The sequence below is a fragment of the Microbacterium sp. NPDC089190 genome (assembly GCF_040701795.1).
GTDB classification, from domain to species: domain Bacteria; phylum Actinomycetota; class Actinomycetes; order Actinomycetales; family Microbacteriaceae; genus Microbacterium; species Microbacterium galbum.
The window spans coordinates 396980-450501 of record NZ_JBFBHF010000002.1; the positions used below are offsets into that span (position 1 = coordinate 396980).

Sequence of the window (53522 nt, forward strand, 5' to 3'; positions counted from 1 at the left end):
AGATCGATCTCGAACTGTTCACCGAGGCCCGGGAGTTCGCGCGCCGCCGCGCCGCGCAGGCCGCAGCCGGCTGACCCGCCCTGCCCGCAGCGTCCACGAGACGGCGTGCGACGGACATCTCGACTGCAGAATGTCGCCGGGTCGTCAGCGGGCTGTCGTCTCGGCATCGAAGGCGCGCGCGCCGGGCTCGGCGGACGACAGTCGCGTCTCGAGACCGGCGCGCACGTCGGGCCACTCGTCGCGGAGGATGGAGAAGTAGAGCGTGTCGGCGACGGAGCCGTCCGGCGCGACGCGGTGCCGACGCAGGCGCCCCTCCGGCGTCGCGCCGAGCCGCTCGATGGCGCGGGCGCTGCGCTCGTTGCGCGCGTCGCATCGCATCGCCACGCGATTGACTCCCCAGGTCTCGAAGGCGTGGCCGAGGAGGAGGAGCTTGGCGGCGGGGTTGGTCTTCCCGCCTTGGAACGTGCGTCCGTACCACGTCGTCCCGATCTCGACCCGCCCCTGCGTGGGCACGTACTCGTAGAACGTGGTCGATCCGCGTACGACGCCGGTGCCGGCATCCCGCACGGTGAAGGCGAACAGCCCCGGGGTGGCGAGCTGTTGCTCGACGTGCGCGGCGTAGGCGTCGACCGAGGCCGGCCACGGCGTCGTCATGCGACTCCACAGGTCGGGGTCGGTGAGGGGCCACGCCGCGGCGGCGTCGGACGGGTCGGCGGGAGAGAGACGGATGCCGTGCCCCTCGAGCGTGATGTCGTGGGCGGTCATCGCGCCTCCAACTGCGCGATGAACTCGTCGGCAGCGGCGACCTTGCGGCGCAGGTCTTCGCGGCGCTGCTGCGCCTCGTCGCGGATGCCGGCGAATCGATCCCGCAGTGCGGTGTCGCCGGGATCGGCCTCGAGACCGTCGACGACGCTCAGCAGCTCGCCCATCTGCTCGAGCGAGTATCCGAGCGGCTTCATGCGCCGGATGAGCAGCAGGCGCGATTCGTCGTCGGCGGTGTAGAGCCGGAACCCGCCCTCGGTGCGGGCCGAGGGGCGCAGCAGGCCGATCTCGTCGTAGTGGCGGAGCGTGCGGATCGACAGCCCCGTGCGCTCGGCGAGCTCGCCGATCTGCATCGGACGCTCCTCGGTCATGGCATCCCCGATCCCGCAAACCTCACGTTACGGTAGAGTTCTTCTCGGTCGCGGTTGCGACCCCTCTATTCTTCCCCGCGCCGCCGCGGGTTCCCACCGAGCCCCCCTCAGGAGCATCGACATGACCGACGTCCTCGCGCGCCCGCGCCCCGAACCCACCGTCCTGCAGGCGCTGCGCTCCCCGCGCCTGCTCACCCGCGAGGTGCTCGCCGGTCTCGTCGTGGCGATCGCCCTCATCCCCGAGGCCATCGCATTCTCGATCATCGCCGGCGTCGACCCGCGTCTCGGACTCTTCTCGTCGTTCGTCATGGCCGTGGCCATCGCGTTCCTCGGCGGGCGTCCCGCCATGATCTCGGCGGCGACCGGAGCGATCGCGCTCGTCATCGCCCCCGTCGCCCGCGAGCACGGCGTCGACTACCTCCTCGCGACCGTGATCCTCGGCGGCATCCTGCAGGTGATCCTCGGACTCGCCGGGGTCGCGAAGCTCATGCGCTACATCCCGCGCAGCGTCATGGTCGGGTTCGTGAACGCCCTCGCCATCCTCATCTTCATCGCGCAGGTGCCGCAGCTGATCGGGGTGCCGTGGGCGGTGTACCCGATCGCCGCGGCGGGCCTGGCGATCATGTACCTGCTGCCGCGCGTGACCAAGGCGATCCCCGCTCCGCTCGTGGCGATCGTGCTGCTCACGGGTGCGGCCGTGGTCTTCGGCATCTCGGTCCCGACCGTGGGCGACCAGGGCGCCCTGCCCGAGAGCCTGCCCGCACTGCTGATCCCGAACGTGCCGTTCACCCTCGACACGCTCGGCATCATCTTCCCGTTCGCCGTGGCGATGGCCGTCGTGGGCCTGCTCGAGTCACTCATGACCGCAGCCCTCGTCGACGACATCACCGACACCCCCTCGTCGAAGACGCGCGAGTCGCTCGGCCAGGGCGCCGCGAACGTTCTGTCGGGCCTGTTCGGCGGAATGGGCGGCTGCGCGATGATCGGCCAGACGATGATCAACGTCAAAGCCTCGGGGGCGCGTACCCGGATCTCGACGTTCCTCGCCGGCGTGTTCCTGCTGCTCCTGGTGCTGGCGTTCGGCGACGTCGTCGCGATCATCCCGATGGCCGCTCTCGTGGCCGTGATGATCGTCGTGTCCATCGCCACCTTCGACTGGCACAGCATCCGCCCCTCGACCCTGCGCCGGATGCCGCTGAGCGAGACCATCGTCATGGTGCTGACCGTCGCCGTCACGGTGTGGACGCACAATCTCGCGATCGGTGTCGGAGTGGGCGTCGTCGCGGCCGCGGTGCTGTTCGCACGCCGCGTGGCTTCGCTGACGAGCGTCACCCGCTCCGTCGAGGGGGACACCGCCCGCTACGTCGTGGAGGGCGAGCTCTTCTTCGCTTCGAGCAACGACCTCACGACCCGGTTCGCGTACCACCGCGACCCCGCGAACGTCGTGATCGACCTGTCGCGCTCGCACGTATGGGACGCCTCGACCGTCGCCGCGCTCGATGCGGTGCGCACGAAGTACGCCCACCTCGGCACGACCGTCGAGCTCGAGGGAATGAACGACACCGCGGCCCGCTTCCACGATCGCCTCAGCGGCGGCCTCGGCGCCGGGCATTGACCGGCGGTCGCACCGACCGGCGTCAGGAGCGCAGGGTCGACGAGGGCGTCTCGCCGAACTCCCCGCGGTACATGGCGGCGAAGCGGCCGAGGTTGGAGAAACCCCAGCGCGCGGCGATCGCCGCGACCGTTTCGACCGAGGGGTCGGCGCTGCGCAGTTCCGCCCGCGCGGCGTCGAGGCGCACCCGCCGCAGATACTGCATCGGCGTGCGACCGGTGGCGGCACGGAAGGCGTACTGCAGGCCGCGCGGCGACAAGCGTGCCGCCTCCGCGATGTCGGCGAGCACCACGGGTTCGGCGGCGTGCGCTTCGACGTAGGCCTTCGCCCGACGCACGGGCGCGGGCAGGGGTCGCGACGGCCGGCCGGCGGCGAGGGCGTCGGTGAAGGTCGTCGGGAAGGTCATGAGAGAGGCTTCGAGCATGAGCGTGCGCGCCTGCTGCTGGATGAGCGGGGTGCGCTCGGGCGAGCGCAACAGCACGTCGCGGGTGTACTCCCACGTGCGCGACCAATAGCGCAGACGCTGCTCGCTCACGGGGGCATGGCCCGTCGCCCGGACGCGCAAGCCCTCGTCCCCCGACAGACGACGCGCGGCGTCGTCGAACTCCGTCCGCGTGAACGAGACGCCGGTGCCCGCGATGCGACCCGTGAATGCGATCTCCAGCGGACGGTCGACCACCATGAAGGGGACCGCGGTGTCGATGCGTTCGCGGCGATAGGTCCCCACCACCCGCGGGCCGGCGATGCGGCCCACCACCACCTGATCGAGGGGGTCGGATTCGACCAGCATCGTCGACCCGATCGTGTAGTCGCAGAAGCCGAATCCCGGCTCGGACGCCGCGTGCCACGCCATCGCGGGCTGAATGGCATCCGCGCGGGCGATGCGGGCTCCCGGGACGATGGTCTGCCACAGGTGCTCCACCGTCTCGGCGTCGCGGGTCTCGATGTTCGTATGCTCCACGCAGGCTTCCTAAATCGTCCGAGAATGTGCGGCAAGACCATTGCGTCGAAGGACGCCCGCCGGTATGGGAACGCTCTCACGCGCCGCAATGCACAGATCGACGATGACGCACCCGACCGGCGACGGTCGGCGCGGATGACCCCCCATCCGCATTCACCGTATCCATCAAAATGCGGAAAATGCGCATTTCGGCGTCGTCGGCCGCGGGACGCGAGTGAACAGCCGCGAAGCGCAGCATCGCGCGGCGCACATTGACCCGTCGCCGAACCGCGGCGAGCATTCGCAGGCGGCATCTCGATGCAGCGACCCGACCGCTCCCGCTCCCCGGCGCGGTGGTCGGAGGCGTTCCGGCGCGGAGCTCGTGACTTCGCGCTGGAACGTCCGATGGTCTCCCTCCCCCTCGCCGTCGATCCCGGTGCCGTCGATGCGATCACCGTCATTCCCCCTCCGTGCGTCCGGCCGCCGTCATAATGGGTGCGGCGCCCGTTCAGCGCCCCGCCAGTCGAGGGGACCCGATGCCGTTTCGCACAGTGACCACGCTGCAGTCGTGGATCGACGATTTCCGCGCCCTCGGCTACGACGACGCGGACATCCTCCGCGTCATCCCGCAGGACAACGACGACGGCGGGGATGCCGGACTGATCGCTGCCCAGCTGCGCAGCGTATCGACCACCTTCTACGTCGCCCCCGGCTCCGAGCAGGGCGCCACCGACTGGTCAGTCACCTTCGAACCGCGCGAAGACGCCGCTCCCCTGCCGGCCGGCCGCGTGATGGCCCTCGCGGGAGAACTCGCGACCCTGGCCGCGCTGTGCTCGTTCCTCCAGGCCCGCTCGGAAGCCTTCCTCGCGGCCGCTGAATAATTCGACCCGGCGCGTCGCGTGCCGTCCGTCACCGACGCTCGGTGCGCGGGGTCCCGAGGCGACGTCGCGAAGTCGCGGCAGCCGGACGCGTGACCGGATGCCCGCGTCGCACCCCGCCGTCAGCGTCGCGCGTGCGCGACGAGCTCGTCGATGACCCGGGCCACGCGGTCGGCCAAGGCCGGGTCCATGCGGGTGACGGCATCCTCGATCGCCGCGTCGAACGCCCGCAGCTCCGACCACGGCGGGGCATCCAGATCGACGATGGCCGTGATGTGGTTCACGCGGCGGTCCTCGGCGTCCAGATCCCGTTTGACCGCTCCCCGCTGGACGAGACGGTCGATGAGGGTGGTGACCCCGGCCGAGGTGATGCCGAGATGGTCGCGCACGTGCGAGGGGCGCGCTCCGGGGTTGTCACCGATGAACAGGAGCGCCCGGGCATCGAGCTCGTTCAGCGACAGGGCGCGGCGAGCCTCGGCGGCGGCGGTGCGCCGCGCCTCACCGTAGGCGAGAAGGGCACGCCCGAGCGCCGACCCGGGGAGGGGCGACAGCGGGGCTTCGGATGACTGCACGACCCATGATCGTACTCATTCCGCGGCGGCGCGCACGACCGTTGCGACCGGCCGTCGGGCGGGTCCGTCCATCGGACGCTTTCCGAAGCGAACCGGCCGCCTCGCGCGTTGCACGCCATCCGCACCGGGGCAAGGCCCGAGCCGCAGCGGTGGTTCCGGACCTAGACCGGACACCCCAACGCCACGGAAGGAGCGAACATGTCGCAATTCACCACGTCTCAGGACGAGGACTCGGGCACAGCCGCGAAGGCGGGAGCCGCCGCGCAGGAGGCATCGGCGACCGCGAAGACGGCGGGGCACGCCGCCCAGGAGGTCGCGCAGTCCGGCGCCCACGAAGCGGCCGCCGTCGCCGGCGAGGCAAAGGCGCGCATCGGCGACCTCGTGTCGCAGTCGGGCCGTGAGCTGTCGGACCAGGCCGCGACCCAGCAGAAACGCCTCGCGGACGGGCTCGGCTCCCTGGGCGAGGATTTCACCCGCATGGCCGACGCCGACGAGGGCGGCGGGATCGCGGGTGAGGTGGTGCGCCGCGCAGCGGAGCACGCGTCGACCGTGGGCTCGTGGCTCGCGGATCGCGACCCTCAGCAGCTCGTGAAAGACGTCACCGCGTTCGCACGTCGTCGCCCCGGCACCTTCATCGCCGTCGCGGCCATCGCGGGGGTCGTGGTCGGCCGGCTCAGTCGCGCGATCGCCGCCGGAGCCGAGTCGGACGACTCGGGTGCGTCCGCTCCCGCGACGCTCGGCGGTCCGCGCTATGCGGATGCGGACGCCGCGGTCCGGGCCAGCGACGACGGCGCGGACAGGCTCGAGGGGTATGTCCCCCCGGTCGGCGTCGTCGACGCGACGCCCATCGTCCCGGTCGTGGACGGCACGCGGCCGACCGAGCCTGTCGGCGACGGCACGGGCCTGACGGCCGACGTCGACGACCCGCCGCTGTACACCGAGTCGGCGGCACGCCTCGACGGCGCACGTGAGGGAGGTTCTGATGACCGACCCGACACCCTCTGAGCAGAGGGCTGCGACGACGTCGCTGGGCGAACTCGTCGGCGAGGTCACTCGCGACATGTCGACGCTCATGCGGCAGGAACTGGCTCTCGCCAAGGCCGAGGTGAAGGAGTCGGCGACGAAGTCGGCGAAGGGCGCCGGGCTGCTCGGTGGCGCAGGATACGCGGCCGGCATGGTCGTGCTCTTCCTCTCGATCGCGCTCTGGGAGGCGCTCGCGCTGCTGATCGGGCACGCCTGGTCGGCCGTGGTGGTGGCCGTGATCTGGGCGGTGGTCGCGGGGATCCTCTTCGCCATCGGCCGGAGCCGCCTCAAGACCGTGGAAGGGATGCCGCAGACCGCGGCCACCCTTCAGGAGATACCGGAAGCATTCGCAAGGAATGAGGAGAACCGATGACCGATTCACCGGAAGCCATCCGCGCCGAGATCGAGCGCACCCGTGCCGACCTGGGCTCCGACGTCGATGCCATCGCCGACAAGGTGACGCCCTCGAAGATCGTCGATCGGCAGAAGAGCAAGCTGCACGGCGCCGTCCGCAGCGTCCGCGATCGCGTGATGGGGGTCGCCGACAATGCCGGGAGCACGGCATCCGGCCTCGCCCACCGGGCGGGGGACGCCGCGCACGACGCAGGCCACGCGGTGAAGGGGAACCCGCTCGCCGTCGGGCTCGTCGCCTTCGGCGCGGGCCTCGTGCTCGCCTCGCTCATCCCGCCCTCGCGCGCCGAACGCGACGCGGCCGCGAAGGCGAAGGACAAGGCGGCTCCGCTGATCGACGAGGCGAAGGACGTCGCGCACGACATCGTCGCCGACCTGAAGGAACCCGCGGGCGAGGCCGTCGACGCCGTCAAGGATCGTGCCGCCGAAGCGGTGCAGCACGTCAAGGACGACTCCGCCGACGCCGTCTCCACCGTGCGGGACCGCGCGCAGGATGCCGGAGAGACCGTTCGCGGCGCGTGAGGACACCGCGGGGTGGGGCACCGGGCTCGCTCCACCCCGCGGCCGGCGGCGCCGCCGGGATGCGCATCATGTCACCGTTGTCAAGCGGGCACCGCCGCGACCCGCGTCGGGTTATGACGGAGGTCGAGACGCCCGTCGGGAGACGGGGCATCCCGTCGGGAGACGGGAGTGAGGAGCACATCATGATCCACGGACAGCAGAGCGGACAGCAGGCGGGCTCGGTGTGGAGCATCGCCATGTCGACCGCCATGGGCAACGGCATCGTGCCGCGATCGACCGACGAACCGCGCGAGCGCACGGCGCCGCGCTGGCCTTGGTCGCGCACACGCGACGCCGGCGAGGCGATGGTGGTCGCGCCCCGCGCCTGACCCACCGCCCCTTCACCCGACGCGTCGGTCCCTCCCCCGGGGGCCGGCGCGTCGGCTCGTGTCCGGGCGTTCACACGATGGTCTCCCGGGCGTAACCCAGCCCACGGGGTCCACGCCTCAGCATGGGACGACCGCATCCGCGGTGCCTCTCCCCGGCTGAAACGAGACCCCGATGACGCGATCCATCCGTGTGCTCTCCCTCTACGAGGGCTTCTTCGCCGGTGGAGCCCGCATCCTGCATTCCGACGTCGTCGCGGGACTCGCGCGCGACGGCTCGCAGGAGCACCGGGTGCTCTCGCTCACCGCGTCCGCGCGCCGCGACGCGTCGCTGCAGCTCGCGCGCGATGACACGCGCTACCGGCGCCTTCGCGAGGCGGGCGTGGAGATCACGGCGTTCGACCGCATCGCCGGCGACCGCCCGATCGCCCCGGAGGATTACACCGCGGCCGAGCTCGACCACGCCGCCGCTCTCTTCTCCGACGCCGACGTCGTGCTCTCGCTGAAGGAGCAGCCGCTGAGCCTCGTCGTCGCGCTGGACCGGGCAGGTCTGCTCCCCGACGTCCCCGTCGCGGCGTGCCTGCACCGGTCCGACCCGACACACTCGGGCCCCGCCCTGGGATGGCTGACGGATGCCGCCGCCTCCGGCGCCGTGACGGCCACCATCTCGTGCGCCCTGTCGACCTCCGACGCCTATGCGCGGGTCGGGGTGGCGGCGCATGAGGCGTGGGTCATCGACAACGGCATCGACACACGCCGCTTCCGCCCGGGCACGCGGGCGGAGCGCCGTCGCATCCGCTCGGCCCTCGGCATCCCGGAGTCGGCACCCGTGGTGCTGCTGGCCGCTCGCTTCGACGCGATGAAGGATCCGGGGCTCTTCCTCCGCGCCGTCGCCGCGCACGCGCGCCGCGCGCCCGCCACGCACTACCTCATGTGCGGCTCCGGGATGACGGCCGACAACCCCGCGTTCCGGGCGCTGCGCACCCAGAGCGGGGTCGGTGACGAGGTCGCCCTGCACGCGTTGGGCCTGCGCGAAGACATGCCCGAGCTGTACCGCATCGCCGACGTCGTGGCCCTCACGAGCGCCTTCGGCGAGGCGTCTCCGCTCTGCCTGGTCGAGGGCGCGGCCTCCGGGGCCGTACCCGTGACGACCGACGTCGGCGACGCCGCGCGCATGGTGGAGGGGTTCGGTCTCGTCACCGCGCGCGACGTCGCCGCCATCGCCGAGGCGTGGGGCGACGCCCTCGCCCTGCGTCCGGCCCTACGCGGGGCCGCTCTCGCGGCCCGCGGACGATTGGACCGCCGCCGCATGATCGACGAGTACCGCGGCGCGATCGCGGGTCTGCTGCTGCGCGACGCGATCGCCGCCTGAGCGCAGGGCGCGGGCGCGCGGCCCGAGCACACCGGAAGTCCCTGAGCCCAACAGAGGGACCGCGCGGTTGCCCGAGCCCGTCAGCGGTACCGGGCGCAGAACCCCCGGGTCGCCGAGCCCGTCGGCGGTAACGGGCGCAGAACCCCCAGGTCGCCGAGCCCGTCGACGGGGCCGGGCGCACGGCCCCGCAGGCGTCGACGGGCTCAGCCGCCTCGGCATCCCCTCCCCGACGACGCACCGGAGCACTGTCAACCCTCGTGCGCGATCGCCGTGCGGCGCGTGAGGTGGGTCCTCCGATCCCCAGGAGGCAGACATGTCGCAACCCGCCCAGCAGCAGAGCGTCCCCGGCACCGACCGGGCGATGGATCCGACCCCCGACTACGGCGAGGACAGCTACCGCGGCTCCGGCCGACTCGAGGGCAAGGTGGCCCTCATCACCGGAGGCGACAGCGGCATCGGCAAGGCCGTCGCCCTCGCCTTCGCCCGCGAGGGGGCCGACGTCGCGATCGCCTATCTGAACGAGCACGAGGATGCCGAGCAGGCCCGCCGCTTCGTCGAAGACGCCGGCCGTCGCGCCGTCCTCCTCCCGGGAGACGTCTCCGACCCGCAGCACTGCCGCGACCTCGTCGCCCGCACGGTGGAGCACCTCGGCAAACTCGACGTCCTGGTGATCAACGCCGCGTTCCAGATGAGCCACGACACGCTCGAGGAGATCGACGACAGCGAGTGGGACCACACCTGGGCGACGAACGTCAGCGCGTACTTCCACACCGTAAAGGCCGCTCTGCCGCACCTGACGGAGGGGGCGTCGATCATCGCGTCGAGTTCGGTCAACTCCGACATGCCGTCGCCGCAGCTGCTCCCCTACGCCGCGACGAAGGCCGCGATCGCCAACATGACCGCCTCTCTCGCCCAGCTGCTCGGCGAGCGCGGCATCCGGGCGAACAGCGTGGCGCCGGGACCGGTGTGGACACCGCTCATCCCGGCGACGATGCCCGCGGAGAAGGTCGAGAGCTTCGGCGAGCAGGTTCCGCTCGGACGCCCGGGGCAACCCGCCGAGCTCGCACCGGTGTACGTCCTGCTCGCCTCAGACGAGGCCAGCTACGTCTCCGGCGCCCGCGTCGCGGTGACCGGCGGCAAGCCCATTCTGTGACCGCACCCCCACGAAGAAGGAGAGCACCATGGCGGATCTGCCCGATGCGATCGAGATGCAGAAATACCTCGCCGGAGTCGACTACCCCGTCGGCCGGTGCGAGCTGATCGGGATCGCCGAAGACAACGGCGCCCCCGAGGAGCTGCTGGAGAGACTGCGATCCGTCGACGTCGACGAGTTCGACAGCCCGACCGACGTGAGCAGCGTCCTCGGCGGCTGACTGCACGACGACGCCCCGTCCGGCATCCCCGGACGGGGCGTCGTCGTGCGAGCGGGGGCAGGTCCCTGAGCCCGTCGGAGGGACGGTGACGCACGGGCTCCGACGAGCGCGACACAGGCCCTCGACCCCGTCGTCGGCACCCGGAGTCACGCGCCCCGGTGGCTTCGACCGGCTCGGCCGCCTCGCGCCACCCGCGCGCATGGGCCGACACGAGCGGAGCGTCAGACCGGCGGCATCCACGCGGCGATCGCGACGATGACGATCACGAGCAGCGCCACCGCCGCCTGCACGCACATCAGCACCGCGAAGATGTAGCCCTGATAGGCGGTGCGGCGTCCGCCGAGGCCGTTCGCGAGCAGGGCGGCGAAGATCGCGACCTGGAAGGCGATGCCGATCCACGCCCACGCGGCGACGATCGGGATCGAGAAGGCGAACAACACGATCGCGATGACGGCGAGGACGCCGGATGCCACGAGCCACACGCGGGCGTTCGGTTCGCGCACCGCCTTCTGGGCGGTCACGCGAGTGGGGTCGAGCGGGCGGGGACCGGTCATGGCGCACTCCTTGATCGTGAACGAGGGGCCACGGTAGGTCGGGGTCGGCAGATGGCCGCGGGGATTGACAGGGTCGCGGACGTCTCCGGCGGTGCCCGCACCATAGACGCCGCGCGACACCCGCACCATCCCCGCGCCGGGGGCGTCGAAGCGTGTCTACAGTGAGGCATGACCGCCCGAATCGTGTCGATCGGCACGGCCCTGCCCGACACCCGCGTCACCCAGTCGACGCTGCGCGACCTGTTCGCCGCGCAACCGGGCTTCGACCGCAAGGCCCAGCGCCTGGTCGGGGCCGCCTTCGACGCCGCCGCCATCGACACCCGTCACGTGGTGCTGCCGCAGCTCGCGGGGGCCGCGGACGACGGCCTCCCCGTTCGCGACGGCGACACCCTGCTCATGCCGCCGACCCGTGCCCGCAACGACGAATACCGACGTACGGCCCCGGGGCTCTTCGCGGCGGCCTCCCGCGTCGCGATGGAGGGATCCGGATACGACACGGATGCCGTGACGCACGTCGTCACCGTCTCGTGCACGGGGATGTTCGCCCCCGGGCCCGATTACCACCTCGTGCGCGACCTCGGACTCTCGCCCACCGTCGAGCGGTACCACCTGGGCTTCATCGGCTGCGCGGCCGCGATCCCGGCGCTGCGCCTCGCGGCGCGGATCGTCGGGGACGACCCCGCCGCGGTCGTGCTCGTCGCCTGCACCGAGCTGTGCTCGCTGCACTGGCAGACCTCGTCGCACCCCGACCAGATCGTCGCCGCCTCGGTGTTCGCCGACGGCGCGGGCGCCGCGGTCGTGGCATCCGGGGATCCCTCGCGCGACGGCCTCGACCTCGACGGCTTCGCCACCCACGTCACCGACGACGGCGAGAAGGACATGGCCTGGACCGTCGGCGACTCGGGCTTCGAGATGACGCTCACGCCCGAAGTTCCGCGCATCATCGGTCGCGAGATCTCGGCGATCGCCGCCGACGTGCTCGGCGACCTCGCCGACGTCGACGCGTGGGCGGTGCATCCGGGCGGGCGCAGCATCCTCGACCGCGTCGAGAGCGCCCTCGGACTGGATGCCACTGCCCTGGCTGCCTCGCGCGAGGTGCTGCGCCGGCACGGCAACATGTCGAGCGCCACGCTGCTGTTCATCCTGCGCGACCTGCTCGCCGATGCCGCCCTGCGCGATGGCGATCGAGTCGCCGCGATGGCCTTCGGGCCGGGCCTCACCGTGGAGGCGGCGACCATCACCGTGCGCCGCGCATCGGCGTGAGCGCGTTCACCGGCCTCGCGCGGCGCGACACCGCGCTGCGGGAGCTGATGGACGACCCCGAATGCGACCCGCGAGCGTTGGCGGCCACCTATCGCCGGTTCGACGTCGTGAACCGCCTCGTCTCGGCCTGGGGCCGGGTGTACCGCACGCACGTGCGTCCCGAGCTGATCGCGCTCGGTCGTCCCGCGCGCGTGCTCGACCTCGGGTCGGGAGGCGGCGACGTGGTCGCGCGTCTGGCCGCCCTCGCTGCGCGCGACGGCCTCGAGGTCGAGTGGGTGGGGGCCGATCCCGACCCCCGCGCGCACGAGGCCGCCCGGCTGCGGGAGCGTCCCGGGGTGCGGTTCGTCTCCCAGGGCTCGCGAGAGCTGATCGCGGCGGGCGAGACGTTCGACCTCGTGCTGTCGAACCACGTGCTGCACCATCTCGACGACGCGTCGCTCGCGGCCTTCGCCGACGACAGCCTCGCCCTCTCGCGCGGTGCGGTGCTGCACGCCGACATCGCGCGCGGGCGCCTCGCCTACGGCCTGTACGCGGTGGGCATCGCGCCGCTCTCGGTCGGCACCTTCCTGCGCGTGGACGGGCTGCGCTCGATCCGGCGCAGCTACCGCCCCGCAGAACTGGCCGCCGCCCTGGGCACGCCCTGGGTCGTCGAGACACCGGCGCCGTTCCGGGTGCTCGCCAGGGCGAGAGGGCGCGCGCGTGACTGAGGTGCTCGTCGTGGGCGCGGGACCGGTCGGCCTCGCCCTCGCCGCCGATCTGCGCACCCGTGGCGTCGCCGTGGAGGTCGTCGAGCGACGCGCCGATCCCGGTGCGGGCACGCGAGCCATCGGCATCCATTCGCCCGCCCTCGAACTGCTCGAGGCCTCGGGGGCGACGGACGGGATCCGGCAACGCGCCGTGCGCATCTCGCGGGGAGAGGCCCGCGCCGACGGCCGGCTGCTGGCCGGGATCCGGTTCGATCGCCTGCGGGCTCGGCATCCGTACGTGGCGGCGCTGCCGCAGTCCGACACGATCGAGGTGCTCACGGCGCTCGCCCCGACGGTGCGGCGGGGCGTGGGGGTGACCTCGCTGCGCCAGGAGAGCGGTGGCGTGCGCGCACAGCTCGACGACGGAGGCGAAATCCGCGCGCGGGTGGTCGTCGTCGCCACCGGGTGGTCGGGGCGCGACCTCGTGTATCGCCCGGGGGCCGTGCGCACGCACCACTACCCCGATACATACGTCATGGCCGACGTCGTGGCATCCGGGGGGCCCGTCGCCCGCGTCCACCTCGAGCGCGAGGGGGTGGTCGAGTCGTTCCCCCTGCCGGGCGGGCGGCGCCGACTCGTCGCGTGGGCGGGCCGTGGGGAGGTGACGGATGCCGACGGCTTCCTCCGCGACGCCGTCGCCGCCCGCACCGGGACGGCGCTCGAGATCACGGGCGCGTCGACGTTCGGGGTGCGGCGGGCGGTGGCGCCGGCCCTGCGGCGCGGACGCGTGGTCGTGGTGGGCGACGCGGCGCACGAGGTCAGCCCGATCGGCGGTCAGGGGATGAACCTCGGCCTGCTCGACGCGCTGACGCTCGCGCCCCTGTTGGAACCGTGGGTACGGCGCGGGGACGACACGGATCTCGCTCGGTGGGAGCGCGACCGCCTGGCCTCGGCGCGGCACGCGGCGCGTCTCGCCTTCCTGAACACGCTGCTCGGGCGCGCGGCCGGCGCCCCCGCGCACGCGGCACGAACGGCCGCGCTGCGCACCGTGCTGCACGGGCCGGGCGGCGCCGTGTTCACTCGGGCGTACGCGATGCGGTTCGACCGGGCGGCGCGGAACTGACGCGCGGCGTCGCGGCGGGCGCGCGGCGGACCGGGAGTGCGCCGGGGCGTGCACGACCGCGCATGCCGAGGGCGACACGCCGACGCCGGGGCCTCGCCAGGCGGCGTGTCGGCGCGGGCACCCGCCGTTGTGCGCACCGACCCGCGAGACGCGCCGGGCGCGACCTCAGGTCGCGACGAGCTGGGCGGCGAGCAGCAGAGCCGCGAGCATCGTGAGCTGAAAGACCGCCCGCCCCGGTGTCCGCACGAACACCAGCACCGCGGCGGCGAGCGCGACCACCAGCACGGCGACGAAGAAGATGACGCCGACCGGGGTGGCATCCGTGCCGAGGAGCACCGCGACCGCGCCGACGACGATCCCGAACGCGGCGAGCACGACCGAGGCGCGCGCGCCGAGACGGTGCGGCAGGCCGCGCACCCCCGTGCGGCGATCGTCGTCGAGGTCGCGGACGACGTTGGTGAGGTGCACGGCGGCGCCGAGGGCGGCGCCGGCGAGGGAGGCCCACGGGGCGGCGAGGCCCGGATCGGACTGCGACAGCGTCGCGAACGAGGGGAAGAGCCCGAAGCTCAGCAGGAACGGGACGATCGAGAACGGCGTGGACTTGAGCCCGGCGTTGTAGGCCCACGCCGAGGCGAGGGCGATCGCGTGTGCGGCGAGCAGCCCCGGCCCGAGCGGTACCGACAGCGCGACCGCGACGACGAGGGCTGCCACGGCCACCGCGAGCGCGCGCTCCGGGGTGACCGCTCCCCCGGCGATGGGCTTGTCGGTGCGGCCGACCGCCGCGTCGCGGGCGCCGTCGATCGCGTCGTTGGACAATCCGACCGAGACCTGCCCGGCGAACACGGCCACGACCAGCAGCACGAGACGCGCGGGCTCCACTCCGGCCGCGATGCCCAGCGCGAGCGACAGGGCCGTGACCACGAGCGTCGGCCCGGGGTGAGTGGCGCCCCACAGCGCCCGCACGAGGGGCGGCTTCGCCGCGGCATCCGTCACCTCGACGACGCTACCGTGGCGAGGCGCGTTCGCGGCACCGCGCGATGACGAGCGCGCGAGGTCGTCCCGCGGGGCGACACCGGCCGCACGAAAGGCCATGTGGGGGGCTCGGGGCGATCAGTGGGCCCCGGTGGCCTGCGCGTCCCGCACCGCGTGTTCGGCCCCGGCCGTCCACGGGTCGCCGTGGCCCGGGAGCATCGTGCCGGCCCGGGTCTCGGCGAGGGCGCCGAGCACCGCGAGCGCCCCGGTGCTGTCGGCGGTCGCCGCGCGGGCGACGATCTGCGGCCCCACCCGCCCGGTGTACGGGTCGAGGGTGACCAGGGCGTCGCCGGTGAACAGCAGGTCGCGGTCGGGGAGGTGAAACGCTGTGTGACCGTAGGTATGACCCGGGGTCGCGATCGGGACGAGGCCGCCCAGCAGCGGCTCGCCCGGGCGGATGTCGCCGAGCGCGGCCGCACCGCGGACGGAGAGTGCCCCGGCTCGGGCCATCTTCGCGAGAGCCGGGATGCCTCCGGGGTGACGGAGCGGATACAGGGCGCGAGACGCCTCGCGGTCGTAGCGGTAGGGATGCCGCACGAGCGGCACGTCGGCTTCGTGCACGTGGATCGGGACGTGGTGTTCGCGCTGCAGGCGGTCGACGGTGCCGACATGGTCGAAGTGGCCGTGTGTGAGGGCGACCGACACCACGTCGTCGGGACCGGAGCGACGCGCGGCCAGGGCGGCGACGAGGTACGGCCACGACCGTGGCAATCCCGTGTCGACGAGGATCAGGCCGTCATCGGTGGCGATGAGGTAGCTGTTGGTGAGGGCGCGCGTGATCATCAGCACGCCGTCGGCGACCTCTCTCACCCCGTCGGGCGTGCGCCCGGGTCCTGCGTGTTCTTTCGACATGTCGCACACCCTCGTGCGGGGACGGGCGGACCGCACACGGGGTTGCGGGTGCGCCGAGGCGCTGTTAGCGCGTCGGGCCGGCGTCAACCCCCTCGGGGTGCCCATTTCCGCCGCTTAGCGTCGCCCCGCGAGGAGCCGCCGAGGCCTCACGCGGAGGGGACAGCATGGGTCAGGTCGTCGTCGTCACCGGCGGTTCGCGCGGAATCGGACGGGCGGCGGCCCTGCGCTTCGCCCGCCGGGGTGCCCGGCTCGCGCTCGTCGCGCGCGACGAGATCGCCCTCGCCGCGGCCGCCGAGGAATGCCGCCGCCGCGGGGCCGAGGTGCTCACCCTCTCGATCGACCTCGCCACCCCCGACGGACCGGCACGGGCGGCGGATGCCACGGTCGCCCGCTACGGACGGATCGACGTGTGGGTGGGGTCGGCGTCGGTCTTCTCCTACGGTTCGGTCGAGGACACCCCCGACGAGGTGCGCGATCGGGTGATCGAGACGAACCTCCTCGGACACATGCGCGCCGCCCGCGCCGTGCTGCCGTACTTGCGCGCGGGCGGGGGCGGCACGATCGTCTTCGTCGGCTCGCTCTACTCGCAGGTGGCCGGGCCCTACGTCTCGTCGTACGTCGCCGCGAAGCACGGTCTGCTCGGCTTCGCGCGCTCGCTGCGGCAGGAGATGCTCGCGCACCGCGGCATCCGGGTGAAGGTCGTGCTGCCGGCCAGCATCGACACCCCGATCTACCAGCGCGCAGCGAACTACACCGGGCGCACCGCCTTCCCGCTCCCGCCGGTGGTCGCCGCCGACCGCGTGGCCCGCGCCATCGTGCGTGTGACGCGCGGACGCCGGCACGAGGTGGGCGTGGGGGCCGCGCAGTTCGTCACCCGTCCGCTGCAGTTCCTCGCGCCGCGCGTCTACGACCGCTTCATCCGCGCGCTGCAGCACGCGCTCGGCCTGCGCCGCCGGCCCGCGACACCGACCAGCGGCGCGGTGCTGGAGGCGCAGCACGACCCCGGCGCGGTGAGCGGCGGCTGGGCGCGCGTGCCGCTGCGGCGCCCGCGTTCTTCCACGGGAGGCTGAGCCCGTCGAAGCCTCCGGTCCCTTCGACAGGCTCACGGACCTCCCGCCACAGGAGGCTGAGCCTGTCGAAGCCCCCGCGGTCGAGAGGACCGATCGGTCAGGCGGCCGTCTCGAAGCCCTCGCGCTGGGTGTTCTCGTCGGCGACCCGCACGCCCCAGCGGTAGGCGAGCTTTCCGCCGAGCCAGCCCGAGACGCTCAGCCCGGCGGAGGCCATGACGCTGAGCCCGAAGGCCACGACCGGGACCCGCGCGAGATCCAACGCCCGCACGACGAGGCTGGTCGAGAACAGCGCCATCGCGGTGACGTTGATCACCAGATGAGCGACGGCCGTCCGCCGAGCCGGCGTTCCGCGCGGAATGCGCGACATGTCGAGCAGGCCGAGCACCGACGCCCCCACCGCCCCGCCGAGACCGATCGCGATGAGCCAGCGCGAGCCCTTCGCGAACGCCCGGGGATCGTCGGCGGCGAGAGCCAGCAGGTCGAAAACGAGGCTCGACGACCACGCCCCGATCGGCACGGTCACCGCGACCGGATGGAACGGGTGCCCGTACGGCCCCGCCACGATCGACCGCGGCACCTTGGCCGCGCGCATCGCGGGAAAGCTCGCTCCGCTCCGCGGCGCCGAGACCGTCGAGGGCCCCGGCGCCGCGGCATCCATCCCGTTCATTCCTTGTGCAGCGCGTCCTGCGCGCGCCCGGCGAGCTTCTCGACCGTGTTCGGCAGCTCGGTCGTGCCGTAGAACCGCACGTCGGGCTTGGTGGGCGGGGGCATCGGCACGCCCGCGGGGGGCTCGGGGAGGTAGGTGAACTCGCCCTTGCCGTCGGGCGTCGGCCCCGAGGCCCAGGTGCCGTCACCGGCCTGCGCACCGTTGCTGAAGTTGATGTATTGGTACGACACGTCGCGATCCTCCTTGTCGAGGGGGAAGTTGCTCGGCACGGGCATCTGCTCGTAGCCCTCGGCCTGCAGCTCGGCGGCCGCGGCGGCCCACTGGTTCTGGTGCATCGTGTCGCGGGCGAGGAGGAACGCGAGCAGGTCCTTCACGCCGTGGTCATCGGTCTGGTGATACAGCCGCGCGACCTGGACGCGCCCCTGCATCTCGGCGTTCGCGTTGGCGGTGAAGTCGGCGAGCAGATTGCCGCTCGCGGTGATGAAGCTGCCCTGCCACGGGTTGCCGTTCGCGTCGACGGGGCGGGCACCAGCGCCCGCGACGATCCCGTGCTGGATGTCGGTGCCGCCGATCACGGCGGCGACGGTCGGGTCGTCCTGCACGGCCTCCTCGGTGATGCCGAGCGGCGACTTCTCCAGCAGCTGCGCGATCATGATCGCGAGCATCTCGACGTGACCCATCTCTTCGGCACCGATACCGAACACGAGGTCGCGGTACTTGCCGGGCATGTGCATGTTCCACGCCTGGAACTGGTACTGCATCGCGACCGAGATCTCGCCGTACTGGCCGCCGAGCACCTCCTGGAGCTTGCGGGCGTAGACGGCGTCGGGCTTGTCGGGGGTGGCGCTGTGCTGGAGTTCTTGTCGGTGGAAGTACATGTCTCTCCTCGTCGTCGGGACGCCGACCGGGGGGCTCGGCATCGACGGCCACGAAACGCTTCCTCGCAGGGGTCCGGCACGGGGGTTGCGGGCGCGGTCGACGCGGGCCACAATCGCGCGCCCGACCTCTTGGCACTCTCGACCCAAGAGTGCTAATCTTCTGCCGAGTTGAGCGAACATGACTCAACTTCTGGAGCCCCGGATGCCACGTCCGGACTGATCGAAAAGGAGAACGACCATGGCCACCTACGACCCCTTCCGCGACCTCGACCGCCTCGCGTCGACGCTCCTCGACGCCCGCCGCGGCGGTGGTCCGCGCCGGATGCCGATGGACCTGTACCGCGACGGCGATCACTACGTCCTCGCGGCCGACCTGCCCGGTGTCGACCCCGGGTCGGTCGACATCGACGTCGACGGCCAGCTGCTGACGATCCGCGCCGAGCGCACCCTCGGTTCGGGCGAGGGCGTGAAGTGGATCACCCGCGAACGCGAGACGGCATCCTTCGTCCGACAGCTCAACCTCGGGCAGGGCATCGACACCGAGCGCATCAGCGCCGCCTACCGCAACGGCGTGCTCTCGGTCACGATCCCCGTCAGCGAGAAGGCGAAGCCGCGGCGCATCGCCGTGTCGACCGACGACGGCGAGGGCGTGATCGAAGCGCACGAGAGCACGCCGCAGCCCATCGAGCAGTGATCACCACCGAGCGAGGGAGCGGTCCCATCCACCCGCTCCCTCGCCCGGGCGCCTCCGCTTGTCAAGGGTCTCGAACAACCGCCGCTCCCTGACGCACAGTGCCTGGGTGCCGCCGACTCTGTCCTCGCCCCCGCCCGCTGCGCCCGTCGACGACGTCGAGGCCCGGCTGGTGCCGTTCGACGCCCGCGGACCCGTGAGCGCCGCGGTTCTGCGTCACCTCGTGGACGGTGTCGCCACCGGGCACACGGCACTCGCCGACGCGGCGGTCTCCACGACCGCCGACATCGCGTGCGACGACGATCTCCAGCTCGCGCTCTTCGCGCTGTACGCCTCGTCGTACGGATCGATCGCGGCGTTTCGTGCCGAGCTCGAGTGGGATCCCGCGCTCGTCGCCACCCGACGCGTCATCGAGACGGCCTTCGAGGCCTCGCTGCGCGAGAGCATCGCCGTCCCGCAACCACCCGCGCCCACCGCGGATGCCGTGGCCCGCGACCTCTTCGCCCTGACCGGCGCCGAGGGCGGCCCCAGCCTCTCGCGTCACCTGGCGCGCAAGGCCACGCTCGAGCAGGCGCACGAGTTCCTCGTGCACCGCACGGTGTACACGCTGCGCGAGGCCGACCCCCATTCCTGGGCCATCCCCCGCCTGACCGGCCGCCCCAAGGCCGCCCTCGTCGAGATCCAGTCCGACGAGTACGGCGCCGGTCGCCCCGACCGCGTTCACGCGACCCTGTTCGCACGGGCGGTCCGCGGCGCCGGACTCACCGACGCGTACGGCGCCTATGTCGATGACGTTCCCGCCGTCACCCTCGCGTCGCACAACACGATGTCGATGTTCGGACTCAACCGCCGCTTGCTCGGCGCGATCGTCGGTCACCTCGCCGCGTTCGAGATGACCTCCTCGATCCCCAACCGTCTCTATTCCGAGGGGCTGCGCCGGCTCGGCTTCGGCGACGATGTGTGCGGGTACTTCGACGAGCACGTCGAGGCCGACGCCGTGCACGAGCAGATCGCCGGACGCGACCTCGCCGGCGCCTTGGCCGAGGACCGGCCCGACCTGCTCCCCGACATCCTGTTCGGCGCGGCCGCGTGCCTCGAGGTCGACGACCGCGTCGGCCGACACATGCTGGACGCGTGGTCGCGGGGTGCGTCGTCGCTGCGCACGGAGGACGAACGATGACCGACGACCGCGTCACGATCACGGCCTACCCCGACGGTCCCCTCCTCGTCCGCGGTGACGCCCACCTCCTGACCAGCGAGGGGGCGGAGGTGCCCCGTACCCGCCGCACCGTCGCCCTGTGCCGCTGCGGACTGTCGACCATCAAGCCGCTCTGCGACGGAACCCACAAGGCGTCGGGTTTCCGCACCGAGGAGTGAGGCTCTCGCCCCGATGCGTCTCGACGCCGACGACGCGCTGCCGCTGCGACGGAGGGACGACGCCGGTCTCGACGAGCTCGCGGACGACCCTCACGACCTCGTGCGTCGGTCGGCCACGCCCTCACGCGCGCTGCGACGCGGGGTCGCGGACGCCCGCGACCATGCGTAGGCGGCCCGGCAGGAGAGGGGCCCACGCGCACGACGACGCCCCGACCACCGGGAGCGGTGACCGGGGCGTCGGGAGTGCGTCAGAGGTCTTCCGGAGCGAGATCGCCCTGACCCTCTTCGCCCAGTTCGACGACGCCCGGGTCCTCGCCCTGCGAGTCGGTACCGGTGGACTCGGGGTGGATGTCCTCGAGGGGGATGTCACTGTCGTCTGCCGGGATCTCGGCAGGGTCGGCGCCGGTCGCGGTGGCCGGGTTGATGTCGTCGGGATCGGCGCCCTCGTCGAGAGCGGTGGTGGCGTCCCACTCCGCCTGCGCCGGGTCGAGCGCGGGATCCGGCTCGATGGACGTGTCGCCGTCGCGCAGGGGCTGCACACCCGCGGTTCCCACGTCCGCGGCCGGCATGGTCGCGTCGGGGGTCGGGTCGATCGAAGCGTCGCTCATGAGGGGTCCTTCCGTCGGACGCGGGGGGCCGCCGGAATCAGCGGTGAACCCATCCAACGCGGGCCCCGCGCAACCGGCCCGCCCCTTGACAGCCTCTCGGCGCGCCCGTACCGGACGTCACGTCCGGCCCGCGCTCCGCTCCACCACCCCACCCCGGGCCGCGCCACGACGCGGCGGAAGGAAAGCCATGGGAGAGTTCCTCTCGGTGCGCTCACGCGGAATCGACGACGTCGAACGCGTGTGGCGCCAGTTCGTCCCCAGTGCCCGTCTCGAGCGGGTCGACCCCCGTACCGTGTCGTTCTCGTGGACCTCGGTCGAGCTCGCGCACTTCTCGGCGGTGTCGTATGAACTCGCGGCAGCCGTCCATTCCTCGGTGCGCATGACCGACCAGATCATGGCGTGCCGCATGATCGCGGACGACGTGCGCATCGAGTCGGAGGGGCGTCCCGTCGACCCGCGGCGACCATGGGTGACCTCGGATGCCGGGGCCGACGCGCAATGGACGGGTTCGGCGCGGGTGCGCGCCTTCGTCTTCGACCGCAGCGACGCCGAGCGCGTCGCGCGCATCGCCTCGGGTGACGACCGCCTCGTGCTGCGACGGATCGATCCGCAGCCGCGGGATCGCGACGCCGCGACCCAGTGGGAACGTTCCTTCGCGCACGTGTCGTCGTCGCTGGCCGCCGTCCACGACGACGGCATCCTGGCCGCGGAGCTGCACCGGCACGCGCTCCTATCGACCCTGTCGGCGTTCTCGACCTCCTACGCCGAGGCCGTGCAGCGGGCCCACCAACGCTCGTCGGCGCCGCGCGCCGTGCGCCGCGCCGTCGCGCACATCGAGGCGCACGCGCACGAGCCGCTCACCCTCGAGGACATCGCCGCGGCAGCGGGGATGTCGGGGCGCGGGCTGCAGCACGCCTTCCGCCGCACTCTCGACATGACGCCGATGGAATATGTGCGCCGCGTGCGGCTCAGTGCCGCCCACGAGGAGTTGCGCTCGGGCACCGCGGTGTCGGTCTCCGACGTTGCGAAGCGCTGGGGTTTCTCCAGCGCCTCGCGCTTCGCCCGGTACCACCGGGAGCACTACGGACAGAACCCGGCGCAGGTGGCGCGCATGTTCTGAGGCGTCGCGTTCGGTCTCGCCGTTGCGCACGGGGTGTCGGCGAGACCTTTCGACCACACAGCGATTGCACAGTGAAGACGGCGGGGCACGACAGCCCGCGAAAGGACAGATGTGGGCAAGTTCATCTACGAGGGCGGCGTTCGCAACGAGTTCGAGGACCGCCTCCTCGCGCACCTCCAGGTGGTCGTCGGCAACAAGCTGCGCCGCGGGGAGCCGTTCTACTTCGTGTGGAAAGACGACATCAGCACGGGAGGCGGCCGCACGTCGGTCTGGGTGCACCCCCGCGCCAACATCGTCTTCAAGTTCAACGGCGGACGCCCGCCCGCGCTGAACCGCGCGTGGCTCGAGGCGCTGATGTCGACGGCCAACTCCCCCACGGGTCTGTACGTCGTCCCCGAACCCGCCGACGAGACGGTGGCGCCCGAGTCGTACGCCTGACGCGGCTGTCAAGGCGCTGGCATCCCGGCCCCCGGCGGCGGAGCGTGGAGGGATGACCCCCTCTTCCTCCGCCGCGCCCGTGCGCGTCGTCGTCATCGGCGGCGGCAATGCCGGACTCTCCGTCGCCGGGCGGCTGCATCGCGCCCGCGTCGGCGAGATCACCGTCATCGAGCCGCGCGAGCAGCACGTCTTCGCCCCCCTGCAATCCCACATCGCGGGAGGGGCCGCGCGGGCGTCCGAGGCCGTGCGACGTCAAGCCGACGTCATCCCGCCGGGGGTGCGGTGGTTGCGCGACGAGGCCTTCACCGTGGATGCCGAGACCCGGCGCGTGCACCTCGTCTCGGGGAGACGGATCGACTACGACCAGCTCGTCGTCTGCGCCGGGATGCGGATGGCGTGGGAGCAGATCCCGGGCCTGACCGAAGCGATGGCGACCCCCGAGGGCGTGTCGAACTACGACTACGACCTCGCCGCGAAGGCCTCCCCGGTGCTGCGCGATCTGCGTCGGGGCACGGTGGTGTTCACCCAGCCGCCCGAGCCGGCATCCTGCGGTGCCGCCGCGCAGAAGCCGATGTACCTCGCGTGCGACTGGTGGCGCGCGATCGGCGTCCGTGACGACATCCGCGTCGTGTTCGTCTGCCCCGATCCCGTGCCCTTCGGCATCCCGGCCATCGATCGCGAACTTCGTCGCAAGCTCGACGAGTACGGCATCGAGGTGCGGTACCAGCGCGAACTCACGAACGTGGATGCCGACAGCCGCACGATCGAGATCGGACACGGCGAGGCGCGCGAAACCATCGCGTACGACGTGCTGCACGCCGTTCCGCCCCAGCGGGCGCCGGAGTGGATCGCCGGCAGCGGGCTGTCGGCATCCGATGATCCGCACGGGTTCGTCGACGTCGACCCCGAGACGTTCCAGCACGTGCGCCACCCCGAGATCTGGGCCCTCGGAGACGCCGCGACCGTCGCCACGCGCCGCTCGGGCGGGGCGATCCGGCAGCAGGCGAAAGCGCTTGTGAAGAACATGACGGCGGTCCTGGCCGGCCGCACCCCGACCGCGAGGTACAACGGCTACAGCGTGGTTCCGTTCACGGTGTCGCGGGGCACCGTCGTGTTCGCCGAGTTCGACCGCGCGGGTCGGTTGCAGCCCACCATCCCCTTCTGGCGGTCGCTCTACCGCGAGCGCCGCCTGTCGTGGATCGCCGATCGCCGTGTGCTGCCGTGGGTGTACTGGCACCTGATCCTGCGCGGGCGCGCCTGACGGCACCGGCCCGCGGCCACGGGGCGCGCGTCCGGTCGCTCGCGCCCGGCGTCGGGTCGCGATAAACGCCATCCGTGCGCAGAAACGCCCTGACACCGCGTTTCCGCGCACGGATGGCGTTTATGCGGGTGGGAAGCGAGCGACGGGACCCGCTCGCGCCTATAGGGCACGAACGCCGATCCCTCAACCCCGGGGGCGGGCCGTCGGGATCGCGCGAAGACTGGGGGCACCCCGGAAACCCACGAGAAGAGGACATGCACCATGGCACAGGTCATCGAAACCATCGACGTCGACGTTCCCGTCCGCGTCGCCTACAACCAGTGGACCCAGTTCGAGGAGTTCCCGCACTTCATGAGCTTCGTGGAGTCCATCACGCAGAAGTCCGACACGCTCACGCACTGGAAGGTGAAGATCGCCGGTGCCGAGCGCGAGTTCGACGCCGAGATCACCGAGCAGCACCCCGATGAGCGCGTCGCGTGGAACAGCGTCGGCGGCGACGAGAACCACGCGGGTGTCGTGACCTTCCACCGCCTGTCCGACACCGAGACGCGCGTGACCGTGCAGATCGACTGGGAGCCCGCGGGCGCCCTCGAGAAGCTCGGCGCCGTCTTCGGCGCCGACGACCACTCGGTGAAAAAGGACCTCGCGAACTTCAAGGAGTACATCGAGTCGCGCGGCGCCGAGTCCGGCGCCTGGCGCGGCGACGTCAGCTGACGTCTCCCCCTTCGACGAGAAGCCGGGCCCGCCTTCAAGGCGGGCCCGGCTTCTCGTCATGGCGGCGTCACCACTTCGGGTGGATCTCCGCGCGCAGACGACGGTCGTACACGTCGCGCACGAGGGTGTCGAACGCGTCGAGGTCGAAGCCGCCGTCGAGCAGGCCGCCCGCCTCGGCGTTCGCGCGGGCCTGCTGCACCGAACGCGCTCCCGGGATGACCGCCGTAACACCCTCGCGCGACGCGATCCACGCGAGCGTCGCGGCCGGCAGCGTCACGCCCTCGGGGAGCGAGGCCTTGAGTTCGTCGGCCGCGGCCACGCCCTCCTCGAACGGCACTCCCGAGAACGTCTCGCCCTTGTCGAAGGCTTCGCCGTTGCGGTTGTAGGTGCGGTGATCGTTCTCGTCGAAAGTGGTGTTCGTCGTGTACTTCCCCGACAGCAGGCCGCTCGCGAGCGGCACACGCGCGAAGACCGCGACGTTCTTCTCGGCCGCGAGGGGCAGCACCTCGTCGAGGGGCTTGAGGCGGAACGGGTTGAAGATGATCTGCAGGTTGGTCAGGTTGGGCCGCCGCAGCGCCGACAGCGCCTGATCCATGGTCTCGACCGACGCCCCGTAGGCGGCGATCACGCCCTCCGACACGAGCTGGTCGAGGGCGTCCCACGTGGCGTCGCCGTCAATGACGGCCGACGGCGGGCAGTGCAGCTGCACGAGATCGAGCGTCTCGGTGTCGAGCAGACGACGCGAGCGATCGAGCCAGCCGCGGAAGTTCTCCATCACGTAGTTCTCGGGCACCTGGTCTTCCCGGCGCCCCATCTTGGTGGCGACGGTGATGCCGGCATCCGGCCTGCTCTTCAGGAACGCCCCGATGATCTGCTCGGACCGGCCGTCTCCGTAGACGTCGGCGGTGTCGAAGAGGGTGACGCCGGAATCGGCCGAGGCCTCGAGCACGGCACGGGCATCGCCCTCGCTGACATCACCCCAGTCGGCGCCGAGCTGCCAGGTGCCGAGGCCGATCGCCGAGACCTCACGGCCGGTACGGGAGAGGGGACGCTGCTGCATTGCGGTTCCTTTCGAAGCTTCTCCGAGCCTATCCAGCCCCTCCGACACCGGGGCCGATCGACGACGGATGCCGGTGACCCGGCGAGCGCAACCCCGGATGCGCTCGCGCACCCGACGCCTAGCGTGGCGACACACCCACGGAAGGAACAGCATGGACACCCCCGCCGAGCGGCTCCCCGGAGCCGACGAAGAGAACATCGTCCCCGACTCCGACGGTCTCGCCGCCGATGTGCCCGCGGGCGCCGCGGGCGCCGATTCGGGAGCCGTCGGCACGGCTCGCATCGACCCCGACGACGAAGCGCGCCTGCAGGGCATCTCGAGCCAGAACGACCTGCCCGGCGTCGGCACGCGCGCCGCCGACGGACTCACCGAGCGCGGCACGGACGACGCGCGCGGCGAGGGCGGGTCGACATCGCGCCACACCGAGGACACCGGGGGCGCCGACCACGACGACCTCCCCACGGAGAAGAGCGAGGACGTGCGGACTCCGGCCTCTCCCCCGCGCAGCGACGACGGCGGCGAACCGCACGTCGACGCCGACGACCCCATCGCGGCCTTCCAGCCGGGCGTCGGTCGCGACTCCGCGGCATCCAGCAAGATCGCCCAGGGCCTCCCCGACCCCGACGAGGCCTGACCGGCCGGACGCGGGAGGTTCGGTCGTCCGGGCCTCCCGCGCCCGGTCCCTTCGACAGGCTCAGGGACCTCCCCACGTAGAAGGAAGGCTGACCCCGTCGGAGCCTCCGCAACCCGCGACCCGGGCCGGTCCCGAGCGTCAGTGCGTCAGGCGCAGGGCGTCCTCGGCGAGGTGGAAGAAGCTCGGCATCGCCTCCGACACCGCGGCGACGTCGGTGTCGGCCATCAGCAGCACCACCGTCGCGTCCCCCGCGTCGTCGCGCACGAACCAGCTGCCGGTCAGCACACCGCGGCTCGAACCGCCCTTGAACGCCACGTACGGCCAGGTTCCGACATCGAGTCCCTGGCCCGGGTTCTCGCTCAGGATGCCGAGCACCTCGGCATCCTGAGTCCGCTGCAGCGCGTGGTGCACGGCGGCGACGTCGGCCGCCGACGCGAACCAGTCGAACCCGTTCTGCCACTGCGACGTGGTCACCGCCTCGCCCTCCACGGCGAGGGGCGCCGCGGCGATGCGGTCCAGCACCGCGCGCCTGCCCGCCTCGTCGGCGGCTTGCCATTCCGCCCGCAACGCGGGGTCTCCCCACCCGAGGGTGAAGATCTCCTTCGTGGAGGGGAAGGGCGTCAGCGCCGCGGGGTCGGCGTGGCCGCTGCGCGCGACCGCCGCTTCGACGCGCTCCCGACCGAGCCGCGCGATGAGCAGATCGGTCGCCGTGTTGTCGCTGATGCGGATCATGGCCGACGCGGCATCCCGCACCGACACCTCGGTGCCCGCGGGGGCATCCTGCAACTCGCCCGAGGGCAGACTGCGGTCGGTGTCGGCGAGCACGAGGGTGTCGTCCCACGACACCTCCCCGGATGCCACGGCCTCCGCCGTCGCGAGCAGCACGTACAGCTTGAACGCCGACGCCAGCGGGGCGGAGCGGTCGGCGTCGAGGGACATCACGGTCTCGTCGCCCCGCTGGACGAGGGCGCTCACCTCGCCGGGCAGTTCGCGCAGCCGCTGCTCGACCTCGTCGAGCGAGGTCGACGGCTCCCAGGCCGGGGCGACGGGGCTCAGCAGCATCGTGGTGATCCGCCCCGCGGAGTCGATCGCGAGGATGAGGTCGAACGGGTCGCCGAGGGCGCCGGCGACCGTGGCGCGCGCCTGCGTCTCGGTGCCGGTGTAGGCGGTGACGGTGAACGGCGCCGCCGGGCGGATCTGGCGGTTCACCATCTCGGCGACCTGCTCCGCCGGCACCTGCTTCTGGAAGTTCTCGTCCAGCACCCGAGCCCACTCCCCGGCCGTGGTGTCGTTTTCGGCCTCGAACAGGTCGAGGACCCACGTCAACCGCTCCCCGACGGGGGTGGAGGGGATCTCGACGGATGCCGCGGCGCTCGCGGTCGGGACGGGTTTCGCGCTCGTGCATGCGGTGAGGGCGGCGACGGCGACGAGCGAGACGAGGGCGGTCAGGCGACGGGCGAGGGTCACGAGGTTCCTTCCGGTGGGGTCCTCCCACGCTACGAGCGGGCGGCTTCGCGCACCTCCCCCTCTCGACGGAGGTGCGCGAAGCGGCCGGGGCGCGGGACGACATCCGCCGGACCCCCGTCCGCGGCATACCGTCCCCCGGGACTCAGCGCGCTGCCGTGCCGCGCGTCCCCGACGGGGCAGCGCGCCGCGCCCGCCACCCGACGAGCACGTCGATCACGACGAACGCGGCGAGCGTGTAGCCCACGAGCGGCAGGAACAGCCCGATCGCGATCGCGACGACGAGCACCGCCGCGATCCCCCACCACGGCGCGCGCCCCAGAGCCCCTCGGGCCGGTGCGGCCGCGAGACCGCGGGTCGGTCGACGCCTCCACCACATCGCGTACCCGAGCACGACGAGAGCGGCGATGCCGAGGGCGAGCGCGAACAGCACGAGCTGGTTGGCGAGGCCGAACATCGTCCCCGAGTGCAGATCGATGCCCCACCGCGAGAGTTTCGCGAGCAGGGGGTAGTCGGCGAAGTCGACGCGATCGGCCACCTGCATCCGCGATCCATCGATCGCGACGGCATCCACCTCGGTCGGGAAGCTGCGGTGGATCTCCTGCACCACCCACGCCTTCCCGGCGGCGGCGGGCGGCTTGATCTCGACGTCGCCGCTGTCGACGTTGATGCGCTGCGCGATCGCGAGGACCGCGTCGAAGGTCGCGGAGTCGGCGGGGCCGGTCGCTGCCGCGGCGCTGTGCCCCGCGTGCCCGGCATGCTCTCCACCCGCTGCCGCGCCGTCGAGCGAGGTCGTCAGCGTCGGAGTGCCCTCCCCCACCGCGGCTCGGAGGTCGGACACGTGGGCTCCGGCGAACGTCGACCACGTGATGCCGGTCGCCGAGAGGAAGACCGCGCCGAGCACGACCCAGATCCCGACGGCGGAGTGCCACCCCGACAACCGGCGGTAACCGGTGTGACGGCGGTTCGGACGCACGAGGTCGCGGCGGCCCCGGCGCGAGCGCACGAAGCGTCCGATCCACAGTCCGAGCCCCGCAAGGGCGACGATCCCGAGCCAGGATGCCGCGAGCTCGCTGTACCAGCGCCCCGCATCCCCGAGGTGCAGCGACCGGTGCAGGTCGCTGATCCAGTGCCGCAGCGGCAGCGCTCCGCTCGTGCCGTAAGCGGGGAGATCGCCGCGGATCTCGGTCGTGGCCGGATCGACGAAGATCGCTCGCGTCGTGCTCTCGGGCAGCGTCTCGTCGGCGAACATGACGCGCGTCGTCGCGCCGGCCTCGGGCGCGGGGCGCACCGCGACGGGCGTCGATCCGTCGCCGAGGTGGGCCCGCGCCGCCTCGATCTGGGCGGCGAGAGAGACCCCCGGGGCGTCCGAGGCCGCGGTCAGCTCGTGCGCGTACATGACCTTCTCGAGGGTCGGTGCGACCGCGTACAGGGCCCCGCTCACCGCCGCGACGAGGATGAACGGCCCCACGAGGAGACCGGCGAAGAAGTGCAGGCGCCGCAGCAGCGGGGTGAACCACCCTGCGCTGCCGGGCGGGCGGACGGCTGGGGAGGGGGCCGCGGCCGCAGGAGGGGAGTCGGTGGCGGTCATGCGACGACCACCGGACGAAGACGGGAAGAGGGCATGGGGATGTCGCTTTCCGGGCGCGAACGCCCGTCATCCGGCGCGCACAGCGGCACCGGTGCCGCGCCCTCCGACGGGCGGCCCGCGGGCCGGCGCGTGCGGAGGAGCGCGGAGAGGAAGGGGGCGCATCCGAGAGGGATGCGGGAGGAACCGGCGCGCGTATCGCGCGGCCGGATCCCCACCCGGAAGAGGGCGGGGAGAAGCTCAGGATGCCGCGAGCGGCGGACCGCGACGGCGAGCCGACGCGACGATGACGGTCGAGATCGGCACGACATCGGCGACGACCATCGCGTGCACGCGGCGAGTCGGCGCCGGGCCGACGGAGACGGCGGCGACGCGCGCCCGCGCGCGAACCCACGCGACGCAGCGACCGGCGAGCGCCCCGAGGACGGCGACCGTGCGCTCACCGCGATGCAGCATCGCCGTGGTCCCGACGGCCGCGACGAGGTGACCGGCCCACATCGTGGCATCCACCGAGACGACCGGTGCCGCGGCGTCACCCGTCAGCAGAAGCGGCGCGCCGTGGACGTGACCCGCGACCCCGGGCTGGAAGCTGCCCAGCACGAAGAGCGTGTGGAAGAGCAGCTGGCTGAGGGCGACCGCGAGCCCGAGACGCGCCGGCGAGAGCCGTCGTCCGGCGAGGACGGTGCACACGACGAACGACAGGGCGAGGGGCACGACGACCCCGACGAGCCCGGGTACCTCCCCGCCGCCGGAGACGTGGGAGAGCAGGGCGACGAAGGTGGCGACGGATGCCGCCACCGCACCGCGCGCGACGCGCGGGGCCCGGCTCTGTCGTCGCATGGACTCATTGTGGCAGCACGCGAGGACCCCCTCCGCGCCCGACGAACAGGCTGTGCGACGAGGATCGGCGGTTCGCCCGACTCGGTCGGTAGCATCGACCGACGACAGGAGCCCCCGTGACCGATCACCCCGCAGACCGCGACGGCGACCCGCGACCCGCTTCGCGCCCGCGCGCCGTCATCGCCGGCGCGAGCGGCTTCGTCGGGCGGGCACTGACCCGCGCGTTCGAGGACGACGGCTACGACGTCTACACCGTCGGCCGCACGGGGTCCGCGGTATGGGGGGATGCACCGGCGATCGCGCGTCTGGTCGACGGCGCCGACGTGCTGATCAACCTCGCCGGGAAGATCGTGTCGTGCCGGTACACCGACGCGAATCGCGACGAGATCCTCCGCTCCCGCGTCGAGACCACGCGTGCGCTGCACACCGCCGTCGCTGCGGCCGAGACGCCGCCACGCGTTTGGATGAACGCCTCCACCGCCACGATCTACCGGCACGAGACCGAGCGCGGCAACGACGAGGTCGAGGGCGTGCTCGGTGAGGGGTTCTCGGTCGACGTCGCCACGAGGTGGGAGCGTGCGTTTTTCGCCGGCGAGCTGCCCGCGACGCGCCGCGTCGCGCTGCGTATGGCGATCGTCCTCGGCGACGGCCCCGCCACGCGCATGCTGTTCGCCCTCGCGAAACTCGGAGTCGGCGGGCCCCAGATCGACAGCTGGTGGTTCCCGCACCGACGCTACCGCGGCATCGGCGCCCGTCCGACCGGACCCGTGTGGTCGTCGTGGCACCGGACGAGCGGACATCAGCGCTTCAGCTGGATCCACATCGACGACGTCGTGGCATCCGTCCGCTTTTTGCGCGACCACGACACGCTCTCGGGGCCGGTCAACCTCTCCGCTCCGGGCGTCAGCGACAACCGCACCCTCATGCGAGAGCTTCGGAGGGTGGCCCGGATGCCGTGGGGCCTGCCCGCGTGGAGATGGATGCTCGACCCGGCGATGGCGGTCTTGCGCAACGAGCCCGAGCTGGTGCTCAAGAGCCGGTGGGCGCTCCCCCGCCGACTGACCGAGGCGGGGTTCACCTTCCGGTTCGCCGAGCTCGGCGGCGCCCTGGACGACGTCGCTGCATCGCGTCGGCCCCGAGCGCGCGACATTCTCGCCGCCTGAACGACGACGCCGCCCCGGCGCGGCCTCCCGGGGGCGGCACGCGCGGAGCGGCGTCGGTGAGACCGGTGGTCAGACCTGTCGACGGATGAAGCGCATGAGCGCGGCGATGATGCCGATGATCAGGATGATGATCCCGATCCACAGCAGGAACTTCACGGCCTCGACGAAGACGCCGAGGAACAGGAGCACGAGGCCCACGATGACGAGGATGATGGCGAGAGCTGGCATAACCTCCACCCTGCACCTCCGGGTGGGCCCGCGCCGCGGCCTTGACACGCGCCGAGCCGGCCGACAAGGACGTGTCAAGACGGTCGCCGACTCGGCATCCGGCGGCTACCGTCGAGCACACCACGACCCCGAGGAGGCGGCTATGGCCGATCGCGACGTCACCGAACACGCAGGCGGACACGGCACCGGACCCGGCGAGGGCGAGTACACCGACGTCCAACTGCCCGACGGCGAGATGGACCGCGGTAGCGCGGACCAGCCCGGGGAGTACGTCGACCGCGAGAACGCCGACGGCAGCGAGAGCCGCCCGCGCGCCGACGAGGCCGGCGCCTACACCGACGTCGAGCAGCCGAGCGGCCACGAATCGCGCGAGGACCTCGACGACCCGGGCGAGTACACCGACCGCGATCGCTGAGTCAGCGATCCAGCGTCCGCCGCGGCGTCGTGCGATACGCGTCGCGGTAGGCCTGGACGAAGGCCGCGAGATCGACGAAGCCCCAGCGCGCCGCGATGTCGGCCACGTTGGTCGCCGTCGGGTCGGCAGCGAGCAGGTCCGCATGCGCGGCGCTCAGCCGCGCGTGCGCCAAGTGGCCTTCGGGAGTGGATGCCAGATGGCCATTGGCCAGGAATGCCCGACGCAGGCCCTGCGTCGAGGTCCCGACCGCCCGGGCGGCGTCGTCGATCGTGACGGGCAGCGACGCGTGATCGTCGATCCACGAGACCGCCGCGGCGTAAACCGCCGCCTGCTCGATCGCCGATGCCCGCCGCTCGCGCGGATCGCCGAGGAGGGGGAACGCTTCGAGCGTCGCAGCGACGAGCGCGCGGCGCACGTGGGCTCGAACGAGCGGCTCGGCGAGCAGCGGCGTCTGTGTGAGCGACCAGCGCACCGTCGCCAGCCAATAATCGCGCAGCCGCCTCGACACGGGACCGGTGTCGCCGAAGCGGATCTCCAGCGCCTCGTCGCCGTAGATCGTCCGAGCCGCCTCGCGGAGCCACTGCGCATCGAACGACAGCAGCTGCACCTCGGTCTCGTCCGGGCGGCCGATCAGCTCGTGCCCGGGCTCGACGATGCCCGGCTCCACGCTGTAGTCACCCTCGCGCGATCCGATGCTCCACGCGTATCCGGGGCCCGAGGTGGCGAAGAAGAAGCGGTCGGCCTCGTAGACGATCTCGGCTCGGCACTCCCAGGCGAGGCGTCGCAGTGCGAAGGACTCGTCGCCGACGGCGTGCTCGGAGATCGACGCGTGGTCGGCCAAGACGTCGACGCGCCCATACTGCGCCTGGAGCCAGGCCTGCGTGTCGGCGACGCCGTCGGTGCGGACGCGCGAGTCGAAGAAGTCGTTCATAACGAGATGCGCGAGACCCCTGAAAGACGTCGCAGCACGCCCCATGATAGTTAACCTCCGCTTCGAAACCGCCGGGAGAGAACCCCATGACCGATGAGCCCGTCATCCGCTCCATCCACCCCGACGACGCCGGCGAGGTGCTGACGATCCAGCGCGCCGCCTTCGCCAGCGAGGCGCTCATCTACGGCAACCCCGACATGCCGCCGCTCACCCAGACCCTCGAGGAGCTCGCCGCCGAGCTCGTCGAGAACCTCGGCTGCGTCGCGGTGAGCGGGACCCGCATCGTCGGCGCCGTGAGGGCCCGCCGCGACGGGGATCTGCTGTTGATCGGCCGGCTGGCGATCGCGCCGGACCAGCAGGGCGAGGGCCTGGGAACGCTCCTGCTCGCGGCGGTGGAGGAGCGCGGACGAGAGGCCGGGGCGACCGAGGCCGAGCTGTTCACGGGCGGGCTGAGCGAGGCGAACCAGCGCCTGTACGAGCGCGAGGGCTATCACCGGTCTGAGACCACCGCCGACGGCGAGATCTTCTACCGCAAACGCCTCGACGCCTGACCCGCTTCGGGTGGCTTCGACAGGCTCAGCCACCTTTCGCCAGCGTGCCGCGCGCGAGCCGCCCGCAAGGCCCGCGAGCCGCACGCGAGGTCCCTGAGACTGTCGAAGGGACCGCAACCCCGCACACGCCGAAGGGCCGCCGTCCGAACCCGGACGACGGCCCCTCGCGGCGCAGCGCTTACGGCGTGGGCATGCCGCCGTTGACGTTGAGCGTCTCGCCGATGACGTAGCTCGACTCGGCCGACGCGAGGTACACGTACGCCGGGGCGAGCTCGGCGGGCTGACCCATTCGTCCGAGCGGCGTCTCCTCGCCGAACTCGTCGACCTTCTCGTCGGGCTGTCCGTCGGTGACCTGCAGCGGCGTCCAGATGGGTCCCGGTGCCACCGCGTTGACGCGGATGCCCTTGGGCGCCAGCTGCTGGCCGAGAGCCTTGGTGAAGGTGTTGATCGTCGCCTTCGTCGAGGCGTAGTCGACGAGGATCGGCGCCGGCGAGTACGCCTGGATCGACGTCGTGTTGATGATCGTCGAGCCGGGCTGCAGGTGCGGCACGGCCTCCTTGCAGATCCAGAACATCGCATAGACGTTCGTCTTGAAGGTGTCGTCGAACTGCTCGTCGGTCAGCGTGGTGACGTCCTCGTTGAAGATCTGCTTGCCGCCGTTGTTGACGACGATGTCGAGCCCGCCGAGGCCCTCGACCGCTTCCTTCACGAGCGTGCGCGCGTACTCGCGCTCGCGCAGATCGCCGGGGATCTGCACCACGGTCGCGCCGGCCTCGCGCAGGATGCCGGCGATGCGATCGGCATCCACCTGCTCCTGCGGCAGGTACGACATCGCGACCGAGGCCCCCTCGCGGGCGAACGCGATGGCGGTGGCCGCGCCGATGCCGGAGTCGGCGCCGGTGATGAGCGCCTTGCGCCCCGTGAGTCGGTCGCTGCCGACGTAGGTGTCCTCGCCGAGGGCGGCCTTCGGCGTCAGCTCGGCATCGAGGCCGGGCTCCTTCTGGTCCTGCGACTGCGGGTCGATGTCGGCGTAGAGCTTCGCCGGGTCGGTGAAGGTGTACTGCGTGCTCATGGCGAGTCCTTTCATGGGGGATGCCGGGGCGGGGCCGCCTCGACGGGGAGGGTCAGCGGTTCTTCAGCGCGACGTCGTCCACGAGGTCGCGGATGACAAGGGCGGCGTTGATGAGGGCGAGATGGCTGAGCGCCTGCGGCAGGTTGCCCCAGAACGCCCCGTCGGACTCCGCGATCATCTCGGAGTAGATCCCGACGTCGTTGCCCTGGGCGACGAGGGCGTCCATCGCCTCGAGGGCCTCGTCGTGCCGACCGACGCAGGCCAGGGCGGTGGCTCGCCAGAAGGCGCAGGCGACGAACGTCTGCTCCTCCTGGTCCATGCCGGTGTAGCGATAGACGAGGTGGTTCTCGGTCGTGAGACGCTCCGTGATGGCATCCAGGGTCTTCGACATGCGCTCGCCCCGGTCGAATCCCGTCGGCGCGTGCAGCAGCACGGAGGCGTCGAGGTCTTCGCTGCCGGGCGCGATCGTGTAGGCCTGCAACTCGTCCGACCAGCAGCGCTCCTCGACCCAGCGGTGGATGCGGTCGCGCTCGGCGCGCCAGCGGTCGCCGTTGTCGGGGATGTGACCGCCGTCCGCCAGCCACTGGGCGTCGTCGAGGGCCTTCCAGCACCCCATCTTCGACGAGGTGTAATGGCGGAGCTCCGGGAGTTCCCACATGCCCGAGTCCTCGCGGCGCCAGAGGTCGCACGTGCGATCGGCGACGTCGGCGAGGAGCCGCCCGGTCTGGGTGTCGAGGCGGTTGCCGGCCTCGACGTAGGTGCGGCACAGCGCGATGAGGTCGCCGTAGACGCCGAGTTGCAGCTGCCCCTGCGCGGGGTTGCCCGTGACGACCGGCTGATTGCCGTTCCACCCCGGGACCTCGTGCTTCTCGAGCCCGATCTCGGCGTCCCCGTCGAGCGTGTACATCACCTGGACCTCGGGACCGTTCTTGCGGATCGTCCGCAGCAGCCACGAGATCGCCGCGTGCGTCTCCTCGCGCAGACCGAACCCCACCCACGCGTGCGCGGTGTAAGCGAGGTCGCGGACCCATGCGAAGCGGTAGTCCCAGTTCTTGCCGCCGCGGGGGTTCTCGGGCAGCGATGTCGTCGCCGCCGCGGCGATCGCCCCGGTCGGGCTGAACAGCAGCAGCTTCAACGCGAGGGCACTGCGTTGCACGTCGTCGGCCCACGGACCCTCGTACGAGAACTCGTCCGACCACATCTGCCAGCCGCCGATCGTGCGGTCGATGCCCCGGTCCACGTTCTTCGCGTCGGGGATGCGCAGCGGCTCGCCCTCGGTGGCGGCGATGACGAGGAGGTGCCGCGATCCCTTCGTGGTCGTGAACCCTCCGTCGATGCTCTCGTCGCCGGCATCCGGGTCTCCGTGGACTCCGTGCTCGTGGCCCGTCACCGCGAGCGAGACATGGCCGATGCGCATGATCGAGAAGCCGTCGATGCGCTCGGTCCACGGCGCCGCGGAGCGGAGCATGGTGCCCGGTTGCACGCACCACGCGAACTCCACTTCGCCCTTCACCCCGTCGACGCGGCGGGCGAGCTCAGCCCACGGCAGGCGCCCGGCGATGCCCGTGACCATGGCGTCGGTGAGGGTGGCCACCCCGGAGGCGGTCGTGAACGTGGTCTCGAGGACGTTCGTGCGCGGGATGTACCGCCGAGTGACCTCGTACTCCTCCACGGGTGCCAGTTCGATGCAGCCTCCCGCCGACTCGTCGACGAGACGCGCGAAGACCGGGCGGGAGTGGATGTTGGGCAGCGGAAGCCAGTCCACCGAGCCGTCGAGGCCGATGAGCGCGACCGTCCGGCCGTCGCCGATCGCGGCGTAGTCGCGAAGCGGCCGAGACGGTGCGGGAGGAGTGGGAGACACGTCTTCACGCTAGGAATCGCGTGCCGAGGCTCCCCCGGGGTTGTCGTATGGCGTCCGAGCGGCTACGGAAGCGGCTCCGGTACCTCTCCTCCGACGCGCTCGCAACCCCCGCCGCCCGCTCGAGCCTGCGGCCTAACGTCGCTACCGACCGTGAGCGAAAGGAACGCGCATGTCCGCCACCACCACCAAGGACGCCGCCCCCACCAAGAACCGTCGCCGCCCCGCGCGCGGAGGCAGCGGTCCGGAGACCACCGACGAGCAGAACGCCGAGAAGGGCTTCCAGGCGTCGGAGCAGTTGACCGACGCCCTCCAGGCCGTGCTGGTCGACCTCATCGAGCTGTCGATCCAGGGCAAGCAGGCCCACTGGAACGTCGTCGGCAAGAACTTCCGCGACACCCACCTGCAGCTCGACGAGATCATCGACGCCGCCCGCGAGTTCGGTGACGAGATCGCCGAGCGCATGCGCGCGCTGCACGCCCTCCCCGACGGACGCAGCGACACCGTCGCCGAGACCACCACCCTCCCCGAGTTCCCGCAGGGCGAGGTCGACACGGCCGAGGTCATCGACCTCATCACCGAGCGTCTGGATGCCGTCGTCGGCACCGTCCGCGACGTGCACGACGACGTCGACGAGGAAGACCCCACGAGCGCCGACATCCTGCACGGTGTGCTCGAGCGCCTCGAGCAGCTGTCGTGGATGGTCAGCGCCGAGAACCGCGTCGCCCGCAAGTCCTGAGCGGAATCGATCACGACGGATGCCGGGGCCTCAGGGCCTCGGCATCCGGCGTTCGTGCGAGGGCCCGGGCGCCGCACCGACGGTCGGCGCGGACAGGAAGCGTCAGCCGCGCGCGATCAGCAGGGGCGGGTGCGGGCCCTCGAGCCGCGCAAGCGAGGCCTTCATCTCGACGATGCTGTCGCTCATGCCGGCGATTCTCGCGGTGATGTCGAGGATGTTCGCGTCGATCTTGAGCAGCCGGTCGTCGATCTGCCGTTCGCGGGCGTCGATACGCGTCATGCGCTCGTCGAACCGTGCGTCAGCGCGGTCCATGCGGGCATCCGCCCGCTCCATGCGGGCCTCGAGGCGGTCGAACCGGTGATCGATCTGTTCGAACCGCTGATCGACCTGTTCGAACCTCCGGTCGACCTGCGCGAAACGCTGATCGATCTGCGCGAAACGCTGATCGACCTGCGCGAAGTTGCGGTCGGTCCGACGCTCGACCCGATCGAGCATCCATTTCACGCCGCCCAGGATCGCCGCAGAGAAGGTGAGGAACAACGCGGCGAGGGCGATGAACACCTGTGCGATGTCGAGAGTCACGGCCGATCCTTCCTGTGCGCGGCGTGCGTTCACTGTACGACGCCGCTCACCGGGAATCACATGCGCACGTGCGATCGGTGGAGAACTTCACCCATCGCAGGATCGGGGAGGAGGCGTCAGAGCCGCAGCACCTCGGTGACCCGGACGACCGCGGTGCCCTCCTCCTCGGATGCCGCGAGGTCGACTTCCGCGCGGATGCGCCAGTCGTGGTCGCCCGCGGGGTCGTCGATGGTCTGCTCGACGCGCCACACTCCGTCGGAGGTCGACGACTCGTCGATGTCGACCAGAGCGGACGAGCGTGCCGCTCCGCCCGTGCCGATCGCGTCGTGCTCGTCGAAGTAGCGATCGAGAACGTCGGGCCAACCGGCATCCGGATCCAGCTCGACGAGCTCCTCGTCGCGCTGCAGAGCAGCGAGTTGCACGCGCCGGAACATCTCGTTGCGCACGAGCACGACGAACGCGCGGCGGTTGGTGAGGATCGACGGCGGCGCCGGAGGCACCACGGGGGCGTCCGGATCGTCGGCCGGGTTGATGAGCTGCTCCCACTCGTCGACGAGGCTGGAGTCCACCTGCCGCACCAGTTCGCCGAGCCACGCGATGAGGTCGAGCAGGTCGGGCGTCTGCGCGTCGACCGGCACCGTCTGCCGGATCGCGCGATACGCGTCACTGAGGTAGCGCAGCACCAGACCCTCGCTGCGCGCGAGCTGATACAGCGAGACGTACTCGCCGAAGGAGCAGGCCCGCTCGAACATGTCGCGCACGACCGACTTGGGCGACAGCTCGAAGTCGCGGATCCACGGCTGACTCGACGCGAACACCTCGTACGCCTGCGCGAGCAGTTCCTCCAGGGGCTTCGGCCAGGTGATCTCCTCGAGCAGCTCCATCCGCTCGTCGTACTCGATGCCCTCGCGCTTCATCGCGGCGACCGCCTCGCCCCGCGCCCGGAACTGCTGCTGCGACAGGATCGGGCGCGGGTCGTCGAGCGTCGCCTCGATGACGCTGACGACGTCGAGCGCGTAGTGCCCCGTGCCGACCGATGACGCCGGGGCGACGGCATCCGGCCCCCGACCGAGCTCGACCTCGGGGTCGAGCATCTCGATCGCGGCGAGCGCGAACGGCGACAGCGGCTGGTTGAGTGCGAAGTTCGGCTGCAGATCGACGGTGAGCCGGATGCCGTCGGCCCCCACCTCCACCACCCCCGCCTGCACGAGCGTGCGGAAGATCGCGATCGCCCGCCGCGCGAGCTCGTACCGGCGGGGGCGGGGCTCGTGGTTGTCGAACACGAGCGCGCGGACGTTGCCGAACACGTCGCCGCCGCGCGCGATGACGTTGATCAACATGGCGGCCGACAGCTTCATCTGCGGCTGGAGCGGCTCGGGCTCGGCCGCGACGAGACGGTCGTAGCTCTGCTCGGTCCAGTTGACGAAGCCCTGCGGCGCCTTCTTGCGCACGATCTTCTTCTGCTTCTTGAGGTCGTCGCCGGCCTTGAGGATCTGCGCGGCGTTCTCGATCTCGTGATCGGGCGCCATGACGACGACGGTGCCCGCGGTGTCGTAGCCGGCCCGGCCCGCGCGCCCCGCAATCTGATGGAACTCGCGCGCCGAGAGCTGGCGCATACGGGTGCCGTCGTACTTGGTCAGTGCCGTCATGAGCACGGTGCGGATCGGCACGTTGATGCCGACGCCGAGGGTGTCGGTGCCGCAGATGACACGCAGCAGCCCCCGCTGCGCGAGGGTCTCGACGAGCCGGCGATACCTCGGCAGCATGCCGGCGTGGTGCACGCCGATGCCGGCGCGCACGTAGCGCGAGAGCGTCTTGCCGAAGCCGGTGGTGAAGCGGAAGCCGCCGATCGCCTCGGCGATCTCGTCGCGCTGCTCGCGGCCGATGATGCGGATCGACGACAGCGCCTGCGCGCGCTCCATGGCCGCGGCCTGCGAGAAGTGCACGACGTAGATCGGCGCCTGCTTCGTGTCGAGCAGTTCCTGCACGGTCTCGTGCACGGGCGTGCGGGCGTACTCGAAGTGCAGCGGCACTGGGCGCTCGACGCCGGTGACTCTCGCCGTGGGCCGACCGGTGCGGCGCGAGAGGTCGTCGGCGATGTCCTCGACGTCACCGAGAGTGGCCGACATGAGGATGAACTGCGCGCGATTCAGCAGCAGCAACGGCACCTGCCACGCCCAGCCGCGGTCGGCCTCGCCGTAGTAGTGGAACTCGTCCATCACGACCTGGTCGACGTCCGCGTCGGCGCCCTGGCGGAGGGCCAGGTTCGCGAGGATCTCCGCGGTGCAGCAGATGATCGGGGCGTCGGAGTTCACCGACGAGTCGCCCGTGACCATCCCGACGTTCTCCGCCCCGAAGATGTCGACGAGCGCGAAGAACTTCTCGCTCACGAGCGCCTTGATGGGCGCCGTGTAATAGGTGCGACCGCCTCGGGAGAGGGATGCCGCGTGCGCGGCGACCGCGACCAGGGACTTCCCCGTGCCGGTCGGGGTCGACAGGATCACGTTCGCCCCCGACACGATCTCGATGATCGCTTCGTCCTGCGCCGGGTACAGCGTCAGCCCGCGCGAGGCCGCCCACTCGACGAAGCCGAGGTACACGGCATCCGGTTCGCTGCCGGTCGGCACGTGCTCGAGGAGGGGGGTCACTCCCCCACCCTCTCATCCGCCGGGCGGGCGGACCCTTCGACAGGCTCGGGGCCGCCAGGGCGGAGCCCGAACCGAGGCGCCCGGACCCGACCAGGGCGGCTGCGCCCAACCGAGGCGGCTGCGCCGAACCGAGGCGGCTGAGCCCGCACCCGAGGTGGCTGAGCCCGTCGAAGCCACCGGCCCCACCGCTCGCGCCTGGCGCCCCCGTGCCTCACCCCGCGTCGCTGAAGACGCCCACGTTCTCGCCGTCGTACACGAACTGCACGCTCGTGCCGACCGGGAAGCGCTCGATGAAGGCGTCCGGCATGCCGTCGGCGACGACGAACTGCACGGTGGCGGGGAAGATCCCCGCCCCGCATCCGCCGTAGACGAAGTTGCCGCGGAAGCCGGTGGTGCCGTCCTGCCCGACCTCGTCGGTGTCGAGCAGATACAGGCACGAGCTGCGATTCTCGCTCGCATCGACCTGGGCCGTGCCGACGAAGGCGCTCACTCCGTAGAAGTCCGCGAAACCCCGTTCGTCCCCCGTGCGCTGTCCGAAGATGGTGGGGCTCTGCGCGCCCGGATCCTCGACGAGGGTCGCCACCTGCGGCGCTCCCACGGACGCGGCGACCGGCACGAACCCGACCCCCACGGTGGTCGCCGCGCTCGCGAGCGCCGCGACGAGCGCGAGGGACAGTGCCCACGCCCACACGGTGCGCTTGGAGCGCAGGAGCGGGGCGCGCTCGCGCTCGACCTCCTCCTCGGGCTCGGGTTCTTCGTCGCCGTCGACGGGCGCCGCGGCGCCGACCGCCGGGGCCGAGGGAGGCGGGACCGTCGGAGCCGAGGCTGACGGAACCGGGGCCGTCGCGGCTGCCGGAGCTGCCCGCTCGGACCGCTCGAGGTCTTCCAGCGCGAGCAGCCGCTCGTACGCGGCCGGGTCGGCGGAGATGTCGGCGCTCGGTCCGTACGCCCGCGCGCGCAGTCGCCGCAGCTCCTCCCGCACGCCATCGTCCATCCTCGAAATGCTTCCACACCTCGCGGGCGTCCGGGCCATCTCGCGTTACATGCGTGGGAATAGATCAGGATGCCGTGCGTTGCACCGCGTATGCGCTCCTTCGGCACACTCTCCTTCGGCCACTACGGCCCCCTCGGCGGGGGACACCATCTCTCCGCGGGCGACTCGATGCTCCAGGCGATCGACCTCGCCCAGGGCATGGACGACCTCGGCGTGAACGGCATCTCGTTCCGGGTGCACCACTTCGCCCGTCAGCAGGCGGCGCCCATGCCGCTGCTCGCGGCGATCGCCGCGCGCACCTCCCGCATCGAGGTCGGCACCGGCGTCATCGACATGCGGTACGAGAACCCGCTCATGCTCGCGGAGGAAGCGGCATCCCTCGACCTCATCAGCGGCAACCGCCTTGCCCTCGGCGTGAGCCGCGGGTCACCCGAGACCGTGCAGCGCGGCTACGAGGCGTTCGGGTACACGGGGTCGCAGGACCCGCGCGGCGCCGACATCGCCCGCGACCACTTCGACCTCTTCCTGCGCGCGATCGAGGGCGAGGGTCTCGCCGAGCGCGACCCGATGAGCCCCTTCGGCGGCGGAACGGGTCTGCAGCGCATCGAGCCCCACTCCCCCGGCCTGAAGAAGCGCATCTGGTGGGGCGCCGGCACCACCGCAACCGCGGAGTGGGCGGGGCGCACGGGGGTGAACCTCATGTCGTCGACGCTGCTCACCGAGGCCGACGGCACGCCGTTCGACATCCTGCAGGCCCAGCAGCTCGACGCCTTCCGCGCCGCGTGGCGCGAGGCGGGGCACGCCGGTGAGCCGCGCACCTCGGTCAGCCGCAGCATCTTCCCGATCGTCACCGCCGAAGACGAGATGTACTTCGGCGGGTCCGCGGGCAGCGACCAGATCGGCGTGATTGACGGCATGCGCTCGACGTTCGGCAAGACCTACGCCGCGCCGCCCGAGGTGCTCGTGGAGCAGCTGCAGAACGACGCGGCCGTCATGAGCGCCGACACCCTCATGCTGACCATCCCGAGCCAGATGGGCGTGGAGTTCAACCTCCGCCTCGTCGAGAACTTCGCGAAGCACGTCGCGCCCGCCCTCGGCTGGCAGCCGACGCTCGCGACGGTCTGACCACCCCGGATGGACCCGGATGCCGCCCCTCGGCATCCGGGTCCATTCGTCGTCTCGGAAGCAGTCGTACGGTGGAGGAATGACCGTCGTTCGGACCGCCGTCTTTCCCCGAGACGCCGCCGCGGTCTCGGAACTGCTCGGCGACTACCTGCGCCGGACAGAGTCGGAGAAGGCCGAGCGCGGGCTCGCGACGCCGGGGGCGGCGCTGGCCGCTCGCTACGCCCGTGAGATCGACGACCCCGCGGCGGCCTTCGCAGGGAATCGCGTGCTCGTCGCCACGGTCGACGGCGTCGACTGCGGCATCGTCGTCGTGCGCATCTCGCCCGTCGCCGTGGAGCTCTCGCGATTGTGGACCACTCCGCCGGCACGGGGTCGAGGGGTCGGGTCCGCGCTCCTCGACACGGCCCTCGCGGATGCCGTCACACCCGTGCGCCTCTCGGTCTGGCGCTGGCGGGATGACGCCGTCCGCCTCTACCGACGGCGGGGCTTCACGGTCGTCGCCTCGTGGGACGACCGCCCCGATCTCATCTGTCTGGAGCGGCCGGCGCCGGTCAGCGCCAGGCCGTGACGCCGCGCGAGCGGGCGACCGTCTGCGACAGCAGGTATTCGCCCCAGGCCACCGCGTACGCGCCCAGCGCCGCCCACGCCCATCCCGTCGGCAGCACACCGGCGATGCCGAGAAGACCCGCCACGGTGAGAGCACTGACGACGACCAGCACGGGGATGACGGCGCGAGGGGCGGCGAGCGCGCTGTCGGACTTCCAGATCACCAGGACGGCGCCGGCCGTGGCGAGGAGCAGGATGAGCGGCGCCCACCACGACCCCAGGACCGCCATCGCGATCGACGCTCCGACACCCGCGACGGCGAGCGATGCGGTGCGGAGGATGCGGATGCGCCGGGCGCGCTCGTCGGATGACACGGTGACTCCTCGGGTGACGGGTCTTCCAGCGTAACCGGCGTGGTCCGGGCGCCGTCCGCCCGGGAGAAGACCCAGAATCGCCGCAGATCCCCTCGGTGACGCGTCGCGCCGCCCGCGGCGCGCCCTAGCCTGGGACGGCGGGCCCCGAGGCCCTCACCGGTCGACGTCGACACCGCGCATCACACGGAATCGCGCATCTCACGCCATCGCATCGGGAAGGGGCCGACATGGACGTCTCACGACGCGGCCTTCTCCTGGGCGGTCTCGGAGTGGTGGCCCTGGGCGCCGCCAGCGCCGCGGCGGCAACGGTCATCACCAACGGCGCTCCGGCAGAGCCCGTCATGTCTGCGTCGAACAGCGCCTCCGGCGCATCCCCCTCTCCGAGCGCGAGCACGCCCGCCGACCTCGACCTCCACGTGTGGGACACCGTCCGCCGCCCGCTGTCGAAAGCCGACGACGCGACGCTGGCGCTCGTCGACGGCGAACTCCCCGCGGGCCTCGCGATCGTCGGTGCGGCCCTCGCCGGACGACCGACGACCCAGGGCCCGTACGCCTTCACGATCGAGGTGCGCCGGGACGACGACCGTCGGCGGCGCCGATTCGCCGGCACGGTCGGCGACATCAGGCGCGACCTGAGCATCTCGCTCAGCCTCGACGAGAAGACCCCCCTCTCCGCGACGGCGCGCGAACTCGACCGCATCGCCCTCCTCGGCGCGCACGCGACCCTCGTCGTGCTCTGCTACATCCCGGATGCCACCTCGACGACGTTCACCCGCGTGTCCGACGATCGCATCCGCAAGGTGTTCGCCCTCGCGAAGGATCGCGGCGTCCGCATCACTCTGCTGAAGCCCCACATCGCCACCGAGAAGGACGGCGACGGCTTCTATCGCGCGAACTACGCCCCGGCATCCGTCGACGGCTTCTTCTCGCGGTGGACCGAGCAGATGGTGCATTTCGCGGGCCTCTGCGCCGACAACGGGATCGAGTACCTCTCCCTCGCGTGCGAGCAGCCGGGCCAGACGGACGCGGCGCAGTACGCGAAATGGGTCGACCTTGTGAAGACGGTGCGAACGGCCGAGCCCGGGGTGAAGCTCACCGCCGCCTTCACCACGCTGGAGCTGTATCTGCTGCACACGTACTGGCTGCCGCAGGGCACCCCGCACATGGCCCAGCTGCTCGACGTGTTCGGCATCAACTCGTGGATCCGCCTGACCGACAAGGTCTACACCCCGTCCGCGCCCAACATCACCGTCGACGAGCTCGCCGGCGGCTGGCGCGGAGCCGACGGTCGCACCGACGACCACCTCGGAAAGCTCGAGGACGTGTGCGCGCAGCTGCGCATCCCCTTCCTCATCACCGAGGTCGGCGTGCAGCCGCGGGTCGACGGTCTCGCCCAGCAGGAGGGCAGTACCCCGCCCACGGGCGCCCCGAACCACGACGTGCAAGCGCTGCTCTACCGCTCAGTCCTGAAGGCCCCGCTGCGGTCGTCGTGGTGCACGGGCGTCTCGATCTGGCACATGCGCGCCCCCTTCGCCTTCGGCGACGTGTACCACGACGCCCTCTTCCCGGGCGAGAAGGTGCTGAGGGATGCCATCGCGAAGACCCCGTCGCTGGCATCCCCCGCCACCTGACCCCGTAGCGTGAGCGGATGACGTCTGCCTCGACTCCCCACCGCGGCCGCGAGGTCACGCTGTCGGGCTCGCTCCGCTGCGCCGACGAGACCGAAGCCGCGCGGGTGCGCGCACACCTCCCTGCGCACCTCGCCCTCACCCGGGCCGAACCGGGCTGCGTCTCCTTCGACGTCGACCCCACCGACGACCCCCTCGTGTGGCGCGTCGAGGAGCGTTTCGTCGATGAGGCCGCGTTCGACGCCCATCAGCGCCGCGTCGCGGCGAGCGCGTGGGGCGCAGCGACCGTCGGCATCGAGCGCCGGTATGAGATCCGCGGACGAGACCGGGATGCCGCGACCCTCGTCGCCGCGGCGTGGGCGGCCGAGGAGCGACTGCTGGACCCGCGGGTGCGCCAGGACCCCGCCCGGGTCGAGCCACTGCTGGACGACGACTTCGTGGAGATCGGGCAATCGGGGCGCCGCTTCACACGGGAGGCCATCGTCGCCGCCCTGCGGGCCGAGCCCGGCACGTCGACGGCCGAGATCGCTGAGCGGTCGAGCCGCGTCATCGCCCCCGACACGGTGCTCCTGGACTACCTGCTCACGGTCGAGGAGCGCGTCAGTCGCCGTTCGTCGGTGTGGCAGGGCTCGCCCCCGCGCCTGACGTTTCACCAGGGGACGCCTGCGCCGTCGGACAGCGGGAACTGAGCCGACTCAGCCGCCGACGGCCGGTGGCTCCCGCGAGGGTTGCGTCCGCCGAGCGCGAACCCGCTCGCCGCGCGGGCCGGCGGCTGCTTGGCTGGCCGCATGCGACGCATCCTCATCCTCGGCGGAACCGCCTGGCTCGGCCGGGCCCTCGTCACGGCGGCGCTGGCCACCGGCGCCGATGTCACCTGTCTCGCCCGGGGAGAGTCGGGAGCCGTCCCCGCCGGAGCACGGCTGGTGCGCGCCGACCGGAACGACCCCGACGCCTACGCCGACCTCGACGGCGAGTGGGACGACGTCGTCGAGCTCTCGTGGGACCCCGGCTTCGTGGCATCCGGTCTCGACGCCCTCGCCCACCGGGCGGCGCACTGGACGCTCGTGTCGAGCGTGTCGGTGTACGCGGACTCCGCCGCGCCGTTCGCCGACGAGTCCGCGGACCTCGTCGAGCCCGTCGACCTCGAGCAGTACGCGGATGCCAAGGTGCACGCCGAGCGACTGACCACCGCACGCGTGGGCGAGCGGGCGCTGCGCGCTCGCGCCGGGCTCATCGTGGGACCGGGCGACCCGACCGATCGCTTCGGCTACTGGCCGGCCCGTTTCGCGCGGGGAGGCCGGGCGGTCGTGCCCGAGCCGAGCGGCCGGCACGCGCAGGGCATCGACGTCGACGATCTCGCGGAATGGATCGTGCGCGCGGGGTCGGCAGGGGTGACCGGTCCGGTCAACGCCGTCGGTGAGGAGTTCCCGCTCGCCGCGGTCTTCGCGGCCGCCCGTGAGGCCGCCGGTGCGAGCGTCGAGACCGTCCCGCTCGACGACGAGACCCTCCTGTCCCGCGGTGTGCAGTACTGGATGGGCCCGCGGTCGCTCCCGCTCTGGTTGCCCGCCGAGGCGCGGGGCTTCTCTCGTCGCAGCGACGCCGCGTTCCTGTCATCCGATGGTCGGCGCCGCCCTCTGGCCGAGACGATGCGACGCGTCCTCGACGACGAACGGGCGCGCGGGATCGACCGGCCCCGTCGCGCCGGACTCGCCCCGGCGGAGGAGGCCGAGGTGCTGGCCGGCTGACCGGGCGGTCTCAGCGGCCGTTGCGGTCCGCCGCGGAACGGGGCGGTGCCTTCTGCACCTCGAGGCGATCGAGACCGCGCAGCGAGGTCCAGATGAGTTCCTCGCCCTTCGCCGCATGCTGCGAGGCGCGCACCGCGCGTTCGTCGGCCCACGAGTTCAGCACGTGGCCGGAGTGTCCGCGCACGTGCTCGAGCACGACGTCGGGGAGCCCCGCCTCGCGTCGCGCATCGCGAGCGGCGATGAGCGCCTCGAGGATCCCGCGGTTGGCCACCGGCTTCTTGGCGCTCGTCACCCACCCGCGACGGCGGTGGCCGTCCATCCACGACGAGTACGTGTCGATCGCGTACTTCGAGTCGGCCTGCACGACGAGCTCGCGCACGTCGGCGTGGTCGGTGATCGCGTGCAGGAGCCCGAGCAGCTCTCCGATGTTGTTCGTCCCCGAGGGGATCGAGCCCGCGGCCCAGTGGCCGTCTTCGCCGACCCACGCCCAGCCCGCGGGGCCGGGGTTGCCCTTGCAGGCGCCGTCGGTGGCGACGACGTAACGGTCGGAGGGGGTGGATGCCGAACTGCTCATCCCCCTAGTCTCCCCCGCCCGCCCGGCGCGATCCGACGCGGGGCCCCGGGCGGGCGAGCACGCGGGTGAACCTGCGACGCTTCCCCGCGGGAGGGACGGTGAGCGCGCGCGGAGACCGACACCGCGGATGCGAGTCTGGCGCGATCCGTCATCGCGTCGCCCGCGTCCCGCCCCCTCGAGAAAGCCCGCCATGTCGTCCACGTCTCGCGCCCGCCTCCACCCCGCCGCTCTCACCGCCCTCATCGTCGGCGGGGTCGTCATCCTCGGGGCTCTCGGATTCCTCGCCTGGCTGCTCACCTCGACGCAGTCCACCCCGAATCAGCAGGCCACCCAGAAGCTCGTGCAGTGGCAGGAGATCTTCGAGAAGTACCGCAGCGCTCACGGCACGCTCCCCGACATGCCCGCGGGCGGCTACTGCCTGGGCACGGGCTTCCCTCTCGGATCAGGGGGGACGGCCAACTGCCGCGACTACGCCGCGGCGACGTACTACACCGAAGAGGCCGGTGCTCCGCTGCGCGAGGCGCTCGCCTCGGTGGGCGAGCTCCCGCAGGGCGTCTCGGCCGCCGTCCGCGGCACCGTAGGCCCCTACGCGCTCTACGACGACGCCGGAGTCCGACTGCTCACCGCCGAGGACGGCGCATGCGAAACCCCCGCCGTCGAGGTGTGGAACGACGGCGGGGGCCTCTTCATCTGTCAGATCCTGCTGACGCGCTGAACGCGCGCGCGGGCCGTCAGCTCCGGCCGCTCTCGGCCTTCTTCTGACCGGCTTCCAGCACGTCGCCGGCGGGCAGCTCCTGGTGACCGCCGAACTGCAGACGCATCGCCGACAGCACCTGGTTGGCGAAGTGGTCCTCGCCCCGCGAGGCGAAGCGCTCGAACAGCGAGGCGGCCAGCACCGGCACGGGCACCCCGGTGTCCACGGCGGCCTTGACGGTCCAGCGCCCCTCGCCCGAGTCCGAGACGCGACCGGCGAGTCCGTCGAGCGTGGGGTTCTGCGCGAGAGCCGCCGCGGTCAGGTCGAGCAGCCATGACGAGATGACTGATCCCCGGCGCCACAGCTCCGTCACCCGCGCCGTGTCGATGTCGAACTGGTAGTACTCGGGCTCCTCCAGCGGGGCGACCTCGGCCGAGTGCTCGCCCTGGTGCAGGCCCGCGTCGGCGTTGTTCAAGACGTTGAGCCCCTCGGCGAGCGCGGCCATGATGCCGTACTCGATGCCGTTGTGCACCATCTTCACGAAGTGCCCGGCCCCCGAGGGACCGCAGTGCAGGTACCCGCGCTCCTCGGTCGTGTAGTCGCCCGTGCGTCCGGGCGTGCGCTCGACCTCTCCCGGTCCCGGCGCGATCGTGCGCAGCACGGGCTCGAGGTGCGCGACGGCTTCGTCGTGACCGCCGACCATCAGGCAGTAACCGCGCTCGAGGCCGAACACGCCGCCGCTGGTCCCCACGTCGACGTAGTGGATGCCGCTGTCGTCGAGCTTCTTCGCGCGACGCACGTCGTCACGGTAGTTCGAGTTGCCGCCGTCGATGATGATGTCGCCCGGCTCGAGCACCTCGGCGACCTGGTCGACCACCGACCCGGTGAGTCCGGCGGGGATCATGAGCCACACGGCGCGGGGCTTCTGCAGCTTCGAAGCGAGGTCGGCGATGCTCGTCGCCCCGGTCGCCCCCTCCTCGACGAGGGAGGCCACGGCATCCTGATTCACGTCGAAGACGACGCAATCGTGACCGTCCCTCATGAGTCGGCGCACGATGTTGGCGCCCATCCGTCCGAGTCCGACCATGGCGAGTTGCATTCGTACCCCGTTCGTCGTGATGAGGCCGCGGCGCGCGGCCCCTCCGCGAGTCTAGGAGCGTCGAGGGGGCGGCGGACCGTCAGCCCTGGAAGTCCTCGGGGTCGACGTCGTCGAGGAACCGGCGGAACTCCTCCACCCGCTCCTCCTCGGGCGACGGGTCGAGCTCGACCGCGTCGTCGGGCACTCCCGCCTCGGCGAAGACGCTGTCGGCGACCCAGATCGGCGCATCGACACGGGCTCCCAGGGCGATCGCGTCGGAGGGGCGGGCGTCGAAGGAGCGCTGTCCTCGCGGGGTGTCGACCACGAGGCGGGCGTAGAACGTGCCGTCCTCGAGATGGGTGATCTCGACCCGGTCGACGGTCGCCGACAACTCCCCCAGCATCGCCGTCATGAGGTCGTGCGCGAGCGGGCGGGGCGAGGCGGTGCCCTCGATCGCGACGAGGATCGACATCGCCTCCTGCGGACCGATCCACACCGGGAGCACGCGCTCGCCGTCGGCCTCGGCGTCGAACGGCGAGAGCAGGATGACGTGCTGCTGGGCCGGGTCGAGGGCCACGCCGACCACTCGCACCCGGATCATGACGCCCATCGTACGTCGTCCGCCTGCGCCGTCCGCCTCGGCGTCCGAACCGTCAGCGCAGGATGCCGAGGGCCCGCGCCGCGGAGACGGCGCCGGTGCGCGAGGTGACGCCGAGCTTCGAGAAGACGTGTGCGAGGTGCGACTTCACCGTCGCGTCGGTGATGTGCAGGAGCGCCGCGACGTCGGCGTTCGACGCGCCGCGGGCGACGAGATGCAGCACCTCGATCTCGCGCGCCGACAGGGTGACGCGGGGTTCGCGCATCCGCGCGAGCAGTCGACCCGCGATCGCCGGTGCGAGCGCGCTCTGCCCCGCCGCAGCGGCGCGGACACCGGCCAGCAGCTCGTGGGGAGGCGCATCCTTCAGCAGGTACCCGCTGGCCCCCGCCTCGACGGCACCGAGGATGTCGCCGTCGGTGTCGTAGTTCGTGAGCACGAGCACGTAGGGCGGGGCGGCGAGCGCGCGGACGCGCCTGGTCGCCTCGGCACCGGCGGCACGGTCGCCGAACTGCAGGTCCATCAGCACGAGCTCGGGCGCGAGACGCTCGGACAGGGCGACCGCCTCGTCGGGGGTCGCGGCCTCGCCCGCCACCTCGATGTCGGCCTCCGCATCGAGCAGGGCGCGCACCCCCGCGCGGACGACGGGGTGGTCGTCGGCGATGACGACGCGGATCACGACGCACCCCCCGGGAGCGTCACCGTGATGGCGGTGCCCCGCCCCGGCGCGCTGTCAACCTCGAGGGCGCCGTCGAGCTGGCCGACCCGCTCCCGCATGGCCCGCAACCCGAACGAATCGGTCTCGGCCGCGACCGCCTCCGCCCGCTCGGGATCGAACCCGACGCCGTCGTCGGCGATCCGCAGCCGCACCGCGTCGTCGAGCCGGGTGAGACGGATGCCGACGCGCGCCGCGCCGGCGTGCTGGGCGACGTTGGCGAGGGCTCCCTGCGCGATGCGCAGGAGCGCCGTCTGCGCGTCCATCGGCAGCGACGCGTCGTCATCCACCTCGACGTCGATCGCGACCCCCTCGCGTGCTCCCCAGTCGCGCGCGAGGCGCTCGAGCGCGGGGCCGAGACCGCTGTCGAGGCGGGGCGGGGACAGTTCCCGGATGAAGCGCCGGGTCTCGGCGAGTCCGTCGGCGGCGGTCTCCCGGGCCAGACGCACGTGCGCGAGGCCCGGGCTCGTGGCATCCGCCCGCTCCGCCGCGTGCAGCAGCATCTGGATGCTCGAGAGCCCCTGCGCGACGGTGTCGTGGATCTCGCGCGCGAGCCGCGCCCGCTCGGCGAGGATGCCCTGCTCGCGCTCGGCGGCCGCGAGACGGTCGCGCGTGGCCAGCAGCTCGGCCATGAGCGCCTCGCGCTCGGCCGCCCGCCGGTCGAGCGCGGCATAGCCGAGGCCGATGAGCAGTGCGACGCCCGCGCCGACGAGGGGGCCCACGACGCCGCCCACCGTCAGGCCCCCGTGCACCGCGAAGGCGGCGATCGTGAGCGCTGTCGTCCCGAGCACGACGAGGGGCCCGGCGGCCCCGGGCAGCACGTGCAGGTAGAGGAAGAACAGCGGGAAGACGAGGTAGGCGGCCTCCGGCACCAGCCAGACCAGCGCCGCCCAGACGAGGGTCAGCACCGCCACCCACACCACGGCCGCCGCCCGGCGGCGTGCGCGGGCGACCGCCAGCCCGCCGAGGTAGACCCCGCCGAGCAGCCCCGCGAGCACGAGAGCCGTCACGGAGCCGTCGGTCGCCAGCACGCGCACCACGACGAGCGCGAGGAGGGCCCCGAACAGGACGTGGAGCCCGGCGCGCAGGCCCGCGAAGACGGGAGCGAGGGTGCGGTGCGGCATGACGATCTCCAGGCTACGGATGCGGGGCCCGCGGCGGATCATCCGAAAGGTGGAGAGCAGGAACGCCCCTTGCGCCGATGACCGCGGAGGGCCGGGTGACGACGCTGGAGGGGTGCCGGTGAGATCCGCCGGCGGAAGGAGGCGACGTGTACGTCGCATGGCGCGATCTGCGGTTCGCCCGCGGGCGATTCGCCCTCATCGGGGCGGTCGTCGCCCTCATCACCCTGCTCGTGGGTTTCCTCGCGGGCCTGACCGGCGGCCTCGCCGCCCAGAACGTCTCGGCCGTGCTGGCCCTCCCCGGCGACCGGCTCGTGCTGCAGCCGGTCGGAGACGCGGCGGCGACCTTCGGAGAGTCGGCGATCGACGACGCCACCGTCGCCGCGTGGCGCGACGCTGCGGGTGTCACCGTCGTCGTGCCGATCGGCATCCTGCAGTCCCGCGCCGAGGGCCCCTCCGCGTCGGGGGCTGTGGCCCTCTTCGGTCTCGACTCCCCCGCCTTCGCGCTGAACGTCTCGTCCGACACCGACGCCGCGCTGTCCGCGGGCGCGGCGAAGACCCTGGGCGCGTCCGTGGGGAGCGAGGTGACGATCGCCGGTGAGGGCTTCCGCGTCGCCTCCGTCGGCGACGACCTCTCCTACAGCCACACCCCCGTCGTCGCCCTCACCTCGACGGCGTGGAAGACGCTCGCCCAGCGCCTGGGCGGGACGGGCGCGGCGACCGTGCTCGCCGTCTCCGGCGACCCCGCGTGGGACGCGGTGGCCACCGACACCGGGACCACGGCATCCACTCCCCTGGCGAGCCTGTCGGCGCTGCCGACGTTCCGCTCCGAGATCGGATCGCTCGGTCTCATGATCGCGATGCTCTTCGGTGTCTCGGCGCTGGTCGTCGGCGCGTTCTTCACCGTGTGGACCATGCAACGAGCCGGAGACGTCGCCGTGCTCAAGGCCCTCGGCGCCAGCACCCCCGCCCTCGTGCGCGACGCCCTGGGCCAGGCCCTCGTCGTGCTCATCGTCGGAGTGGGGGTCGGCATCGCCTTGACGGCCGCCCTGGGCGCGCTCGCCGGCGGCGCCCTGCCGTTTGTGCTGAGCCCCCTCACCACCCTCGCCCCGGCGCTCGTCATGATCGCCCTGGGCGTGCTGGGAGCCGCCGTGTCACTGCGCACCGTCACGAAGTCCGACCCTCTCACCGCCCTGGGGAGCACCCGATGATCCTTCTCGACGACGTCACCCTCACCTACCCCGACGGCGACGCCCGCGTCACCGCCGTCGACCGCGTCGCGCTCGAGGGCCGCCCCGGCCTCGTCACGGGCATCACCGGACCGTCGGGGTCGGGCAAATCGAGCCTGCTGGCTCTGGCGGCCACCCTCGTCCGTCCCGACTCCGGTCGCGTCGTCGTCGACGGAGTGGATGCCACTCGGCTCGACGCCGCGGGTCGCACCGCGCTCCGGCGGGAGCGGATCGGCATCGTGTTCCAGCAGCCGCAGCTTCTGCCCGCCCTCACCGCGCGCGAGCAGCTGCGCGTGATGGCCGAGCTCGGAGGACGGGGCCGCCGGGAGCGGCGCGCCGCCGTGCGGGGTCGCGTCGACGGGCTGCTGGATGCCGTGGGCCTCGGCGACCACGCCGATCGCCGCCCCGCTCAGCTGTCGGGCGGTCAGCGCCAGAGGGTCGCGATCGCCCGCGCGCTCGTGCACGAGCCCCGCGTGCTGCTGGTGGACGAGCCGACGAGCGCGCTCGACAGCGCCCGCGGCGCGGAGATCATGGCGCTGCTCTCACGGCTCACGCACGACCGCGGTACCGCCACCCTCCTCGTGACGCACGACCTCGTGCACGCGGGTGCCCTGGATGAGAAGGTCGAGGTCGTCGACGGCCGAGCGACCCGCGTAGTCGCCGTGTGACCCCCGGCCCGCGCGGGAACGTCGGGCGCGGCGGGCCCACCGCATCGCGCGCGCCGCGACCACGAGCCAGCCCACCGCCGCCGGGGCGAGGACGGCGAGCCACCAGGGCGGAGGCAGGGTGGTCCGCT

At 72.2% G+C, this 53522-nt stretch carries 62 protein-coding genes (1 of these 62 cut by a window edge); 35 read left to right on the forward strand and 27 right to left on the reverse strand.

Going from position 1 to position 53522, the window contains the following annotated elements; translation table 11 throughout:
- Positions 1-74, forward strand: partial view of a GntR family transcriptional regulator gene (locus AB0230_RS07765; protein WP_315994914.1) — the final stretch only. The gene continues 670 nt to the left of window position 1, outside the view; only the last 74 of its 744 coding nucleotides appear in the window; the start codon falls outside the window, past its left edge; the stop codon is at positions 72-74.
- A 70-nt stretch (positions 75-144) separates the two neighbouring features.
- Here AB0230_RS07765 and AB0230_RS07770 read toward each other — a convergent pair whose 3' ends face one another.
- Positions 145-765, reverse strand: coding sequence for a GNAT family protein (locus AB0230_RS07770; RefSeq protein WP_366374993.1), 621 nt, complete (start codon positions 763-765; stop codon positions 145-147).
- Positions 762-1133 (reverse strand): MerR family transcriptional regulator, encoded by a 372-nt coding sequence (locus tag AB0230_RS07775; protein ID WP_363390093.1) that lies wholly within the window; start codon positions 1131-1133, stop codon positions 762-764. Before AB0230_RS07775 ends, AB0230_RS07770 begins: the two co-directional genes overlap by 4 nt.
- 121 nt (positions 1134-1254) lie before the next feature.
- Here AB0230_RS07775 and AB0230_RS07780 point away from each other — a divergent pair, with 121 nt between their 5' ends.
- A complete protein-coding gene (locus tag AB0230_RS07780; protein ID WP_366374995.1) occupies positions 1255-2748 on the forward strand; it encodes a SulP family inorganic anion transporter in 1494 nt (497 codons plus the stop codon).
- 22 nt (positions 2749-2770) lie between these two features.
- On the opposite strand, the gene AB0230_RS07785 is transcribed toward AB0230_RS07780, so the two are convergent.
- A complete protein-coding gene (locus AB0230_RS07785) occupies positions 2771-3706 on the reverse strand; it encodes an AraC family transcriptional regulator (RefSeq protein ID WP_315994918.1) in 936 nt (311 codons plus the stop codon).
- Positions 3707-4221: 515 nt separating this feature from the next.
- Here AB0230_RS07785 and AB0230_RS07790 point away from each other — a divergent pair.
- Positions 4222-4566, forward strand: a complete 345-nt coding sequence (locus tag AB0230_RS07790; RefSeq protein ID WP_315994919.1) for a hypothetical protein — start codon at positions 4222-4224, stop codon at positions 4564-4566.
- 119 nt (positions 4567-4685) lie between these two features.
- On the opposite strand, the gene AB0230_RS07795 is transcribed toward AB0230_RS07790, so the two are convergent.
- Positions 4686-5135: a helix-turn-helix domain-containing protein gene (locus AB0230_RS07795; RefSeq protein WP_363390101.1), complete on the reverse strand. Its 450-nt coding sequence runs from the start codon at positions 5133-5135 to the stop codon at positions 4686-4688.
- 198 nt (positions 5136-5333) lie between these two features.
- On the opposite strand from AB0230_RS07795, the gene AB0230_RS07800 reads away from it, so the two are divergent.
- The 7 genes from AB0230_RS07800 to AB0230_RS07830 all read left to right on the forward strand — a co-directional run bounded on the left by AB0230_RS07800 (position 5334) and on the right by AB0230_RS07830 (position 10201).
- Positions 5334-6140, forward strand: coding sequence for a hypothetical protein (locus AB0230_RS07800; RefSeq protein ID WP_366374998.1), 807 nt, complete (start codon positions 5334-5336; stop codon positions 6138-6140).
- Complete coding sequence (locus AB0230_RS07805; protein ID WP_363578415.1) at positions 6118-6531, forward strand: phage holin family protein; 414 nt, start codon at positions 6118-6120, stop codon at positions 6529-6531. Before AB0230_RS07800 ends, AB0230_RS07805 begins: the two co-directional genes overlap by 23 nt.
- Positions 6528-7091: a DUF3618 domain-containing protein gene (locus AB0230_RS07810; protein WP_366375000.1), complete on the forward strand. Its 564-nt coding sequence runs from the start codon at positions 6528-6530 to the stop codon at positions 7089-7091. The genes AB0230_RS07805 and AB0230_RS07810 overlap by 4 nt, the downstream gene beginning before the upstream one ends.
- Before the next feature lie 182 nt (positions 7092-7273).
- Entirely contained in the window at positions 7274-7459 is a 186-nt protein-coding gene (locus AB0230_RS07815) for a hypothetical protein (RefSeq protein WP_366375002.1), read from the forward strand.
- A gap of 172 nt (positions 7460-7631) precedes the next feature.
- Entirely contained in the window at positions 7632-8828 is a 1197-nt protein-coding gene (locus tag AB0230_RS07820) for a glycosyltransferase (RefSeq protein WP_366375004.1), read from the forward strand.
- Between the two features lie 313 nt (positions 8829-9141).
- Positions 9142-9981: an SDR family oxidoreductase gene (locus tag AB0230_RS07825; RefSeq protein WP_363390109.1), complete on the forward strand. Its 840-nt coding sequence runs from the start codon at positions 9142-9144 to the stop codon at positions 9979-9981.
- 28 nt (positions 9982-10009) lie between these two features.
- Positions 10010-10201 carry a DUF2795 domain-containing protein gene (locus AB0230_RS07830; RefSeq protein ID WP_366375006.1) on the forward strand — a complete coding sequence of 64 codons (192 nt, stop codon included), beginning with the start codon at positions 10010-10012 and terminating at the stop codon, positions 10199-10201.
- A gap of 221 nt (positions 10202-10422) precedes the next feature.
- Here the strand turns inward: AB0230_RS07830 and AB0230_RS07835 are convergent, their stop codons facing one another.
- Positions 10423-10755, reverse strand: coding sequence for a hypothetical protein (locus tag AB0230_RS07835; RefSeq protein WP_366375008.1), 333 nt, complete (start codon positions 10753-10755; stop codon positions 10423-10425).
- 168 nt (positions 10756-10923) lie between these two features.
- Here AB0230_RS07835 and AB0230_RS07840 point away from each other — a divergent pair, with 168 nt between their 5' ends.
- The 3 genes from AB0230_RS07840 to AB0230_RS07850 are packed head-to-tail and all read left to right on the forward strand — an operon-like array spanning position 10924 to position 13827.
- Positions 10924-12018, forward strand: a complete 1095-nt coding sequence (locus AB0230_RS07840) for a type III polyketide synthase (protein WP_366375010.1) — start codon at positions 10924-10926, stop codon at positions 12016-12018.
- Entirely contained in the window at positions 12015-12725 is a 711-nt protein-coding gene (locus tag AB0230_RS07845) for a methyltransferase domain-containing protein (RefSeq protein WP_366375012.1), read from the forward strand. The genes AB0230_RS07840 and AB0230_RS07845 overlap by 4 nt, the downstream gene beginning before the upstream one ends.
- Entirely contained in the window at positions 12718-13827 is a 1110-nt protein-coding gene (locus tag AB0230_RS07850) for an NAD(P)/FAD-dependent oxidoreductase (protein ID WP_366375014.1), read from the forward strand. Before AB0230_RS07845 ends, AB0230_RS07850 begins: the two co-directional genes overlap by 8 nt.
- A 165-nt stretch (positions 13828-13992) precedes the next feature.
- On the opposite strand, the gene AB0230_RS07855 is transcribed toward AB0230_RS07850, so the two are convergent.
- Both AB0230_RS07855 and AB0230_RS07860 read right to left on the reverse strand, forming a co-directional pair.
- A complete protein-coding gene (locus AB0230_RS07855) occupies positions 13993-14820 on the reverse strand; it encodes a UbiA family prenyltransferase (RefSeq protein WP_366375016.1) in 828 nt (275 codons plus the stop codon).
- 117 nt (positions 14821-14937) lie between these two features.
- Positions 14938-15711, reverse strand: a complete 774-nt coding sequence (locus AB0230_RS07860) for an MBL fold metallo-hydrolase (RefSeq protein WP_366375018.1) — start codon at positions 15709-15711, stop codon at positions 14938-14940.
- 164 nt (positions 15712-15875) lie between these two features.
- On the opposite strand from AB0230_RS07860, the gene AB0230_RS07865 reads away from it, so the two are divergent.
- A complete protein-coding gene (locus AB0230_RS07865) occupies positions 15876-16781 on the forward strand; it encodes an SDR family NAD(P)-dependent oxidoreductase (protein WP_366375020.1) in 906 nt (301 codons plus the stop codon).
- A 97-nt stretch (positions 16782-16878) separates the two neighbouring features.
- Here AB0230_RS07865 and AB0230_RS07870 read toward each other — a convergent pair whose 3' ends face one another.
- Positions 16879-17439 carry a DUF2231 domain-containing protein gene (locus AB0230_RS07870; RefSeq protein ID WP_315994933.1) on the reverse strand — a complete coding sequence of 187 codons (561 nt, stop codon included), beginning with the start codon at positions 17437-17439 and terminating at the stop codon, positions 16879-16881.
- Positions 17440-17444: 5 nt separating this feature from the next.
- A complete protein-coding gene (locus AB0230_RS07875) occupies positions 17445-18326 on the reverse strand; it encodes a manganese catalase family protein (RefSeq protein WP_315994934.1) in 882 nt (293 codons plus the stop codon).
- A 238-nt stretch (positions 18327-18564) separates the two neighbouring features.
- Between AB0230_RS07875 and AB0230_RS07880 the strand changes: the two genes are divergently transcribed.
- The 4 genes from AB0230_RS07880 to AB0230_RS07895 all read left to right on the forward strand — a co-directional run bounded on the left by AB0230_RS07880 (position 18565) and on the right by AB0230_RS07895 (position 20563).
- Entirely contained in the window at positions 18565-19020 is a 456-nt protein-coding gene (locus AB0230_RS07880) for an Hsp20/alpha crystallin family protein (RefSeq protein WP_315994935.1), read from the forward strand.
- A gap of 208 nt (positions 19021-19228) precedes the next feature.
- Positions 19229-20197, forward strand: a complete 969-nt coding sequence (locus AB0230_RS07885) for an iron-containing redox enzyme family protein (protein WP_315995270.1) — start codon at positions 19229-19231, stop codon at positions 20195-20197.
- A complete protein-coding gene (locus AB0230_RS07890; protein WP_315994936.1) occupies positions 20194-20394 on the forward strand; it encodes a CDGSH iron-sulfur domain-containing protein in 201 nt (66 codons plus the stop codon). Before AB0230_RS07885 ends, AB0230_RS07890 begins: the two co-directional genes overlap by 4 nt.
- Positions 20395-20407: 13 nt before the next feature.
- Entirely contained in the window at positions 20408-20563 is a 156-nt protein-coding gene (locus AB0230_RS07895; RefSeq protein WP_315994937.1) for a hypothetical protein, read from the forward strand.
- Positions 20564-20642: 79 nt separating this feature from the next.
- Here the strand turns inward: AB0230_RS07895 and AB0230_RS07900 are convergent, their stop codons facing one another.
- The gene (locus AB0230_RS07900) at positions 20643-21002 is read right to left on the reverse strand and encodes a sugar ABC transporter ATPase (protein ID WP_315994938.1); all 360 of its coding nucleotides are present in this window, start codon (positions 21000-21002) and stop codon (positions 20643-20645) included.
- A gap of 187 nt (positions 21003-21189) precedes the next feature.
- Here AB0230_RS07900 and AB0230_RS07905 point away from each other — a divergent pair, with 187 nt between their 5' ends.
- The 4 genes from AB0230_RS07905 to AB0230_RS07920 all read left to right on the forward strand — a co-directional run bounded on the left by AB0230_RS07905 (position 21190) and on the right by AB0230_RS07920 (position 24535).
- Positions 21190-22122, forward strand: coding sequence for a helix-turn-helix transcriptional regulator (locus AB0230_RS07905; RefSeq protein ID WP_366375024.1), 933 nt, complete (start codon positions 21190-21192; stop codon positions 22120-22122).
- Positions 22123-22233: 111 nt separating this feature from the next.
- Complete coding sequence (locus AB0230_RS07910; protein WP_315994940.1) at positions 22234-22560, forward strand: ATP-dependent DNA ligase; 327 nt, start codon at positions 22234-22236, stop codon at positions 22558-22560.
- A 52-nt stretch (positions 22561-22612) separates the two neighbouring features.
- The gene (locus AB0230_RS07915; RefSeq protein WP_366375026.1) at positions 22613-23821 is read left to right on the forward strand and encodes an FAD-dependent oxidoreductase; all 1209 of its coding nucleotides are present in this window, start codon (positions 22613-22615) and stop codon (positions 23819-23821) included.
- A 261-nt stretch (positions 23822-24082) separates the two neighbouring features.
- Complete coding sequence (locus tag AB0230_RS07920; RefSeq protein ID WP_076677050.1) at positions 24083-24535, forward strand: SRPBCC family protein; 453 nt, start codon at positions 24083-24085, stop codon at positions 24533-24535.
- Positions 24536-24602: 67 nt separating this feature from the next.
- Here the strand turns inward: AB0230_RS07920 and AB0230_RS07925 are convergent, their stop codons facing one another.
- Complete coding sequence (locus tag AB0230_RS07925) at positions 24603-25595, reverse strand: aldo/keto reductase (RefSeq protein WP_366375028.1); 993 nt, start codon at positions 25593-25595, stop codon at positions 24603-24605.
- Positions 25596-25746: 151 nt separating this feature from the next.
- Between AB0230_RS07925 and AB0230_RS07930 the strand changes: the two genes are divergently transcribed.
- Positions 25747-26229: a hypothetical protein gene (locus AB0230_RS07930; RefSeq protein WP_315994943.1), complete on the forward strand. Its 483-nt coding sequence runs from the start codon at positions 25747-25749 to the stop codon at positions 26227-26229.
- Positions 26230-26367: 138 nt separating this feature from the next.
- Here the strand turns inward: AB0230_RS07930 and AB0230_RS07935 are convergent, their stop codons facing one another.
- The 3 genes from AB0230_RS07935 to AB0230_RS07945 all read right to left on the reverse strand — a co-directional run bounded on the left by AB0230_RS07935 (position 26368) and on the right by AB0230_RS07945 (position 30121).
- Positions 26368-27696 (reverse strand): serine hydrolase, encoded by a 1329-nt coding sequence (locus tag AB0230_RS07935; protein WP_366375030.1) that lies wholly within the window; start codon positions 27694-27696, stop codon positions 26368-26370.
- Between the two features lie 142 nt (positions 27697-27838).
- The gene (locus AB0230_RS07940) at positions 27839-29284 is read right to left on the reverse strand and encodes a PepSY-associated TM helix domain-containing protein (protein WP_366375032.1); all 1446 of its coding nucleotides are present in this window, start codon (positions 29282-29284) and stop codon (positions 27839-27841) included.
- Positions 29285-29521: 237 nt separating this feature from the next.
- A complete protein-coding gene (locus AB0230_RS07945; protein ID WP_366375034.1) occupies positions 29522-30121 on the reverse strand; it encodes a hypothetical protein in 600 nt (199 codons plus the stop codon).
- A 116-nt stretch (positions 30122-30237) separates the two neighbouring features.
- Here AB0230_RS07945 and AB0230_RS07950 point away from each other — a divergent pair, with 116 nt between their 5' ends.
- The gene (locus AB0230_RS07950) at positions 30238-31284 is read left to right on the forward strand and encodes a DUF1731 domain-containing protein (RefSeq protein WP_366375036.1); all 1047 of its coding nucleotides are present in this window, start codon (positions 30238-30240) and stop codon (positions 31282-31284) included.
- Positions 31285-31353: 69 nt separating this feature from the next.
- On the opposite strand, the gene AB0230_RS07955 is transcribed toward AB0230_RS07950, so the two are convergent.
- Complete coding sequence (locus tag AB0230_RS07955; protein WP_298873663.1) at positions 31354-31512, reverse strand: hypothetical protein; 159 nt, start codon at positions 31510-31512, stop codon at positions 31354-31356.
- A gap of 142 nt (positions 31513-31654) precedes the next feature.
- Here AB0230_RS07955 and AB0230_RS07960 point away from each other — a divergent pair, with 142 nt between their 5' ends.
- The gene (locus AB0230_RS07960; RefSeq protein ID WP_315994948.1) at positions 31655-31927 is read left to right on the forward strand and encodes a hypothetical protein; all 273 of its coding nucleotides are present in this window, start codon (positions 31655-31657) and stop codon (positions 31925-31927) included.
- 1 nt (position 31928) lies between these two features.
- On the opposite strand, the gene AB0230_RS07965 is transcribed toward AB0230_RS07960, so the two are convergent.
- On the reverse strand, positions 31929-32858 hold the full coding sequence (locus AB0230_RS07965) for an AraC family transcriptional regulator (protein ID WP_315994949.1): 930 nt from the start codon (positions 32856-32858) through the stop codon (positions 31929-31931).
- 86 nt (positions 32859-32944) lie between these two features.
- On the opposite strand from AB0230_RS07965, the gene AB0230_RS07970 reads away from it, so the two are divergent.
- A complete protein-coding gene (locus AB0230_RS07970; protein WP_366375039.1) occupies positions 32945-33409 on the forward strand; it encodes a GNAT family N-acetyltransferase in 465 nt (154 codons plus the stop codon).
- A gap of 178 nt (positions 33410-33587) precedes the next feature.
- On the opposite strand, the gene AB0230_RS07975 is transcribed toward AB0230_RS07970, so the two are convergent.
- The gene (locus AB0230_RS07975; protein WP_363390170.1) at positions 33588-34481 is read right to left on the reverse strand and encodes an SDR family oxidoreductase; all 894 of its coding nucleotides are present in this window, start codon (positions 34479-34481) and stop codon (positions 33588-33590) included.
- Positions 34482-34533: 52 nt separating this feature from the next.
- Entirely contained in the window at positions 34534-36342 is a 1809-nt protein-coding gene (locus tag AB0230_RS07980) for a glycoside hydrolase family 15 protein (protein WP_366375041.1), read from the reverse strand.
- A 169-nt stretch (positions 36343-36511) separates the two neighbouring features.
- Between AB0230_RS07980 and AB0230_RS07985 the strand changes: the two genes are divergently transcribed.
- A complete protein-coding gene (locus AB0230_RS07985; protein WP_315994953.1) occupies positions 36512-37078 on the forward strand; it encodes a DNA starvation/stationary phase protection protein in 567 nt (188 codons plus the stop codon).
- A 102-nt stretch (positions 37079-37180) separates the two neighbouring features.
- On the opposite strand, the gene AB0230_RS07990 is transcribed toward AB0230_RS07985, so the two are convergent.
- From AB0230_RS07990 to AB0230_RS08000, 3 genes are all read right to left on the reverse strand, one after another.
- Positions 37181-37660 carry a hypothetical protein gene (locus tag AB0230_RS07990; RefSeq protein WP_363578398.1) on the reverse strand — a complete coding sequence of 160 codons (480 nt, stop codon included), beginning with the start codon at positions 37658-37660 and terminating at the stop codon, positions 37181-37183.
- 116 nt (positions 37661-37776) lie between these two features.
- Positions 37777-40308 carry a DUF3516 domain-containing protein gene (locus AB0230_RS07995; RefSeq protein WP_363578397.1) on the reverse strand — a complete coding sequence of 844 codons (2532 nt, stop codon included), beginning with the start codon at positions 40306-40308 and terminating at the stop codon, positions 37777-37779.
- 211 nt (positions 40309-40519) lie between these two features.
- The gene (locus AB0230_RS08000; protein WP_315994956.1) at positions 40520-41302 is read right to left on the reverse strand and encodes a hypothetical protein; all 783 of its coding nucleotides are present in this window, start codon (positions 41300-41302) and stop codon (positions 40520-40522) included.
- Positions 41303-41392: 90 nt separating this feature from the next.
- On the opposite strand from AB0230_RS08000, the gene AB0230_RS08005 reads away from it, so the two are divergent.
- Both AB0230_RS08005 and AB0230_RS08010 read left to right on the forward strand, forming a co-directional pair.
- Entirely contained in the window at positions 41393-42427 is a 1035-nt protein-coding gene (locus AB0230_RS08005; protein WP_363390179.1) for an LLM class flavin-dependent oxidoreductase, read from the forward strand.
- A gap of 79 nt (positions 42428-42506) precedes the next feature.
- Positions 42507-42995 (forward strand): GNAT family N-acetyltransferase, encoded by a 489-nt coding sequence (locus AB0230_RS08010; RefSeq protein WP_363578394.1) that lies wholly within the window; start codon positions 42507-42509, stop codon positions 42993-42995.
- Here AB0230_RS08010 and AB0230_RS08015 read toward each other — a convergent pair.
- Positions 42979-43347 carry a hypothetical protein gene (locus AB0230_RS08015; RefSeq protein WP_315994959.1) on the reverse strand — a complete coding sequence of 123 codons (369 nt, stop codon included), beginning with the start codon at positions 43345-43347 and terminating at the stop codon, positions 42979-42981. The two genes, AB0230_RS08010 and AB0230_RS08015, sit on opposite strands and share 17 nt — an antisense overlap.
- Before the next feature lie 227 nt (positions 43348-43574).
- Between AB0230_RS08015 and AB0230_RS08020 the strand changes: the two genes are divergently transcribed.
- The 3 genes from AB0230_RS08020 (at position 43575) to AB0230_RS08030 (ending at position 46720) form a co-directional block, all read left to right on the forward strand.
- Positions 43575-44978 carry a hypothetical protein gene (locus AB0230_RS08020; protein WP_363578393.1) on the forward strand — a complete coding sequence of 468 codons (1404 nt, stop codon included), beginning with the start codon at positions 43575-43577 and terminating at the stop codon, positions 44976-44978.
- Between the two features lie 17 nt (positions 44979-44995).
- Positions 44996-45664, forward strand: coding sequence for a DUF4440 domain-containing protein (locus AB0230_RS08025; protein WP_363578392.1), 669 nt, complete (start codon positions 44996-44998; stop codon positions 45662-45664).
- Between the two features lie 99 nt (positions 45665-45763).
- Positions 45764-46720: an NAD-dependent epimerase/dehydratase family protein gene (locus tag AB0230_RS08030; protein ID WP_363578391.1), complete on the forward strand. Its 957-nt coding sequence runs from the start codon at positions 45764-45766 to the stop codon at positions 46718-46720.
- 10 nt (positions 46721-46730) lie between these two features.
- Here AB0230_RS08030 and AB0230_RS08035 read toward each other — a convergent pair whose 3' ends face one another.
- Positions 46731-47294: a ribonuclease H gene (locus AB0230_RS08035; protein ID WP_136586766.1), complete on the reverse strand. Its 564-nt coding sequence runs from the start codon at positions 47292-47294 to the stop codon at positions 46731-46733.
- A gap of 190 nt (positions 47295-47484) precedes the next feature.
- Here AB0230_RS08035 and AB0230_RS08040 point away from each other — a divergent pair, with 190 nt between their 5' ends.
- Positions 47485-48009, forward strand: a complete 525-nt coding sequence (locus AB0230_RS08040; protein WP_315994964.1) for a hypothetical protein — start codon at positions 47485-47487, stop codon at positions 48007-48009.
- A gap of 16 nt (positions 48010-48025) precedes the next feature.
- On the opposite strand, the gene gnd is transcribed toward AB0230_RS08040, so the two are convergent.
- The 4 genes from gnd to AB0230_RS08060 all read right to left on the reverse strand — a co-directional run bounded on the left by gnd (position 48026) and on the right by AB0230_RS08060 (position 51500).
- Complete coding sequence (gene gnd / locus AB0230_RS08045) at positions 48026-49087, reverse strand: phosphogluconate dehydrogenase (NAD(+)-dependent, decarboxylating) (protein WP_315994965.1); 1062 nt, start codon at positions 49085-49087, stop codon at positions 48026-48028.
- A 79-nt stretch (positions 49088-49166) separates the two neighbouring features.
- Positions 49167-49667, reverse strand: a complete 501-nt coding sequence (locus AB0230_RS08050) for a bifunctional nuclease family protein (RefSeq protein ID WP_363390196.1) — start codon at positions 49665-49667, stop codon at positions 49167-49169.
- Positions 49668-49719: 52 nt separating this feature from the next.
- On the reverse strand, positions 49720-50340 hold the full coding sequence (locus AB0230_RS08055; RefSeq protein WP_363390199.1) for a response regulator transcription factor: 621 nt from the start codon (positions 50338-50340) through the stop codon (positions 49720-49722).
- Entirely contained in the window at positions 50337-51500 is a 1164-nt protein-coding gene (locus AB0230_RS08060; protein ID WP_366375047.1) for a sensor histidine kinase, read from the reverse strand. The genes AB0230_RS08055 and AB0230_RS08060 overlap by 4 nt, the downstream gene beginning before the upstream one ends.
- 146 nt (positions 51501-51646) lie before the next feature.
- Between AB0230_RS08060 and AB0230_RS08065 the strand changes: the two genes are divergently transcribed.
- Together AB0230_RS08065 and AB0230_RS08070 are read left to right on the forward strand one after the other, a co-directional pair.
- Positions 51647-52708, forward strand: a complete 1062-nt coding sequence (locus AB0230_RS08065; protein ID WP_363578389.1) for an ABC transporter permease — start codon at positions 51647-51649, stop codon at positions 52706-52708.
- Positions 52705-53394 carry an ABC transporter ATP-binding protein gene (locus AB0230_RS08070; protein WP_366375049.1) on the forward strand — a complete coding sequence of 230 codons (690 nt, stop codon included), beginning with the start codon at positions 52705-52707 and terminating at the stop codon, positions 53392-53394. The genes AB0230_RS08065 and AB0230_RS08070 overlap by 4 nt, the downstream gene beginning before the upstream one ends.
- The last annotated feature ends 128 nt before the right edge of the window (positions 53395-53522 follow it).

What these genes read in the sequence shown, in the direction of transcription:
- AB0230_RS07770 (WP_366374993.1), bottom strand. Translation starts at nt 765, where the DNA reads ATGACCGCCCACGACATCACGCTCGAGGGGCACGGCATCCGTCTCTCT.
- AB0230_RS07775 (WP_363390093.1), bottom strand. Translation starts at nt 1,133, where the DNA reads ATGACCGAGGAGCGTCCGATGCAGATCGGCGAGCTCGCCGAGCGCACG.
- AB0230_RS07780 (WP_366374995.1), top strand. Translation starts at nt 1,255, where the DNA reads ATGACCGACGTCCTCGCGCGCCCGCGCCCCGAACCCACCGTCCTGCAG.
- AB0230_RS07790 (WP_315994919.1), top strand. Translation starts at nt 4,222, where the DNA reads ATGCCGTTTCGCACAGTGACCACGCTGCAGTCGTGGATCGACGATTTC.
- AB0230_RS07800 (WP_366374998.1), top strand. Translation starts at nt 5,334, where the DNA reads ATGTCGCAATTCACCACGTCTCAGGACGAGGACTCGGGCACAGCCGCG.
- AB0230_RS07805 (WP_363578415.1), top strand. Translation starts at nt 6,118, where the DNA reads ATGACCGACCCGACACCCTCTGAGCAGAGGGCTGCGACGACGTCGCTG.
- AB0230_RS07810 (WP_366375000.1), top strand. Translation starts at nt 6,528, where the DNA reads ATGACCGATTCACCGGAAGCCATCCGCGCCGAGATCGAGCGCACCCGT.
- AB0230_RS07815 (WP_366375002.1), top strand. Translation starts at nt 7,274, where the DNA reads ATGATCCACGGACAGCAGAGCGGACAGCAGGCGGGCTCGGTGTGGAGC.
- AB0230_RS07820 (WP_366375004.1), top strand. Translation starts at nt 7,632, where the DNA reads ATGACGCGATCCATCCGTGTGCTCTCCCTCTACGAGGGCTTCTTCGCC.
- AB0230_RS07825 (WP_363390109.1), top strand. Translation starts at nt 9,142, where the DNA reads ATGTCGCAACCCGCCCAGCAGCAGAGCGTCCCCGGCACCGACCGGGCG.
- AB0230_RS07830 (WP_366375006.1), top strand. Translation starts at nt 10,010, where the DNA reads ATGGCGGATCTGCCCGATGCGATCGAGATGCAGAAATACCTCGCCGGA.
- AB0230_RS07835 (WP_366375008.1), bottom strand. Translation starts at nt 10,755, where the DNA reads ATGACCGGTCCCCGCCCGCTCGACCCCACTCGCGTGACCGCCCAGAAG.
- AB0230_RS07840 (WP_366375010.1), top strand. Translation starts at nt 10,924, where the DNA reads ATGACCGCCCGAATCGTGTCGATCGGCACGGCCCTGCCCGACACCCGC.
- AB0230_RS07860 (WP_366375018.1), bottom strand. Translation starts at nt 15,711, where the DNA reads ATGTCGAAAGAACACGCAGGACCCGGGCGCACGCCCGACGGGGTGAGA.
- AB0230_RS07865 (WP_366375020.1), top strand. Translation starts at nt 15,876, where the DNA reads ATGGGTCAGGTCGTCGTCGTCACCGGCGGTTCGCGCGGAATCGGACGG.
- AB0230_RS07870 (WP_315994933.1), bottom strand. Translation starts at nt 17,439, where the DNA reads ATGGATGCCGCGGCGCCGGGGCCCTCGACGGTCTCGGCGCCGCGGAGC.
- AB0230_RS07875 (WP_315994934.1), bottom strand. Translation starts at nt 18,326, where the DNA reads ATGTACTTCCACCGACAAGAACTCCAGCACAGCGCCACCCCCGACAAG.
- AB0230_RS07880 (WP_315994935.1), top strand. Translation starts at nt 18,565, where the DNA reads ATGGCCACCTACGACCCCTTCCGCGACCTCGACCGCCTCGCGTCGACG.
- AB0230_RS07890 (WP_315994936.1), top strand. Translation starts at nt 20,194, where the DNA reads ATGACCGACGACCGCGTCACGATCACGGCCTACCCCGACGGTCCCCTC.
- AB0230_RS07895 (WP_315994937.1), top strand. Translation starts at nt 20,408, where the DNA reads ATGCGTCTCGACGCCGACGACGCGCTGCCGCTGCGACGGAGGGACGAC.
- AB0230_RS07900 (WP_315994938.1), bottom strand. Translation starts at nt 21,002, where the DNA reads ATGAGCGACGCTTCGATCGACCCGACCCCCGACGCGACCATGCCGGCC.
- AB0230_RS07905 (WP_366375024.1), top strand. Translation starts at nt 21,190, where the DNA reads ATGGGAGAGTTCCTCTCGGTGCGCTCACGCGGAATCGACGACGTCGAA.
- AB0230_RS07915 (WP_366375026.1), top strand. Translation starts at nt 22,613, where the DNA reads ATGACCCCCTCTTCCTCCGCCGCGCCCGTGCGCGTCGTCGTCATCGGC.
- AB0230_RS07920 (WP_076677050.1), top strand. Translation starts at nt 24,083, where the DNA reads ATGGCACAGGTCATCGAAACCATCGACGTCGACGTTCCCGTCCGCGTC.
- AB0230_RS07925 (WP_366375028.1), bottom strand. Translation starts at nt 25,595, where the DNA reads ATGCAGCAGCGTCCCCTCTCCCGTACCGGCCGTGAGGTCTCGGCGATC.
- AB0230_RS07930 (WP_315994943.1), top strand. Translation starts at nt 25,747, where the DNA reads ATGGACACCCCCGCCGAGCGGCTCCCCGGAGCCGACGAAGAGAACATC.
- AB0230_RS07940 (WP_366375032.1), bottom strand. Translation starts at nt 29,284, where the DNA reads ATGACCGCCACCGACTCCCCTCCTGCGGCCGCGGCCCCCTCCCCAGCC.
- AB0230_RS07945 (WP_366375034.1), bottom strand. Translation starts at nt 30,121, where the DNA reads ATGCGACGACAGAGCCGGGCCCCGCGCGTCGCGCGCGGTGCGGTGGCG.
- AB0230_RS07955 (WP_298873663.1), bottom strand. Translation starts at nt 31,512, where the DNA reads ATGCCAGCTCTCGCCATCATCCTCGTCATCGTGGGCCTCGTGCTCCTG.
- AB0230_RS07960 (WP_315994948.1), top strand. Translation starts at nt 31,655, where the DNA reads ATGGCCGATCGCGACGTCACCGAACACGCAGGCGGACACGGCACCGGA.
- AB0230_RS07965 (WP_315994949.1), bottom strand. Translation starts at nt 32,858, where the DNA reads ATGAACGACTTCTTCGACTCGCGCGTCCGCACCGACGGCGTCGCCGAC.
- AB0230_RS07970 (WP_366375039.1), top strand. Translation starts at nt 32,945, where the DNA reads ATGACCGATGAGCCCGTCATCCGCTCCATCCACCCCGACGACGCCGGC.
- AB0230_RS07975 (WP_363390170.1), bottom strand. Translation starts at nt 34,481, where the DNA reads ATGAGCACGCAGTACACCTTCACCGACCCGGCGAAGCTCTACGCCGAC.
- AB0230_RS07985 (WP_315994953.1), top strand. Translation starts at nt 36,512, where the DNA reads ATGTCCGCCACCACCACCAAGGACGCCGCCCCCACCAAGAACCGTCGC.
- AB0230_RS08000 (WP_315994956.1), bottom strand. Translation starts at nt 41,302, where the DNA reads ATGGACGATGGCGTGCGGGAGGAGCTGCGGCGACTGCGCGCGCGGGCG.
- AB0230_RS08005 (WP_363390179.1), top strand. Translation starts at nt 41,393, where the DNA reads ATGCGCTCCTTCGGCACACTCTCCTTCGGCCACTACGGCCCCCTCGGC.
- AB0230_RS08010 (WP_363578394.1), top strand. Translation starts at nt 42,507, where the DNA reads ATGACCGTCGTTCGGACCGCCGTCTTTCCCCGAGACGCCGCCGCGGTC.
- AB0230_RS08020 (WP_363578393.1), top strand. Translation starts at nt 43,575, where the DNA reads ATGGACGTCTCACGACGCGGCCTTCTCCTGGGCGGTCTCGGAGTGGTG.
- AB0230_RS08025 (WP_363578392.1), top strand. Translation starts at nt 44,996, where the DNA reads ATGACGTCTGCCTCGACTCCCCACCGCGGCCGCGAGGTCACGCTGTCG.
- AB0230_RS08030 (WP_363578391.1), top strand. Translation starts at nt 45,764, where the DNA reads ATGCGACGCATCCTCATCCTCGGCGGAACCGCCTGGCTCGGCCGGGCC.
- AB0230_RS08035 (WP_136586766.1), bottom strand. Translation starts at nt 47,294, where the DNA reads ATGAGCAGTTCGGCATCCACCCCCTCCGACCGTTACGTCGTCGCCACC.
- AB0230_RS08040 (WP_315994964.1), top strand. Translation starts at nt 47,485, where the DNA reads ATGTCGTCCACGTCTCGCGCCCGCCTCCACCCCGCCGCTCTCACCGCC.
- gnd (WP_315994965.1), bottom strand. Translation starts at nt 49,087, where the DNA reads ATGCAACTCGCCATGGTCGGACTCGGACGGATGGGCGCCAACATCGTG.
- AB0230_RS08050 (WP_363390196.1), bottom strand. Translation starts at nt 49,667, where the DNA reads ATGATCCGGGTGCGAGTGGTCGGCGTGGCCCTCGACCCGGCCCAGCAG.
- AB0230_RS08060 (WP_366375047.1), bottom strand. Translation starts at nt 51,500, where the DNA reads ATGCCGCACCGCACCCTCGCTCCCGTCTTCGCGGGCCTGCGCGCCGGG.
- AB0230_RS08070 (WP_366375049.1), top strand. Translation starts at nt 52,705, where the DNA reads ATGATCCTTCTCGACGACGTCACCCTCACCTACCCCGACGGCGACGCC.